Source organism: Parabacteroides sp. B2-S-102 (genome assembly GCF_023656665.1).
GTDB classification, from domain to species: domain Bacteria; phylum Bacteroidota; class Bacteroidia; order Bacteroidales; family Tannerellaceae; genus Parabacteroides; species Parabacteroides distasonis.
Genome location: NZ_JAMOKM010000016.1, coordinates 57,672 through 115,342, shown reverse-complemented (window position 1 = coordinate 115,342; position 57,671 = coordinate 57,672). Strand labels below are relative to the sequence as shown.

The 57,671-nt window shown below is 45.0% G+C and carries 42 protein-coding genes and 3 tRNA genes (1 of these 45 only partly in view); 26 read left to right on the top strand and 19 right to left on the bottom strand.

Going from position 1 to position 57,671, the window contains the following annotated elements; all coding sequences use genetic code 11:
- Positions 1-172: 172 nt before the first annotated feature.
- The 6 genes from NBH07_RS17540 to NBH07_RS17515 all read left to right on the top strand — a co-directional run bounded on the left by NBH07_RS17540 (position 173) and on the right by NBH07_RS17515 (position 12,191).
- Positions 173-3,580: a SusC/RagA family TonB-linked outer membrane protein gene (locus tag NBH07_RS17540; protein WP_005859291.1), complete on the top strand. Its 3,408-nt coding sequence runs from the start codon at positions 173-175 to the stop codon at positions 3,578-3,580.
- A gap of 31 nt (positions 3,581-3,611) precedes the next feature.
- A complete protein-coding gene (locus NBH07_RS17535) occupies positions 3,612-5,471 on the top strand; it encodes a RagB/SusD family nutrient uptake outer membrane protein (RefSeq protein ID WP_005859293.1) in 1,860 nt (619 codons plus the stop codon).
- Positions 5,472-5,700: 229 nt separating this feature from the next.
- Entirely contained in the window at positions 5,701-7,446 is a 1,746-nt protein-coding gene (locus NBH07_RS17530; protein WP_005859295.1) for a DUF6057 family protein, read from the top strand.
- Between the two features lie 9 nt (positions 7,447-7,455).
- Positions 7,456-8,922 carry a TolB family protein gene (locus tag NBH07_RS17525; protein ID WP_009016931.1) on the top strand — a complete coding sequence of 489 codons (1,467 nt, stop codon included), beginning with the start codon at positions 7,456-7,458 and terminating at the stop codon, positions 8,920-8,922.
- Between the two features lie 10 nt (positions 8,923-8,932).
- Positions 8,933-10,705 (top strand): DUF6057 family protein, encoded by a 1,773-nt coding sequence (locus NBH07_RS17520; protein WP_009016930.1) that lies wholly within the window; start codon positions 8,933-8,935, stop codon positions 10,703-10,705.
- A gap of 7 nt (positions 10,706-10,712) precedes the next feature.
- Positions 10,713-12,191, top strand: coding sequence for a TolB family protein (locus NBH07_RS17515; protein ID WP_009276218.1), 1,479 nt, complete (start codon positions 10,713-10,715; stop codon positions 12,189-12,191).
- 354 nt (positions 12,192-12,545) lie between these two features.
- Here NBH07_RS17515 and purT read toward each other — a convergent pair whose 3' ends face one another.
- Positions 12,546-13,727: a formate-dependent phosphoribosylglycinamide formyltransferase gene (purT, locus tag NBH07_RS17510; RefSeq protein WP_009016928.1), complete on the bottom strand. Its 1,182-nt coding sequence runs from the start codon at positions 13,725-13,727 to the stop codon at positions 12,546-12,548.
- Between the two features lie 435 nt (positions 13,728-14,162).
- Here purT and NBH07_RS17505 point away from each other — a divergent pair, with 435 nt between their 5' ends.
- The 8 genes from NBH07_RS17505 (at position 14,163) to NBH07_RS17470 (ending at position 27,600) form a co-directional block, all read left to right on the top strand.
- Positions 14,163-14,846 (top strand): ABC transporter ATP-binding protein, encoded by a 684-nt coding sequence (locus NBH07_RS17505; protein ID WP_039848575.1) that lies wholly within the window; start codon positions 14,163-14,165, stop codon positions 14,844-14,846.
- A complete protein-coding gene (locus tag NBH07_RS17500) occupies positions 14,839-16,116 on the top strand; it encodes an ABC transporter permease (RefSeq protein ID WP_005859307.1) in 1,278 nt (425 codons plus the stop codon). The genes NBH07_RS17505 and NBH07_RS17500 overlap by 8 nt, the downstream gene beginning before the upstream one ends.
- Positions 16,117-16,127: 11 nt before the next feature.
- Positions 16,128-17,384: an ABC transporter permease gene (locus NBH07_RS17495; RefSeq protein ID WP_008779237.1), complete on the top strand. Its 1,257-nt coding sequence runs from the start codon at positions 16,128-16,130 to the stop codon at positions 17,382-17,384.
- Between the two features lie 35 nt (positions 17,385-17,419).
- Positions 17,420-18,541, top strand: a complete 1,122-nt coding sequence (locus NBH07_RS17490) for an efflux RND transporter periplasmic adaptor subunit (RefSeq protein ID WP_005859311.1) — start codon at positions 17,420-17,422, stop codon at positions 18,539-18,541.
- Between the two features lie 12 nt (positions 18,542-18,553).
- Positions 18,554-19,912: a TolC family protein gene (locus tag NBH07_RS17485; RefSeq protein ID WP_005859313.1), complete on the top strand. Its 1,359-nt coding sequence runs from the start codon at positions 18,554-18,556 to the stop codon at positions 19,910-19,912.
- A gap of 416 nt (positions 19,913-20,328) precedes the next feature.
- The gene (locus NBH07_RS17480) at positions 20,329-23,544 is read left to right on the top strand and encodes a SusC/RagA family TonB-linked outer membrane protein (RefSeq protein WP_005859317.1); all 3,216 of its coding nucleotides are present in this window, start codon (positions 20,329-20,331) and stop codon (positions 23,542-23,544) included.
- 30 nt (positions 23,545-23,574) lie between these two features.
- Positions 23,575-25,095 carry a RagB/SusD family nutrient uptake outer membrane protein gene (locus NBH07_RS17475; protein ID WP_005859319.1) on the top strand — a complete coding sequence of 507 codons (1,521 nt, stop codon included), beginning with the start codon at positions 23,575-23,577 and terminating at the stop codon, positions 25,093-25,095.
- 87 nt (positions 25,096-25,182) lie between these two features.
- Positions 25,183-27,600, top strand: coding sequence for an alpha/beta hydrolase family protein (locus NBH07_RS17470; RefSeq protein WP_008779235.1), 2,418 nt, complete (start codon positions 25,183-25,185; stop codon positions 27,598-27,600).
- 227 nt (positions 27,601-27,827) lie between these two features.
- Here the strand turns inward: NBH07_RS17470 and nagB are convergent, their stop codons facing one another.
- The 7 genes from nagB to NBH07_RS17435 form a co-directional block, all read right to left on the bottom strand.
- On the bottom strand, positions 27,828-28,640 hold the full coding sequence (gene nagB / locus NBH07_RS17465) for a glucosamine-6-phosphate deaminase (RefSeq protein WP_005859323.1): 813 nt from the start codon (positions 28,638-28,640) through the stop codon (positions 27,828-27,830).
- A 156-nt stretch (positions 28,641-28,796) separates the two neighbouring features.
- On the bottom strand, positions 28,797-29,993 hold the full coding sequence (locus tag NBH07_RS17460) for an FprA family A-type flavoprotein (protein ID WP_005859325.1): 1,197 nt from the start codon (positions 29,991-29,993) through the stop codon (positions 28,797-28,799).
- A 62-nt stretch (positions 29,994-30,055) separates the two neighbouring features.
- Positions 30,056-30,889: a prolipoprotein diacylglyceryl transferase gene (lgt, locus tag NBH07_RS17455; protein ID WP_005859327.1), complete on the bottom strand. Its 834-nt coding sequence runs from the start codon at positions 30,887-30,889 to the stop codon at positions 30,056-30,058.
- Positions 30,890-30,984: 95 nt separating this feature from the next.
- Positions 30,985-31,881, bottom strand: coding sequence for a diaminopimelate dehydrogenase (locus NBH07_RS17450; protein ID WP_005867618.1), 897 nt, complete (start codon positions 31,879-31,881; stop codon positions 30,985-30,987).
- Positions 31,882-31,984: 103 nt separating this feature from the next.
- Entirely contained in the window at positions 31,985-32,986 is a 1,002-nt protein-coding gene (locus tag NBH07_RS17445; RefSeq protein WP_005859331.1) for a metallophosphoesterase family protein, read from the bottom strand.
- Between the two features lie 32 nt (positions 32,987-33,018).
- Positions 33,019-34,011 (bottom strand): sugar phosphate isomerase/epimerase family protein, encoded by a 993-nt coding sequence (locus tag NBH07_RS17440; RefSeq protein ID WP_005859333.1) that lies wholly within the window; start codon positions 34,009-34,011, stop codon positions 33,019-33,021.
- Positions 34,012-34,025: 14 nt separating this feature from the next.
- Positions 34,026-35,180 (bottom strand): Gfo/Idh/MocA family protein, encoded by a 1,155-nt coding sequence (locus tag NBH07_RS17435; protein ID WP_008779233.1) that lies wholly within the window; start codon positions 35,178-35,180, stop codon positions 34,026-34,028.
- Between the two features lie 156 nt (positions 35,181-35,336).
- Here NBH07_RS17435 and NBH07_RS17430 point away from each other — a divergent pair, with 156 nt between their 5' ends.
- Positions 35,337-36,296 (top strand): hypothetical protein, encoded by a 960-nt coding sequence (locus tag NBH07_RS17430; protein ID WP_008779232.1) that lies wholly within the window; start codon positions 35,337-35,339, stop codon positions 36,294-36,296.
- 57 nt (positions 36,297-36,353) lie between these two features.
- Here NBH07_RS17430 and NBH07_RS17425 read toward each other — a convergent pair whose 3' ends face one another.
- Positions 36,354-36,665: an STAS domain-containing protein gene (locus tag NBH07_RS17425; protein WP_005859339.1), complete on the bottom strand. Its 312-nt coding sequence runs from the start codon at positions 36,663-36,665 to the stop codon at positions 36,354-36,356.
- A gap of 11 nt (positions 36,666-36,676) precedes the next feature.
- Positions 36,677-37,090: an ATP-binding protein gene (locus tag NBH07_RS17420; RefSeq protein WP_005859341.1), complete on the bottom strand. Its 414-nt coding sequence runs from the start codon at positions 37,088-37,090 to the stop codon at positions 36,677-36,679.
- Positions 37,091-37,187: 97 nt separating this feature from the next.
- Between NBH07_RS17420 and NBH07_RS17415 the strand changes: the two genes are divergently transcribed.
- A complete protein-coding gene (locus NBH07_RS17415; RefSeq protein WP_005859344.1) occupies positions 37,188-37,601 on the top strand; it encodes a hypothetical protein in 414 nt (137 codons plus the stop codon).
- An 89-nt stretch (positions 37,602-37,690) separates the two neighbouring features.
- On the opposite strand, the gene NBH07_RS17410 is transcribed toward NBH07_RS17415, so the two are convergent.
- Positions 37,691-37,762 (bottom strand) — tRNA-Arg (locus NBH07_RS17410).
- 187 nt (positions 37,763-37,949) lie between these two features.
- Positions 37,950-38,675 carry a DNA repair protein RecO gene (gene recO, locus NBH07_RS17405; RefSeq protein WP_010182204.1) on the bottom strand — a complete coding sequence of 242 codons (726 nt, stop codon included), beginning with the start codon at positions 38,673-38,675 and terminating at the stop codon, positions 37,950-37,952.
- Between the two features lie 77 nt (positions 38,676-38,752).
- Here recO and NBH07_RS17400 point away from each other — a divergent pair, with 77 nt between their 5' ends.
- The 9 genes from NBH07_RS17400 to NBH07_RS17360 all read left to right on the top strand — a co-directional run bounded on the left by NBH07_RS17400 (position 38,753) and on the right by NBH07_RS17360 (position 47,001).
- The gene (locus NBH07_RS17400; protein ID WP_005859368.1) at positions 38,753-39,157 is read left to right on the top strand and encodes a DUF2721 domain-containing protein; all 405 of its coding nucleotides are present in this window, start codon (positions 38,753-38,755) and stop codon (positions 39,155-39,157) included.
- 116 nt (positions 39,158-39,273) lie between these two features.
- A tRNA-Glu gene (locus NBH07_RS17395) sits at positions 39,274-39,345 on the top strand.
- 41 nt (positions 39,346-39,386) lie between these two features.
- On the top strand, positions 39,387-39,641 hold the full coding sequence (rpsT, locus tag NBH07_RS17390; RefSeq protein ID WP_005859369.1) for a 30S ribosomal protein S20: 255 nt from the start codon (positions 39,387-39,389) through the stop codon (positions 39,639-39,641).
- Positions 39,642-39,709: 68 nt separating this feature from the next.
- Positions 39,710-39,784: transfer RNA gene (locus tag NBH07_RS17385), tRNA-Glu, on the top strand.
- A 170-nt stretch (positions 39,785-39,954) separates the two neighbouring features.
- Complete coding sequence (gene gyrB / locus NBH07_RS17380) at positions 39,955-41,910, top strand: DNA topoisomerase (ATP-hydrolyzing) subunit B (RefSeq protein WP_005859370.1); 1,956 nt, start codon at positions 39,955-39,957, stop codon at positions 41,908-41,910.
- On the top strand, positions 41,903-43,687 hold the full coding sequence (locus NBH07_RS17375; protein WP_005859371.1) for a gamma-glutamyl-gamma-aminobutyrate hydrolase family protein: 1,785 nt from the start codon (positions 41,903-41,905) through the stop codon (positions 43,685-43,687). The genes gyrB and NBH07_RS17375 overlap by 8 nt, the downstream gene beginning before the upstream one ends.
- A gap of 22 nt (positions 43,688-43,709) precedes the next feature.
- On the top strand, positions 43,710-45,560 hold the full coding sequence (locus NBH07_RS17370) for a fused gamma-glutamyl-gamma-aminobutyrate hydrolase/peptidase (protein WP_009016922.1): 1,851 nt from the start codon (positions 43,710-43,712) through the stop codon (positions 45,558-45,560).
- A 13-nt stretch (positions 45,561-45,573) separates the two neighbouring features.
- Positions 45,574-46,563 carry a M20 family metallopeptidase gene (locus NBH07_RS17365; protein ID WP_008779227.1) on the top strand — a complete coding sequence of 330 codons (990 nt, stop codon included), beginning with the start codon at positions 45,574-45,576 and terminating at the stop codon, positions 46,561-46,563.
- Between the two features lie 12 nt (positions 46,564-46,575).
- Positions 46,576-47,001: a SufE family protein gene (locus tag NBH07_RS17360; RefSeq protein WP_005867596.1), complete on the top strand. Its 426-nt coding sequence runs from the start codon at positions 46,576-46,578 to the stop codon at positions 46,999-47,001.
- Positions 47,002-47,118: 117 nt separating this feature from the next.
- Here the strand turns inward: NBH07_RS17360 and rnhB are convergent, their stop codons facing one another.
- The 5 genes from rnhB to NBH07_RS17335 form a co-directional block, all read right to left on the bottom strand.
- Positions 47,119-47,718 carry a ribonuclease HII gene (rnhB, locus tag NBH07_RS17355; RefSeq protein ID WP_005859375.1) on the bottom strand — a complete coding sequence of 200 codons (600 nt, stop codon included), beginning with the start codon at positions 47,716-47,718 and terminating at the stop codon, positions 47,119-47,121.
- 126 nt (positions 47,719-47,844) lie between these two features.
- Positions 47,845-48,246 carry a VanZ family protein gene (locus tag NBH07_RS17350; RefSeq protein WP_008777889.1) on the bottom strand — a complete coding sequence of 134 codons (402 nt, stop codon included), beginning with the start codon at positions 48,244-48,246 and terminating at the stop codon, positions 47,845-47,847.
- A gap of 2 nt (positions 48,247-48,248) precedes the next feature.
- Positions 48,249-49,463 carry an aminotransferase class V-fold PLP-dependent enzyme gene (locus tag NBH07_RS17345; protein ID WP_005867594.1) on the bottom strand — a complete coding sequence of 405 codons (1,215 nt, stop codon included), beginning with the start codon at positions 49,461-49,463 and terminating at the stop codon, positions 48,249-48,251.
- A 131-nt stretch (positions 49,464-49,594) separates the two neighbouring features.
- Entirely contained in the window at positions 49,595-51,010 is a 1,416-nt protein-coding gene (locus NBH07_RS17340; RefSeq protein WP_008779226.1) for an arylsulfatase, read from the bottom strand.
- A 24-nt stretch (positions 51,011-51,034) separates the two neighbouring features.
- Positions 51,035-54,202 (bottom strand): glycoside hydrolase family 31 protein, encoded by a 3,168-nt coding sequence (locus NBH07_RS17335; protein ID WP_009016920.1) that lies wholly within the window; start codon positions 54,200-54,202, stop codon positions 51,035-51,037.
- A 173-nt stretch (positions 54,203-54,375) separates the two neighbouring features.
- Between NBH07_RS17335 and NBH07_RS17330 the strand changes: the two genes are divergently transcribed.
- On the top strand, positions 54,376-56,223 hold the full coding sequence (locus NBH07_RS17330) for a glycoside hydrolase family 13 protein (RefSeq protein ID WP_008779224.1): 1,848 nt from the start codon (positions 54,376-54,378) through the stop codon (positions 56,221-56,223).
- Positions 56,224-56,323: 100 nt separating this feature from the next.
- On the opposite strand, the gene NBH07_RS17325 is transcribed toward NBH07_RS17330, so the two are convergent.
- Together NBH07_RS17325 and sufD are read right to left on the bottom strand one after the other, a co-directional pair.
- Positions 56,324-57,160 carry a GNAT family N-acetyltransferase gene (locus NBH07_RS17325; RefSeq protein WP_008779223.1) on the bottom strand — a complete coding sequence of 279 codons (837 nt, stop codon included), beginning with the start codon at positions 57,158-57,160 and terminating at the stop codon, positions 56,324-56,326.
- 112 nt (positions 57,161-57,272) lie between these two features.
- Positions 57,273-57,671, bottom strand: partial view of a Fe-S cluster assembly protein SufD gene (gene sufD / locus NBH07_RS17320; RefSeq protein WP_008779222.1) — the 3' portion only. Its footprint extends 954 nt past the window's final position; only the last 399 of its 1,353 coding nucleotides appear in the window; its start codon lies off the right edge, out of view — the gene reads right to left on this strand; its stop codon occupies positions 57,273-57,275.

Here is a 57,671-nt window from a genome sequence, read left to right as displayed (position 1 = left end):
AACCATGATAATGAAGAAGCTACACAAAAGAAGTTGAAAAGAAGAGAGTGATGTTTACTTATTTTAAGATGTAAACAGATGTAATATACCTTAGAGGTATGAGAGAGTAGTGAATTCATTTTGTTAAAAGTTTGTGTTTTTTATTTTATTATACCTTAAATTCTAAATTTGTATGAGAAATGTTGTATCATGGAAGCCATTAGTCTTAGGAGCTTCTTTTCTTCTGTACGGAGCCGGAACGGCCTTTGCAACAGAAACAGATCATCTGTATCCTACACCTAGTACGGGATTTATGAGTGTCCAGCAAGATGGACGACAGATTAACTGCCACATCGTGGATAAATCTGGTCCTATCGTTGGAGCCAACGTAGTCGTAAAAGGAACTACTATCGGAAATATTTCTGATATGGATGGACGAGCCATTATAGAGAATGTGCCCGCAAACGCCATCTTAGTAGTCTCTTATATCGGATACGTAACTCAAGAGGTTACTTTGAAGAGTAATCAGACAAACATCAAGATCACGCTGGTCGAGGATTCACAAGCTTTGGATGAAGTCGTCGTTACTGGTTATAGTACACAAGCGAAGAAGGATATTACCGGATCTGTGGCTGTTGTCGCTACGGATGAGTTAAAAGAGACTCCTGTTTCCAATTTCGCTGAGGCTTTGCAAGGAAAAGCTGCTGGTGTATTTGTACAAGCAGGTGGTGGTCCATTAGGGGAGACAACGATTCGTATACGTGGTGTGGGTTCCGTAAACGGCTCAGACCCGTTGATCATTGTCGATGGTGTACAAGGAGTAGATATCGATGCGGTAAATGCGAATGATATTGAATCCATGCAGATCTTGAAAGACGCTGCTGCTTCCGCTATTTATGGAGCGAAAGGTGCAAATGGTGTTATCGTTATCACGACTAAACAAGGAAAAAAGAACGACCGTGTACAAGTATCTTATAACGGTTACTTCGGTGTAGCCAAGATGGCCAATGACGGTTATGGTCTGTTGAACGCTTGGGAAGCTATGGAATTCCAAGAAGAAGGGCAACGTAATTTATTCAACTACCGCGGTGGCCAAACAGTAAACCACGCCCAGTTCGGTTCAATAGGTAAAGACGGTACAGGTCATTTAACAATGCCTTATGCTATCAAACCTGCTGGTTATAGTAAAGAACAGATCATCTCTCAATACGGCAGTATCGCAGCTTGGGAAGCTTCTTACAAAGACAATGGTGAGAACACTTGGTCTCGTTCCGCTTACTACCAAATGCTTGAGGACGGCTACTCTGAGGAAGAAGCTCGTGCCGGCACGAATTGGTACGACGAAGTAGTTCAAACCGGTAAGGTGCAAGATCACCAGATTTCTATCACCGGAGGTGGTGAAAAAGCGACTTATTCAGTAGGCTTAGGCTACATGAATCGTGAAGGTACGATCAAGGAGTCATGGTTCCGTCGTTATTCCTTGCGTGCGAATACAAACTTCTTCGTGAACAAGTGGTTCAATATCGGTCAGAATACCAACATCGCCGTAATCGAGAACTCAGGAGAACGCGGTCGTCAAGGTGATGATAATACCTTCGGTAAGACCTTCTCCATCCAACCTTGGGTACCTATCTACACAGTTGGCGGTGATTATTCCGGTTCACAAAATGCCGAAGGAGGACGTGCTGAGAGCGCACCAATGTCCGTTGATTATGGCAAGGACAATCGTCGTCGTTTCTTACGTGCCCAATCAGCTATCTACGCAGAGATTATGCCTTTAGAAAGCCTTGGAGAGAATTTGAAGATCCGTACTCAGTTCAGCGCACGTTTAGGTGGCGCATGGGACTTCTGGATGAACAAACGTACGATCATGACCAATAAAGAAGGACGTAACAACAACGAGTTCTACGAGCAAGCAAACTATTGGTTAGATTATCAATGGACAAACACCGCTACTTATAGCAAAACAATCAACGACGATCATACGATCAATGCTGTGATTGGTACAGAGGCACTTCGTGAGGGTTTAGGACGTTGGATCCAGGCAGGTCGTATCAACTATCCATTCGAAGATGATCCCAACACTTGGGTAATCAACAACGGTGCTAGCTCTGACTTAAGAAATAGCGGAAACCAGAACGCTGTATCCACCATGTTCGGTATGTTCGCTCGTGCGGACTATGCTTACCAAGGTAAATATTTGGCTACAGTTACGGTACGTCGCGACGCATCCTCTCGTTTTTCTGAAAAGAATCGCTGGGGTACATTCCCTTCTATCTCTTTAGGTTGGCGTATGTCGGACGAGAAATTCATGGAGAAATCACGTACTTGGTTAGACGATTTGAAGATTCGTGCCGGTTACGGTACAACCGGTAACTCCAATATCGATTCATATAACTGGGCATTCCAATATGGTACTGGTAACCGTTATCTCTATAGCATCAATGGTTCTGACACAGAGGTATATCAAGGATTTGGCGTAACCAATCTTGGTGATATCGAGGCAAAATGGGAAACATCTAAGATGTTTAATGCAGGTTTCGATATTACAGCTTTTAATCAACGATTAACCGCCAACTTCGACTACTACATCAAGAAAACTTCTGATATGTTGATCGATGCCAACTGGTCTGCTTTGGCCGGTGCCGCTGACAAGCCGAAAGTAAACATCGGTGATATGACGAACAAAGGTGTTGATTTGAATATTACTTGGAATGATAAAATCGGTGAGGTAGGTTACTCTGTAGGCGTAAACTTGTCGCATTACAAGAATAGACTGGATGAGATTGGTACTGATGCCGGAATCTTTACCGGAACTCGTATTTCCAACATGAACGTATTGATGAAGGGACATGCAATCGGTGAATTCCACGGTTATCAGCTAGATGGTATCTATAAGAGTGAAGAAGAAGTCCGTAACTATAAGAATGATGCCGGTGGAACAGTATTGCCATATGGTACATCTGATGCTTCTACGTTAAACGCTGCCAATTATGTAGGTCAGTTCAAAGTAAAAGATGTGAACAACGATGGTAAGATCGACGCTAGTGACCGTACATTCATTGGAAACCCACATCCGGATTTAACAGGAGGTATCAACTTAGGTGTTAACTGGAAAGGATTCGACTTAAGTACTTATATGTACTTCTCCGTAGGCAATGATCTATTCGCCATGTATAAATATTATACACATTATGGTTCCTTACAGTCCGCTTATTCTAAAGATCGTCGCGACAATTCATGGCATCCTGTAACCAACCCTGATGGTATCTATCCTATGTGGGCAACCGCTAATGGTGAGAGTACAATCGCCGCAAATGAGTCTAATTCCGGCTATATAGAAGATGGTTCATTCTTACGCATGCAAACGTTGACTTTAGGTTATACACTTCCAAAGAGTATTTTAGATAAAATCAAGTTTGAGAAGATCCGCATCTATGGTCAAATAGCAAACGTATTCACATTGACTGGTTACTCCGGACTAGACCCACAGGTTCGTACAGATACAGACGGTCGTTCCAATGACCGTACGATGGGTACCGATTTCGGTTCTTATGGTATGCCACGCCAATTTATCATGGGTGTAAATGTGACATTCTAACAAATATTTGCTAACTAAAAATTGAAACAAGATGAAAAATCTATTTATATATGCGGCAGTCATTGCCGCCACGATGGGAAGCATGACTGCTTGCTCCGATTTCTTGGATGTGAAGCCAGTCACAAATAAACAGGAACCGGATTTTGTATCGCAAGAAGGTATTACTCAGTTGCTAACTGGTATGTACGCTAGATTAAACTCTACAGATGCGAATGATGGATACTTCCGTTCGACATTGACCAACTATGTATATGGTGACGTAATGGGAGGTGACGCAAACAAAGGTTCAACTTTCCAAGACCAACCAGACTTTACCAGCTTGGAAACTTATACATTTACAACTGACAACGCTTATTTTGAAACAAAATGGGCACATAGTTACCATGGGGTATTCACCGCAAACAACGTAATCAAGGTAGCGGATTTAGCAAAAGAAGAGCTTTCGGCTATAGCAGGCCAAAGTAAAGACTTCTATACGGAAACAATCGCCCAAGCCCGCTTCATACGCGGTTTCTTCCATTTCGAGGTCGTAAAATTATTTGGAGCGGCTGTTCCTTATGTAGATGACATAGCCATGAAAGAGAACGTGAACCCACAAGTCTCTAATGTGGATGAGAATGGGAATTATATCTATATCTGGGATAAGATAGTAGAAGACTTGCAGTTTGCCTATGACAATCTGCCCGACACTTGGACCGAGGCAGGACGCGTAAACAAATGGGCAGCTGGCGCTATGTTGGCTAAAGTAAAGATGTACCAATCCTCTCCATATAACGGAAAAAATGGAACGTCTAATCATTGGACTGAAGTTAAAACGATTTTGGAAGATGTAATCGCAAACGGAAAAGATAACAAAGGCACTAAGTTCCGCTTGGCAGATACATACGAGGAACTCTATACAGCAGGGGAAAGTGACTGGACAGGAGAATCTGTATTCGATGTCCAAGCTGCAGTTTCCGGCACCGTAGAACAAACTGCCAATATCAACGGAGCTTGGCACATCGGCTTCAGCGGAGCGTTAGGAACTGGAGGTTGGGGATTCTATCAACCCTCTTATGATATGGTCAACGCTCATATTGTTGACGCAAACGGATTACCTAAAATGGATGATTCTTATCGTAATGATCCTGCGTTATCAACTTTAGACGAGAACAATTTACCTCACACTGATTTGACCGTCTATACAGACCCTCGTTTGGATGTTTCTACCGGTCGTTTCGAGACTCCATTCTTAGATTGGACAGTGCCAAATGCGTTGGATGGTTGGGTACGTGATGTTTCTAACGGAGGTTTATACCTAAACAAGAAGAATATCCCTAGAAAAGCCGATAAAGGAAGCTTATCTAACACGACGCAAACAAACTCCACTGCTAAAAACTTCCACTTGATCCGTTACGCAGACGTATTGCTTTGGTACGCTGAAACCTTGATCGAGTTAGGACAGCCTCAACAAGCAGGTGAATACATTAATCAAGTACGTGCTCGTGCCGCCAATAGCTATGTAAAGGCAGTAGATCCGGCAACAATGACCGAGGCTAGTTCTACTTATGTTTTGGATGACAAGATTAACGGGAAGCAAAGTACAGATGCTGCCGCAAACTATCGTATAGGTTTATATCCACCTTCTCAATTCGCATCAAAAGACAAAGCGCTGGAGGCACTGCGTTGGGAACGTCGTATCGAGTTAGCGATGGAAGGTCATCGCTGGTATGACTTAGCTCGCTGGGGTATCGCATCCGAGGTATTAAATGATTTCGTGAAATACGAAGCTAAGCATTTAGGTAAATATTCCAATAGTACATACAACGCAAAATGGGCAACAATGCCTATCCCTCATAATGAAATCTTAAAGATGGATGGTCTTTTAGTTCAGAATGAAAACTGGAAATAAACAAGTGGGTTAACAGTCAGAAAGGGCAGCCGGGCATGTGATATGTCCGGCCTGCTTTTTAATCCCCAAAAGTAAGTTAACTTACTTTGCTCACGAAGTTAACATACTTTGCCAACGAAGTTAACTCCATGTGCCAATTAAGTTAACTTCGTTTTGTGTAGATTGGTATTTCCGATAAAAATCGTATCTTTGTTTGACTTTAAATCAAAATGAAACGTGTACTCTAGCCATGAGATATAAACAAATACTCCTCGGTTTGATCCTGTTTGTCCTATTAGGGGGTTTCTTGCAAATAACCGGCAAGTTTCATTTCTTCTATATCGAGCAGCTTCAACTATTCCAGTTTTCCGAAGATTATCTTGCGGATAAAATCAGCAGTCCGGGAGGTTTATCTTTGATTATCGGGGAATTCTTGACACAATTCTTTATTACGCCTTATGCAGGGCCTTTCATTATCGCAGCTATACTTACGTCTATCGGCTTAACAATGAGGGAGATCATCCTGCAAATTAATCCAAATAAAGAGCTCTTCCTGCTTTACTTACTCCCGGTTTTATTCTTATTATTGATTCAATACGACTTCAATTATTTAGTACAAGGCACTATCGCATTCCTATTTTGTTTGATTAGCCTGAACGCATGGATGCGCATAAAAGATCCCTGTTACCGGCTATCCGCCGCATTGGTAATCACCCCACTACTTTTTTGGATAGGAGGACCGATTGCCGGGCTATTCTCATTAAGTGTGGTTCTCAAGGAAGCGATAAGCCGTTCCAAACAGGGGTTCTATTTTTTAGCGGTTTTAATTGAATACCTGTTTATCGGGATCGGAAGTGTCTGGTCAACTACCATCACCAGTTATCGCTTCGCATTCTTACCGGACGCTTTTTACCACCCGATTCTGGCGGCTCCCAATCTCATCTATTTCGCATGGGTCTGTTTACCGCTTAGCTTGATCGGGGCATTCGTATATCCTAAAGGCAAAAACCAATCAAAGAAAAAAACAGGGATAGAGCTTACCGTTCAATTCATCCTAATCCTATTCCTTTGCTGGGTAACGATTCCACGGTATAACGACCAGAAAGCCTATCCTCTAAAAGTCTTGGATTATTATGCCCGTACCGAACAATGGGACGAGATCATCCGGCATTGTCACGGGCCGATCAAAAACTATTTATATTTAACTTACTTAAATAGGGCACTTGCGGAAAAAGGGGAGTTGGCAGACCGGATGTTCGCTTTTGATCAACACGGTCCTCAAGGGTTACTCGCCTCTTGGAACAAGACCTTTACGGTCTCCACCCTGTTAAGCGACGCCTATTTTACGCTAGGGGAAATCGCATTATCGCAGGAGATGGCTTTTGAAGGGTATGTCACCGTAATTGGCGCCGGTAATCCCCGGAACCTGCAACGGCTTGTTCAAACAAACTTGATTTACGGAACGTATCCTATCGCCGAGAAATATATCAGTATCTTAGAAAAAACATATGCCTATCATGATTGGGCCAAACGGCATAGAGGCTTCTTATATAACGACAAAGCGATTGAAGCTGATCCGGTATTAGGGCCTAAACGAAAAGCTCTTCCGAAGGAAAGTAACTTATCCGGTATCAACGGACTGGAACATGATTTACTTATCCGTGCGGAACAAGATCCGGAAAATCAGCTCCCGATCCAATTCACCGGGGCTATCTATCTGCTGTCTAAAGACATGAAAGCTTTCCAAAGGCTGATAGAAAAGTATTATGGAACACCGGTACTCCCCTCTCTCCCCGTGAGTTTCCAAGAGGCTGTTATCCTATTAGCAGAGAAGGATGTGGATTACTGGAAGCGTTTTAACGTATCCGGAAATGTGATCCGCAAATTCGCAGGTTATCGGAATTTAGTCGTGCAGAACCGGAACAACCCACAACTTCCGCAACTTATAAAGAAGTCGTTCGGAGACACTTATTGGTCTTATTATACTCTAAAATGATCAACAACCATGAAAAGAAATATTCTATATATCACCTGTTTATTTCTTATTCTACTAGGAATATCCTGCTCGGATACGATCCCGGTAAGCAAAGAAACCTCGGAGAAACCTGTATTATTTCCCGATTATGCGGATGTGACGATCCCTTATAATATCGCACCCTTAAATTTCAAGATACAAAATCCGCATACGGAAGCTTTCGCCGTACTCAAATTCGGAGAAGAAAAGATACAAGTCAAGGAAAAAGGGGGACAATTCTATCTTCCCGCATCCGATTGGAGAAAATTGCTGAAAAGAGCAACAGGAAAAGCGATACAAGTAAAGCTCTACGCAAAAGACAAAGAATGGCTCGCCTATCCGGAATTCTCACTATTCGTCGCTCCGGAACCCATGGATTCATATCTGGCTTATCGCTTGATCGAACCCGGATACGAGCTTTGGAATCAAATGGGTATTTACCAACGGAATCTGGAAGATTATAAGCAAAGCCCTATCATGGAAAACAAATACAGCGGTCAAAACTGTATGAATTGCCATTCTTTTTGTATGCAAAACCCCGATAAAATGCTGTTCCACATGAGGGATAAGTATTCGGGCACTTATCTGATCGACGGAGACAAGATCGAGAAATTAAATACGAAGACCGATCAGACGATCTCGCCTTTGGTCTATCCCTCTTGGCATCCATCGGGGAAATACGTAGCCTTCTCTGTCAATCAGACCAGCCAAAGCTTTCATGCCAACGACAAAAACCGGGTGGAGGTCTTCGACAGCCAATCCGACGTAGTTGTATACGATACGGAAAAGCATGAGATTATCAGTACGCCTTCCATTCGGACAGCAAAAGCGTTTGAGACTTTCCCGACATTCTCTCCCGATGGCAAGACTCTTTACTTCTGCTCGGCAGAGGCACGTTCCATGCCGCATGAATATTCAGAAGTAAAATATAACCTTTGCTCCATAGCGTTCGATCCCGTAACCCGGAGTTTCGGCTCCCGTATAGATACCTTATACAATGCCGGAAAAGATGGGAAGAGCGCCTCTTTTCCTCGTGTTTCCCCAGACGGGAAATTCTTGTTATATACGCTGTCCGGCTACGGTAACTTCTCGATCTGGCATAAAGACGCAGATCTATATCTACTGGATATAGCGAGCGGAATCTCTCATTCCTTGCAAAACGCCAATAGCACGGATACGGAGAGCTATCACTCATGGAGTAGCAACAGCCGCTGGATCGTCTTCAGCAGTCGAAGGATAGACAGGTTATACACACGTCCTTATTTTGCTTATATAGATGAAGAAGGAAATGCGTCTAAGCCCTTCCTTTTGCCTCAGAAAGACACAGACTACTATCACCGTTTCATGAAATCTTATAATATACCCGAGTTTATTACCGGAAAAGTATCCTCCAATATCCGGGCGCTTAGCACGCTAGCCAAAGAGGATAAAGGAATTGACGTAACTTATCGTAAATAGAATAAATCACATGAGTACTTTATATAAGAAGATATTACCACCGCTTCCATTCATTCTATTGACCGGCGTCTTATGGTTTCATTTGCAGACCATGCAAGAGCCTCTCTTTTTTTATCGGGAACAGCAGCAGATTTTCCTATTCGATTCCACCTATATATTCAGCATACTTAAGCAGATAGGGGGGCTAGCGACTTTTATCTCTCAATTCTTGATACAGTTTTTCAGGATCCCGCTTATCGGATCGCTGGTGACCGCCTTGATCGGTGGAATCTCCGGTTGGTTATTCTGGCTGACCTTACGAAAGATACATCCGGCATTATATCTTATGCCCTTGGCCTTTCTCCCCATCCTATTCCAATATCTTTACCTAATGAAAGATAGCTATCATTATGAAGGACTGATAGCCATGTTGTTTTGGTCATTGGCGCTTAACGTATATAGTTACAGCGCACGAAGATTTAATTGGACGTACCGTACCTTAATTGGTTGCTTGCTGGCGACCGGATTGTTTTACACGATGGGATCTGTAGCTATATTATTCGCCCTTAGCATCTTACTATTTGATGTATTACAAAAATGCGAACGCTGGTACGCAAGCTTCATCCCGTTGCTGCTGCTACTTATCGTAGGCTCCCTATGTGTCCTAGGAGGCAGTAAACCCGATTATGACTATGTATTTTGGATGAAAGATTACGTAGAGTATTTCATTGAGCTGGAACCATTCTACGGCTTCTCTTGGCAAGTAGCGCTACTCGTTATGCTTCTATTCTTCCTATCACGTTACTTAGATCACATAAAAACCTATTTAAAAGCTTTAGTAGCCGTAGCATTACTTGCCTTATCCGGTATGTATTATACGCAAACGGCTCTTCAACAGAGGAATAAAGATTTCTATACGTTGATGCAAATGTTTCATTACATAGATACCGAGCAATGGGACGCCATAATCTCGTCCGCCGATCTAAACTATAATAACTACTTACACCTGAATTGCTTAAACCTTGCCTTATCCCACAAGGGTGTCATGCAGACTGATTTATTCAAATATCCGCAAAGCGGAATACAATCTTTGGTCTCAAAATACCAAGCGCATATAGAGGAAAGTTTCCTGTTCAGCCAGATATACTACCATGTAGGAATCACGTCCTTGGCATACAATTTCGCTTTTGGTACCTCGGTAGGAATTACATACGGCAGTCCCGTCATGACCAAATTATTAATAAAATCCCATTTGATATACGGACAGTATCCCGCAGCCGAGAAGTTTATATCCTTATTGGAAAAGACATGGGCCTATCACGAATGGGCCTCCTCGCAACGAAAGTTCTTATATAATGACCAAGCGGTGGAGAGCGACCCGGAATTAGGTACAAAAAGAAAAAGCCTATCCAGCGACAAAGACCTTTTCGCCAATATAATCGGATTGTTTGATAACCTGATGATTATATTGGAAGAGAATCCCCAGAATAAAGCCGCATTGGATTATACGATCGGTACGTTATTATTATCGAAAGACCTGCCCGCTATAAAAACGTTTGTTGAAAGATTCAGTGGGACGGAAGTACTCCCTATATTACCCGAACCCTTGCAACAAGCCGTGATCTCTTATGCGGAGCATGATCCGGAATATTGCCGCAAGTATGGGGTAACCGATAAAGTCCTGTCCGAGTTCTCGATATTCAAGCAACGTGTATTGGGACTAAGGCATGCCCGACAAAATCTAGCGACTGGAATAGCCGACTATCAACCTACTTTCTGGTACTATTTGATACTCTCTAAATAAAACACATATGGAAAGACAGACTTATACAAATACAAACCGATATCTTTTCCTTTTTCTCATCGCCTTGATGGTTTCATGCTCCAAAAACGACATACAGATCGCCAAGAGCTTAAACAAGGAAATAACCATTTATCCGGATTACAAGGATGTGACCATCCCTGTGAACATCGCCCCGCTCAATTTCTCTATCGCCGATAGCAGTGAGCACTGCCTTATCATTAAAGGGGAAAAGACTCAACTCCAAGTCTATAGTGATGAGGGGCTCTTTGAGATCCCACAAAAGAGATGGAAAGCCTTATTGAAAGAGAATGCCGGAAACCAAATAGAATTGACCATTGCTAAACGCATACAGGGCGAATGGAACGCCTATACGCCTTTTCATATGGACATCGCAAATGATTCCATTGATAAATATATAGCCTATCGGTTATTAGCCTTGAGCAATGATATGTGGAACAGGATGGGTATCTATCAACGAAACTTGGAGAATTATGACCAAAGCGTGATTTATGAGAATAGCCTAACCGACTATAACTGCGTAAACTGCCATACGTTTTCCTCCGGGAACCCGGATAAAATGATTTTCCATATGCGAGGCAAACACGCTGGTTCCGTACTGATTGATGGAAAGAAAATCACCAAGCTAAATACCAAGACTCCCGAGACCGTCTCAAACTTTGTCTACATGTATTGGCATCCGAATGGTAACTATCTGGCGGCCACCGTATGCGATACCTACCAAAACTTCTTCATCAATAATCCCAATACGCTGGAAGTATTGGATCATAATTCCGATATCGTGATCTACGACGTGAAGAAGAACGAGGTATTCTCTTGCGAAGCGTTAAATTCCAAAGACGCATGGCAAATATTCCCTGCGTTCTCTCCCGACGGGAAGAGCCTCTATTTCAGTTCGACCGCCGCCGTAGATTCTATTTCTAAGAATTTCAGACAAATGACCTACAGCCTATGCCGTGTCGACTTTGACCCGGAAACCCGCACCCTAGGCCAGCAAGTAGATACTTTATACAATGGCCGGGCCAATCACAAAAGCGTATCCTTCCCTAGAATCTCACCGGATGGTAAATATCTGGCTTTTACCCTACAGGAATATGGCGGTTTCGGGGTTTGGCATAAAGACGCTGAATTATATATGATCCGCCTATCCGACGGAAAGACGTACCCGCTGAGCGAGGCGAACAGCGCCGAAGGAGAAAGCTACCATTCATGGAGCCACAACAATCGTTGGCTGGTATTTAGCAGTCGCAGGTTGGATGGATTATACACACGCCCGTTCTTTACCTATATCGATGATAAAGGTACGGCCCATAAACCATTCCTCCTGCCGCAAAAAAATCCCGTAAAATATTATAAAGACCTGTTGTGGACTTACAACCTCCCGGAGTTTATACAAGAAAAGGCCCAAGTAGATACGCATGCCGTGATGGAAACCATGAGAAATACAAAAGGAATCCAAGTAAAATAAGAACAATAGCTAGGGTGGGCGAAAGGAGATAAGGATGTCTGTTTGGTTAAATCTACCCACCCTTAGCTATTGATCTGTTTGCTCACTCTTTTATCTTCACCGAGAATAGAAATAGAGCGTTTCAAATCAACGCCCATATTTCCATTTGTTGTATTCATAAAATAAGTACAAACTTTCGGCAATCAGATTTCACTCTTTAGTGAAACAAACATATGTAATCTGCGTTTATAGATTATCAAATGTCTCTTTAAAAACTTGAGACAAAAATAAACTATTTTGATAGAAAAATAGGTCTGTAAATATTCACATTTTATTCACAACACACACCAAAACGTTCATTTATCCTAGGAAGCATCACAATTTAACATTTAACCGCTCCATCATCACTCCGGTCTTCTCCCTTGCCTCCGTCACATCCAAACCACGAGCCAGCAAGACGGCCATACGGCGATGTCCATGAACTTCCGGTTTTCCAAAGAAACGCATCTGCGTATCGGGTTGTTCCAAAACCTTATCCAGATTCCCCAAAGACAACCGGTCACTGTCCCCTTCCACTACAACGGCACGGGAAGCTCCCGCTCCATGAAACACGATATTAGGGATCGGCAAGCCAAGCACCGCACGGGCGTGCAAAGCGAATTGAGACAAATCTTGCGTAATCATCGTCACCATTCCGGTATCGTGCGGACGGGGGGAAACCTCGCTGAATATGACATCGTCTCCTTTAATGAATAATTCCACGCCAAAAATACCACGTCCGCCTAAAGCCTCGGTGATCTTACCGGCGATCTCACGGGCTTTCGCTTTAGCGGCAAGGCTCATGGCTTGCGGTTGCCAAGACTCCCGGTAATCACCGTCCACCTGAACATGTCCTACGGGTTCCAAGAAAGACGTTCCTCCGATATGCCGAACCGTCAGCTGGGTAATCTCATAGTCGAAATCCACGAAACCTTCCACGATCACCTTACCCGCTCCAGCACGTCCTCCTTCTTGGGCGTACTGCCAAGCACGATCGATATCCTTTTCCTCACGAACCACGCTCTGTCCGTGTCCGCTCGAGCTCATGATCGGCTTCACCACGCAAGGCATACCGATTACCTTCACCGCTTCTTTGAATTCCTCCTCGGTCTCGGCGAAACGATACGGCGAGGTAGGCAAGCCCAGTTCCTCGGCCGCCAAGCGGCGGATTCCCTCACGGTTCATCGTCAGCCAAGTGGCACGGGCGGTAGGAATCACATGGTATCCCTCTTCCTCCAGTTCCATCAAGGTACGGGTAGCGATCGCTTCCACCTCCGGCACGATATAATCCGGTTTCTCTTTCTCGATGATCTCCCGCAAGGCATCGCCATCCAGCATGGAGACCACATAGGAACGATGCGCCACCTGCATGGCCGGAGCGTCCGGATACTTATCCAAGGCGATTACCTCCACGCCATAACGCTGCAACTCTATTACAAACTCTTTCCCCAATTCGCCCGAGCCACAAAGCACGACTTTAGTTGCCGTAGCCGATTTGGGCGTACCAATTGTTACCATAAATCTTTCTGCTATTTGAATTTCGCCGCAAAGTTAAGGGTTTATGCCTGTATAGCCTAAAGCTTTTCCCTTTATCTATTAGGGCAAAGATAAGGTTAGCTTCATCGTCCAACGGCTGGTGGACGATCATGCACCAGTTGGTAGATGATCATGCACCAGCCGTTAGAAGATCATGCATCAGTTGGTGCATGATGAATGTATCCTTATGAATTGGGTAAGACAGCCGCTTGTTTAGCCTAAAATATACAGAGGAAAGGAACAAGGATCTACTTATAATCAAGACCTCTTTGTTAATATTACATAATTAGTAGTACCTTGCGATACAAGGTATCTTAGTAAAACATATATTTGTAACCAGATGATAAAAGTGTTCACCAACAGTGTAACTTATTTAGCAAACTGTACGTCTAATATATAAAGTAACTACATAATATGATGATTCAACTGAAAGGAATAAACAAAACGTACTTTAACGGAGCCCCACTGCACGTTTTGAAAGGTATCGACCTAGATATAGAGAAGGGAGAGATGGTATCTATCATGGGAGCGTCCGGTTCCGGGAAGTCAACCCTATTGAATATCTTGGGGATATTGGATACGTACGACACGGGCACCTATCTATTAAACGGACAGTTGATTCAGAATCTAAGCGAAAGCCGTGCCGCCGAGCTGAGGAACCGTATGATCGGCTTCATCTTCCAATCATTTAACTTAATCTCGTTTAAGAACGCAGTGGAGAACGTAGCTCTCCCACTCTATTACCAAGGCATAAGCCGGAAGAAGAGAAACGCCATGGCACTGGAATATCTCGACATGGTGGGATTGAAGGATTGGGCGGATCATATGCCGAACGAGATGTCCGGCGGACAGAAGCAACGTGTGGCCATCGCACGTGCCTTGATCGCCAAGCCGCAGATTATATTGGCCGACGAGCCTACCGGGGCATTGGATAGTACCACGACCGTGGAAGTGATGGAACTCCTCCGTAGCGTAAACCAAGAAGGTATGACCATGGTGATCGTTACCCACGAGCCATCCGTGGCGGAAGCTACCGACCGGATTATCCGGGTAAAAGACGGATTGATTGAATACACCGTAAACGAAGAATCGCATGTTTGATTTTGACAATTTTAGGGAAATATGGAGCACGATAAAGAAAAACAAGCTCCGTACCTTCTTGACCGGTTTCGCCGTATCATGGGGGATCTTTATGCTGATTACCCTGCTGGGAGCGGGAAATGGGTTGAGAAACGGCATCATATTCAACTTCCGGAGGTTTTCCGCCAATACCGTGGAGGTTTGGGGGCGCTATACCACCATGCCTTATAAAGGTAACCCCACGAACCGCAGGATCGAGTTCAAGGAAGCGGATCTCAGCGGCATCAAGATGGCATTCCCGGAAATAGAATACTGCTCGGCTACCATTTCGCAAACAGATACCATCTCGTATGGGGAAGAATACATCGTGGGCGACCTGCGGGGCGTATCCGAGGATTACAATTCCATTATATATATTAATGTAGCGAGCCAGAACGGGCGCTTCATCAATAAGATGGATATGAACGCTACACGCAAGGTAATCATACTAAGCCCCCGTATGGCGGAAGTGCTATTCCGTAACGAGGACCCGCTGGGTAAATACGTGAAATGCGGCAATATGATGTATCAAGTTGTTGGTATCTATGATGATGACGACAAGAGTAACAACGCGCCCGCATATATACCGTTTACCGTAGCGCAACAACTTTATAATAAAGGCTTCGGGTTCGGCTCCATTTACTTTACGGTAAACGGGGTCTCCACCGAAGAAGAGTGCAAGGATTTCGAGAACAGGTTCCGGTCGTATATGGCACGTAAGCACATATTCGACCCGACAGACAAGAATGCCATCGGTATGTGGATGACCGGCAATGAGATCCGTATGTTCAATACGATGACAGACGGTATCTTGCTCTTCATCTGGATCGTAGGTATCGGCACCTTGATGGCTGGTATCGTGGGGGTTAGCAACATCATGTTGATCACCGTACGCGAACGGACCCGGGAGTTCGGCATCCGGAAGGCGATCGGGGCGAAACCGGCCTCGATATTGAAGCTTGTCATCGTAGAGTCCATCATGATCACCGCCATATTCGGTTACATCGGGATGCTGATGGGAATCGGGTTGACGGAGCTAATCGACTATGGCATGACGATGAGCGGGATGAACAACGCTTCATCCGGAGGAAATCCCGGCGAGGATCTTACCTTATTCCGGCACCCGACCGTCAGCCTAGGGATATCGCTGGCCGCTACCGGGGTGCTGGTCGTAGCCGGGGTGCTGGCGGGCTATTTCCCCGCTCGCAAAGCCGTGAATGTATCCGCTATTGAAGCCATGAGAACAGAATAAACCGAAAAGATATGTTTGACATAGACAGATGGACAGAAATATGGGTAACCATCACCCGCAACAAGACACGTAGCTTGATGACTTGCTTCGGCGTGTTCTGGGGAATCCTTATGCTGGTATTGTTGCTGGGTACCGGATCGGGATTCAAGAACGCCATGTTCAAGAGCGTCAACGGATTCGCGACGAATTCGCTATTCTTCTACGCCGATCGCACCAGCGAACCCTACCAAGGATTCAACAAGGGGCGAAACTGGAACATGAGGAACCGGGACATAGACGCCATCATACGAGACGTACCTAGCGTACAGGATATCTCCCCCATCCTTTGGGGCAGCCGCTCGGAAAAGAATATCGTTTACGGGATAATGACCGGAACGTTCAACGTGAAAGGTATATATCCGGCTTACTTCAATATCGATACGCAAGACCTATACTATGGCCGTTTATTGAATGAGATCGATATGCGGGAAAAGCGCAAGGTTTGCTTGATCGGCACGAAGATCAATGAGGTATTATTCCACAACGAGGACCCTTGCGGCAAATATATCCGGGTGAACGGGCTTTACTACCAAGTAGTAGGAGTGGTCAACCAAAGGGCATCGGGCCTGAATCTGGGCGGCCGGGGAGAAGAAACCGTCTTCATTCCGTTCAATACCATGCAGCAGACCTTGAACCAAGGCGATATCCTGCATTTCCTCGCACTGAGCGTGAAACCGGGATATCCGATTGAGACGACGATCGAGCAGGTCAAGAATATCATGAAGACGCAAAATCAGATCGCACCGACCGATCCTCAGGCGATAGGCGTAGTCAATATCGCCGCACAATTCAAGACATTCAATCTACTGTTTACAGGTATCGACATCTTGGTCTGGCTGGTCGGCATGGGTACCTTGCTATCGGGTATTATTGGTATCAGCAATATCATGATGGTAACGGTAAAAGAGCGCACGAGGGAGATAGGCGTACGAAGGGCTTTGGGAGCCAAGCCTTTCGACATCATCTCGCAAGTCATGAGCGAGAGTTTGGTGCTGACTGCCTTGGCGGGCTTACTGGGATTAAGCGCCGGAGTCTTCCTCTTGGATTTGTTGGATAAGATATTGTCCGCCAATCCAACGAACGATCCGACCCTGCTGAATCCCGGCGTAAACATCCAAACAGCGGTAGCCGCCGCGGTGGTACTACTGATAAGCGGTTTTATGGCCGGACTGATTCCCGCATGGAGAGCCATGCAGATCAAAGCGATAGATGCCATCCGAGATGAATAATAACGAATCGATAATTAAAATAAAACTATATAATCATGAAGAATCGCATCGTAAAGAAAATCCTACGTATTATCTTATTAACGATCGTAGGTGCGGCGGTAATAGGCACATTCTATTTCTTATGGAAGAAGGCGCAACCGGTAATAACCGTTTATGAGGTCGTAACCCCCAAAAGGGATACGGTAGAGACCAAGACGGTGGCCACCGGAAGCGTGGAACCTCGCTACGAGGTAGAGATCAAGCCGCAGATATCCGGTATCATCTCCGAGCTAAGGAAAGAAGCGGGACAGATGGTACAGGCCGGGGAGATTATCGCCACGATCAAGGTCATACCGGAGATGGTACAGCTAAATAGCGCCGAATCTCGCGTAAACATAGCGGATATATCTCTTAAACAGGTGGAGGAAACCTATAAGAGAGATGAACTGCTGTTCAAGCAAGGTGTTATCGCCCAAGAGGATTTCGATCTCTCGAAGGCCAACTACTTAAAGGCGGTCGAGGAGAAAGAGAATGCGCAAAGCGCACTGGAAATTATTCGTGACGGTATCGCCAAGAACTCCAATGTAGCCAGTACCACGCAGATCCGTAGTACCATCACCGGTATGATACTGGATATCCCGGTGAAAGTAGGTAACTCCGTTATCCAAGCGAACAACTTCAACGACGGTACGACAATCGCCACAGTCGCCAACATGAATGACATGATCTTCAAGGGAAACGTAGACGAGACCGAGATCGGGCGCATTCACGAGGGAATGCCTATCAAGCTTACGATCGGAGCCATGGAAAGCCGTTCGTTCGAGGCCTTGCTGGAATATGTATCACCCAAAGGTGTTGAGAAAAACGGAGCCATTCAATTTGAGATCAAGGCAGCCGTGACGATCCCCGAAGATGCTTTCATCCGTGCGGGATATAGCGCCAACGCCGAGATCGTGCTAAAACGTGCGGAAGACGTTCTTACGATCCCGGAAAGCACGGTCGAGTTCCAAGGGGATTCCGCATTCGTTCAGTTAGTTAAACAAGAGCAACCGGAGCAAGTCTTCGAGAAACATCCGGTAAAGGTAGGTCTGTCCGACGGTATCAAGATCGAGGTTCAAGAAGGACTGGCCGCGACCGATAAAGTCCGGGGCGCAGCTATTGACCCGAATAAGAAATAAAAGAAAGATTGTATGATGAGAAGAAACTTATATATACTGGCAATCGCTTCCCTCCTGTCCGGAAACTATGTTTTCGCTCAGGATGCGGTGAAGCAATGGAGTCTGGAGGAGTGCATCCAATATGCCATCGAGCATAATATCGACTTAAAGCAAAAGGAGCAGGAACAGGAAAGCCGAAAGGTAGACTTACATACCAGCAAATACAGTTGGCTCCCGGCCCTAAATGGCAGTCTTGGACAGAGCTTCCAGTTCGGACGCTCCACGTCTAAATCCGGGGTGATCGTGGACCAGAACGCCGCCAATTCCACATTGGGGATCAATCTGGACATGCCTTTATTTGACGGGTTAAAAATACCGAACGATATCGCCGCCCGCAAACTTGATCTAAAAGCGTCTATCGAGAACTTGAATAAGGCGAGAGAAGACCTATCCATCAATATAGCTTCCTACTACCTGCAAGTACTTTATAATAAAGAGTTACTGAAAATAGCGCAACTACAAGTGGAACTAGACAAGGAGCAGGTGAATAAAACAGAGGCCATGGTGAACGCCGGAAAGGTGCCACTTTCCCAACTGTATGATATCAAAGCCCAATTAGCGAAAGATGAGGTCACGCTTACCGAGTCGCAAAACAATGTGAACCTCGCTTTACTGGATCTGGCGCAAAGTCTGGAACTAGAGCGAAGCGATCGGAGTTTCGATATACAGACTCCTGTAATTGAAGATGCGGTGGCTGATAATATGAGTAGCATCCTACCTCCGGAAAACATTTACGATCATGCGGTTACGTTCAAGCCTCAGATCAAGGAACAACAGTATTTGCTAGAGAGCCAAAAGAAAATGTTGCGTGTCGCGCAAGCGGGCTATTACCCCAAGTTAAATTTCGGGGCTAGTTACAGCAATGGATATTATCATTCTACTTCCGGAGGTGAATTTGCCGATACTCGTTCCTTTAGCGAGCAGTTTAAGCAGAATGGGCAAAAGATCGTCGGATTCTCATTGAGCATTCCACTTTTCAACCGCTTCCAAGTACGCAATAGCGTTCGTACCGCAAGGATCAACATTATCAACCGGGAATTGCTGATGGAAAATACAAAGAAAACGTTATACAAGGAAATCCAGCAAGCGTACTACAACGCAACGGCTTCCCAAGAGAAATATACGGCTTCCGACAAATCCGTCACGGCGAGCAAGGAAGCGTTCAATTATGCCCAAGAGCGTTACAACGCAGGTAAAAGCACTGTCTTTGAATTTAATGAGGCTAAAACAAAATACGCGCAAAGTCTAGCGGAACAGGCACAGGCCAAATATGATTTTATCTTCCGTACGAAGATTCTAGATTTCTATAATGGTAACCCTATCCGTTTATAAACGTTAATTAATACTTCATTTTTTTATTATACACACAAAGTTTAAGGGAAGATATCTTTTATGGACATCTTCCCTTTCAGCATCCATTAAGGCATTTAGTCTGCACAGAACTATGTTTAACATCATAATTAACAGATAGATAGCCAAGACCAAAAAACCTCCTGCCAGCTATCATAATGCAACAAGATCCCCAGTACAACTAAATTGAATTTGACAATATCAATCAATATTATATTAGTTTTAGAATGTTTTATAACAGTTTGCTTTTTTATAATAAAAATTAGTATATTTGCGGCTGTGATTTTCAGGAGTCTTGGTGTGTACATTTTTTTGATAAGTATTTTAACTGTAGTTCTGTGCAAACTATGGTCTCTTGAAAAAATAATGTGTGTCTAATTAACAAACAAATTCATTCTATGAAGCACAAATTAACGCTTGTACTACTCTCATTCTTTCTGGGAGTGCAGTGTATGGTCGCCCAGCAAATGAAGGTGACCGGTGTAGTGATTAATGAAGATGATGGGGAGCCTGTTATAGGTGCATCCATCGTAGTAAAAGGAACCACTATTGGAACCATTACCGATTTAGATGGTAAATTTGAGTTAGAAACTCAGAAAGATGCTAAGCTAATTATTTCTTATGTAGGTTTACGGACTCAAGAAACTACAGCTCAGCAAAACATGAGAATTGTTCTTTCTTCAGATTCTCAAGCTATAGATGAAGTTGTTGTCGTAGCTTATGGTACCGCAAAGAAAAGTTCTTTTACAGGTTCCGCATCCACGGTGGGTGCCGCTTTGATGGACAAACGTCCATTGAGTAACGCCCTCTCCGCATTGGAAGGAAACACTTCCGGAGTACAAATGACTTCCTCTATCGGACAACCGGGAGAAGCTGCCAAGGTAACGATCCGTGGTTTTGGTTCAGTAAACGCGGATAATGCTCCTTTATATGTAGTGGATGGTGCCATCTTCAGTGGTGATATCTCTTCTATCAGCCCATCTGATATCGAATCAATGACAATTTTAAAAGATGCCGCTTCTACATCTTTGTATGGATCTAGCGCAGGTAACGGTGTGGTTTTGATCACGACTAAGAAAGGTTCTAGCAGCAGTGGCGCAGGTGTTACCTTGAGTATCTCACAAGGTTGGTCTAGCAGAGCTTATAACGATTACGCAAAAGTAGGTGTATACGATTATTATCCTTTGCAATGGCAAATGTTGAGAAACGCAAATATGTCACTCGGACAAAGTGCTACCGACGCTGCCGCTAATGCTTCTAAAGATATTATCAACAAATTAAAATATAATCCTTTCGTAGGAATCGCCAATGACGCAATCGTGGGCACAGACGGTTTATTGAATCCATCAGCCTCGGCTTTAAAATGGGGTGAGGACCTTGATTGGGAAGATGCCGCTTACCGTACCGGACATCGCCAAGAATATAATGTAAGCTACAATACAAAAACAGAAAAGAGCGACACATATGCTTCCATAGGCTATCTGAATGATAAGGGATATATGATTAAGACAGACTTTGAGCGTTACAACGCACGCTTGAACTATAATATCTATCCGGTGAAATGGTTCAAGAGTGGATTGAATTTAGGTTTAAGTCGTACAAACTCCAATTATTCTACTTCTACTTCTAGCAACTCCGCTGGTTATGGTAACTTATCTCGTTTCATTCGTTCTATGGCACCGATCTATCCGGTACATAAGCATGATATTGAGACAGGGGCTTATTTGGATAAAGAAGGAAACGTAGTTACTGATCCGGCTTTATATACCTACGATTATGAAGGAGCCCGTATCTCCAGCAATGGACGCGACGGTATCGCTGAGGCCCTGTGGAACGATCGCTTGATGTCTACCACAAACTCTAGTGCCCGTACTTATGTAACGATCACTCCGATCGAAGGATTGAATTTAACAGTGAACTACGCATTTGACAATAAGGATGAACGCCGTAGAGTATATGAGAACCCAGAGGTAGGTGACGGAACCGCAGGACCGGGACGTTTGAACATCCGAAATAGAAACTTCTTGACACAGACATTCAACCAGTTGATTAATTACACAAAGACTTTTGGTAAGCATAACATCGAAGCTTTGTTAGGCCATGAGAACTATAGCTACCGTTTACAATATAACTACGGTATGAAGACTAATGAGATCGTTTCCGGAACGTATGAGTACAGTAACTTCGTAAGCATAAGCTCAATGGATTCTTATACACGCGAATATAAGAAAGAAGGATACTTCGCTCGTTTGAACTATGATTTCGATGATAAATATTATGTAACAGCCTCGTATCGTCGTGACGGTTCCTCTCGCTTTAGCAAGGATAACCGTTGGGGTAACTTCTGGTCATTCGGAGCATCTTGGCGTATCAGCCAAGAAGATTTCATGGAAAACTTGACTTGGGTGGACAATTTGAAACTGAGGGCATCCTACGGTGAAACCGGAAACGATGCCATCTATTATACAGATGATGACACACAACAGGATTACTATCCTTATCAAACCTTGTATAATTTGGGTATCAACAACGGTTTGGAAGCAGGTCTCTACTTCCCGACTATGGCAAACAATAATTTGAAATGGGAGACACAGGTTTCTACCGATGTCGCTTTAGAATTCGGATTGTTCGGTCGCTTGAATGGTACGGTCGAGTTCTTCCGTAAGGCCTCCAGAGACTTGTTATTCAATGTTAGCCAACCGTTATCCAGTGGTGTCGAAAAGATCGTACAAAACATTGGTAAAGTTCGTAACCAAGGGGTGGAAATCGACTTAAACTACCAAGTATTAAAATCAAAAGATTGGAAATTATCAGTCGGCGCAAACGCTACATTCATCAATAATAAGGTGACTCGTCTGCCTGATGCCAACCGGAAAGATGGTATCATCAAAGACTCTAAGAAATTGATGGAGGGACATTCAATCTATGAGTTCTGGTTACGTCAATGGTGGGGTGTTAATCCTGATAACGGAGATGGATTGTATATCTTTGATGCCGAAAACAACACCGATGCGAATGGTAATATTAAAGATGCGGTAAAAAAGACACTTGTAGAGAAAGATGGTCAAGTATTGACAAACTCTTATAGCTATGCGAAATATGATTTCAGTGGTTCTGCCGTTCCGAAAGTATATGGTGGTTTCAATATCAATTTGAGCTATAAGGCATTCGACCTTTCTACCGTATTCTCTTATTCATTAGGAGGCAAGGTGCTTGACTCGAGTTATAGAGGATTGATGGATGTAGGTGAGTTCGGTTATGCGATGTCACCGGATCTACATAACGCATGGACAACTCCGGGCCAGATCACAGATGTACCTCGTTTGGACAATAACTCAGGTCATGCGACTAGCATTGGACAATCCTATTCTACACGTTGGTTGACAAACGCAAATTACTTGAACTTGCGTACTGTCACTTTGGCTTACAACTTGCCTAAGTCTATCCTAAACGTTATCAACATCAAGAGTGCACGCGTCAATGTCAGCGCAGAGAACTTATTCATGTTGAAAGCCCGTCAAGGTCTGAATCCGCAAGCTAACTATGCCGGAGTATCTTACAATGAATATATGCCGGCTAAGAACTTTACGATCGGTTTAAATGTATCGTTCTAAATTCATAATACATCAAACAAAGGAAAAGATATGAAAAATATACAATTATTCAAACACATCGCAGCAGGACTGCTTCTAAGTGGCTCTCTGATCGGCACAAGCTGTTCCAGCGATTATATGGATACAATCCCAACCGAGAACGTTTCATTCACGACAGTATCCACTTCGCTCGACAATCTTTATCTTGCACTGAACGGTATTCATCGTAAGATGGTATCTCAAGACTTAGGCAACCAAGGTTTGGGAGGTGAGCCCGGTTTCATCATCGGTCGAGAAGCGTTAGCTGATGATTTGACATGGGACACGCAGACTTGGCATCAAGGTTTCTTAAACTGGAGTTATCCAACGAACGCAACAAGTTCGTACAACTCCGGTGAGTGGGAAACTTATTATAAGTTCATTTTGAATGCAAACAACATCTTGAAAGCGTTGAATGATAACTTTAGCGATGAGTCAAAACTCACAGATAGCGAAAAAGCGCTTGCGAACCATATCAAGGGCGAGTGTTTGGCAATTCGTGCATGGAGTCATTTCAATCTAGTACAATATTATGCGAAACCATATCGTAACGGACAGGACAACTCTCAACCGGGAGTTCCTTATCGTACGAGTCCGGAAATCGAGCCTATGGCACGTAATACGGTAGAAGAGGTGTACACAAAGATTCACGGGGACTTAGACGAAGCATTGAACTTATTGGCAGACTATGAGCCAAATGATAAGAATCATTATAGCCTAGCATCGGTTTACGGATTGAAAGCACGTGCTCTTCTGACTCAACAGAAATACGCAGACGCAGCTACGGCCGCAGTGAATTCTATCAATGAAGCAGAGAAAGATGGCTGTAAGATCATGTCTCAGTCTGAATTGATGAATGGTTTCGCTAATATCACTTCCGCTACGAAAGAGGCGATGTATGCCGCAATGACACAGAATGACCAAACGGTTTATTTCTACTCTTTCTATGCGTATATGTCTTGGAACTTCAACTCCAGCTCTATCCGCACAGGTATCAAATGTATCAGCCAAAGTACTTACGACTTAATGTCGCCAACCGATCTTCGCCGTCAATGGTGGGATCCGACAGGAAAGGCAGAAGTACCCGCAACTTCTTACAACCAGCGTGTTTATCAGAACCGCAAGTTCACGGCACGCTCTACAGCTGATGCTGTAGGTGATTTTGCCTTCATGCGTATCAGCGAAATGTACTTGACTGCAGCCGAGGCTTTCGCTCGTTCCAATCAAGACGCAAAAGCAAAGGAATATTTGCAAGCCTTGTTGAAAGAACGTGATCCAGAGTACAAGGATTTGGGTAACACAGGCGCAAAACTAGCGGATGAGATCATGACACATCGCCGTATCGAACTTTGGGGCGAAGGTTTCCGTTGGTTCGACTTGAAACGTCTAGGTTTGCCATTGGATAGAACCGGGTCTAATTTTGACGCTACTTTCTGTGGTTTCTTGCACAAGGATCCGAATGCTGATGGTTGGATCTTCGAGATTCCAAAAAAGGAAACAGATTTCAACGACTTGATCGAAAAGAACTATTAACACTCTTTTTACGTTAACTTACATTAATCACAATCCCCAAAGTATACTTTAACAGGTTATCTTTGGGGATTTCTTATATCACTATTTATGAAAACAAATCATTTATTTTCAGCTCTGCTCTCTTTAGCGCTTATATGTCCTGGAATAGCGCAAGAAACACATTATCAACGTCCTCCAGCCGTAATAGAGGAAGTGGCCCTAGCCAAATTATCCCCGATCATCCGAATTAGTGATAACAATCAGTGGGCACTCCAGTTAGAGCGTTCCCCGTACCGGTCTATCGCCAAGCTTGCGCAACCGGAGCTTAAATTAGCGGGAATGCGTATCAGTCCCGAAACATTCAATACGAGCCGGCAAGCCGAATATACGGGTGCCAGTTTAATGAACATCGCTACTCAAGAAGAAATCAAGATTGAAGGAATTCCTGACAACGCGGTAATCACAGAAGCCTCATTCTCTCCTTCATCCAATAAGGTAGCTCTATTCGTGGAAGAAGCGAATGGCGTATATCTTTATAACTGTACCCCGGAACAGCCCGTAGCTCAGAAAGTAAGTACCCGTAAAATCAATGCGACAAGTGGAGCGGAGATCTTATGGATTAGCGACAATGAGTTTATTACGCTTATGGTTCCAGAAAACAGGGGAAAGGCACCGGAGAAACCCACAGTCCCATCCGGTCCCATCATTCAAGAAAGTACTGGAAAGGTGATGCCCGCTCGTACCTATCAAGACTTGCTGAAAAATCCGTACGACGAGCAATTATTCGACTATTACTTCACCTCCCAATTGGTACGTATAAAAGAGGGCATTGTGTACGAGATCGGAAAACCGGCAATCTACGGCAGTACGCTTTCATTATCCCCGGATAAATCTTTGCTACTTATCGCGACAGTTCATCGTCCGTATTCCTATCAAGTACCGGTATATAACTTCCCACAAAAGTTCGAGGTCATAGACTTACAAGGCAATTCCATTTATACGTTAGCGGATAATCCAACCGTCAATATTCCGATGGGATATGACACGACCTCGCCTTATCCCCGTCAATTCGGATGGAGATCGGATCAACCGGCTACCGTTTACTGGGCGGAAGCGCAAGATAAAGGAGATCCTAAGCAAAACAAGACCGATTTCATGGATATTATCTACCAAATAAGCTATCCGTTCAACAGCGAGAAACAGGAAGTCGCAAAGACAGAGAAACGTTTCCGCAACATCCTGTGGAATGACGATGCTTTCGCTTTATTGATCGAGACTTCCCGGGAGACTCGTAAAAACAGGACATTTACTTTTAAGCCTTGCTCTTCTGAGTCTCCGGTTCTATTATTCGATGTATCCACCGACGATAATTACAACAATCCGGGAAATCCACTTACGATTAAAAATGCGTATGGTAAATATATCGTTTATACCAATAAAGCCCACAATGAGTTATTGATGCTTGCCCAAGGAGCCTCATCTAAAGGGGATATGCCTTACCTTAGCCGTTACAATTTGAAAACAAAAAAGAACACGGAACTTTGGCGCTGCGAGGACGGATATTATGAGACCATCCTAAAGGTAGCGAATCCGGAAAAGCTTCAATTGATCACTTCACGTCAATCCATTACAGAACCAGCGAATCTCTGCTCTCGTGACTTGAAAAAGAAAAAATTCGCTCAATTGACTCATTTCGCCAATCCATATCCGGCCATGGCAAACGTTAGCAAACAAAAGATCAAGTATAAACGTGCGGATGGTTTGGATCTAACAGCGACCGTATACCTCCCTGCCGGATATGATAAAGCGAAGGACGGTCCATTACCTGTCTTAATGTGGGCCTATCCGAGAGAATATAAAAGCAAGGCCGAGGCTTCTCAGGTACGAGGTTCTCAATACATGTTTACGAATATCAACTATGGTTCTCCCGTCTATTGGGTTTTACGTGGATTCTGTATAATGGAAAATGTCGAGATGCCGATCGTTAGTACCAGTGAGGGAGCGGAGCCGAACGATGATTTCATTGAGCAATTGACAATGAACGCCGAGGCGGCCGTAAAAGTTATTTCCGAGATGGGTGTAGGTGATCCGAATCGTGTAGCCGTAGGAGGACATTCCTATGGAGCTTTCATGACAGCGAATCTATTAACACATACCAAACTGTTCAAAGCCGGCATCGCACGTAGCGGAGCTTACAACCGTACGCTTACCCCGTTCGGCTTCCAAACAGAGACCCGTACTTATTGGGAAGTACCGGAAATATATAATGCCATGTCGCCATTCATGTCTGCCGATAAACTACATGGAGCTTTATTAATCATACATGGTGAGATGGATAACAACTCCGGAACCTTTCCGATCCAATCCGAGCGCCTGTTCAGTGCCCTAAAAGGCCACGGGGCGATCGCACGTTATGTCGTATTGCCCTATGAGAGTCATGGCTACGCCGCCAAAGAGAACATATTACATCTATTGTATGAATGTGACCTATGGCTGGATCGTTACGTCAAGAACGCAAAAAAGTAAGTAGTACAGACTTTGTCAATGAAGTATATATCCTCTGACAGGAAAAGTATATTTCCTCTAACCAGTGAAGTATATCTTCTATGAGGAAGCCAGCCGGCAGCCACCAATTGCCCTAAAACAACGATGCCCATCGTAAGGTTATAAGAATGCCCATCGTAAACTCCTTACAATGGGCATTCTTAACTCCTTATGATGGGCATTAAAAGAAAGCCCTATCTGAGATTCGTTTATTTTAGCAATGAACAAGGACAAAGATGATCCTTCTCGATATCCTTGAAATAGTTATAAGTACCTACCTTAAGATCCGCGCAAGCCGCCTCATCGCAAACAATGATTCCCTTCGGATGCAACTGCAAGGCGGTAATTGTCCACATTTGGTTCACGGCGCCCTCAACGGCTTGTTGCAACGCACGAGCCTTGTTATGACCATTTACCATGATCAATACCTCCTTAGCGTCAAGAACCGTACCTACACCAACCGTTACAGAAGTCTTCGGAACTTTATTCACGTCATTATCAAAGAAACGGGAGTTAGCGATAATCGTATCTGTAGTTAACGTCTTGATACGAGTACGAGAACTCAAAGATGAACCCGGCTCATTGAACGCGATATGGCCATCAGGACCGATACCACCCAAGAACAGGTCTACGCCACCGACCGCTTTCATGCGAGCCTCATAAGACGCACACTCAGCCTCCAAATCCTCGGCGTTACCATTCAAGATATTTACGTTCTCCGGTTTGATATCGATATGACTGAAGAAATTATTCCACATGAAAGAATGATAGCTTTCCGGATGATCTTTCGGAAGGCCGACATACTCATCCATATTGAAAGTGATCACGTTCTGGAACGATACGACACCCTGCTTGTTCAATTCAATCAGGTTCTTGTACATACCCAGCGGAGAAGATCCGGTAGGCAAGCCCAGTACGAATGGTTTTTCAGCGGTTGGATTCGCGGCTTTGATCTTCGCTGCTACATAATTGGCAGCCCATTTTGAGAGTTGCTCGTAATTAGGTTCGATAATTAATCTCATAACGTTACGCTTTTTTTAATTGAAAATTGAAAATTGGAAATTGAAAATTAAAGGATTCCCAATCTACGCATCTCGCCTTTCTTTTGTTTATAAATTAGATCTATTGTTAATAGCTTTCGTTTTATCTGTTGTCGGAGCCTTTAGACTTTTCAATTCTCAATTCTCCATTTTCAATTTCCCAGCCATTTCCTTGCCCAAGGCTAAACACTCCTCGTATTTAGTAGCGCTTAAACCTTGCTTCTGCTCAACCGGCGTACCGACAGTCTCCCACTTCATCTTCTCGCCAAAAGCCGCCAAACGTTTCACGGCGGCTCCAGCCCATGTGAAAGACCCGAAATAACCGAAAATACGATTTTTCACCTCACGCAACTCGATCTTACTCAACACAGCTTCCACCTCTGGGAACAATTGATTGCTATAAGTCGGGCTACCTACGATAACTCCCTTATATTTGAACACATCTTTCAAGATATAAGAAGAAGGGCTTTTGCTAACATTATGCATCACAATATTCTTGATGCCATTATCAGCCAAAGAAGCGGCGATCGCCTCAGCCATCTGCTCCGTGTTACCATACATGCTGCCATAAATAATAACCACGCCTTCCTCACCTTCGTAGCGGCTCATACGGTCATAGATATCGATCGCTTTCGACGCATATTCACGCCAAACAGGTCCATGGGTAGAGCAAATCGTCTGGATATCCAAGCCCGAAAGCTTCTGTAATGCCCTTTGTACTGGACTTCCATATTTTCCGACAATGTTGGAGTAATAGCGAATCATCTCTTCCCAATAATGCTCCACGTTCATCTCCGTATCGATCACACCACCATCCAATGTGCCATACGTACCGAACGCATCCGCGGAGAATACGATTTTATCCGTAACGTCATAAGTAACCATCACTTCCGGCCAATGCACCATCGGAGCCATATAAAATACAAGCTCATGACGACCCGTATTCAAGGTATCACCCTCTTTCACCTCAAACAAGCCTTCCTTGATGCCATGATATCCTTCCAGCATTCCGAAAGTCTTATTGTTTCCGACAATCTGTACGTCCGGATATTGCTGACGCAACAAACGGATACTTCCCGCATGATCCGGCTCCATATGATTTACCACGAGATAATCCAAAGAACGTCCGTCCAAGGCATCCGCTACTTTTTTCAAGAAAATATCAGAGTAACAAACATCGACCGTATCGATCAATACGGTTTTCTCGTCTACGATCAAGTACGAGTTATAGGAAACGCCGTATGGCAACGGCCACATATTCTCGAAGAGGGCCTTTTGACGGTCATTAACTCCTACATAATAAACTTTATCCGCAATTTCTTTTAACTTGTACATCTTTTTTAATTGATAATTGATAATTGAAAATTGATAATCACGAAGCGTGTGCTCTCTAATCTTCAATTTTCAATCTTTAATTTTCCATTTCTTAGTGCTCTCCAGACAAACCAGCACCCTGCCAAAACAAACGGGATACTTAGCCATTGCCCCATATTCAACATCATTCCAGCCTCGAAAGGCTCTTGGTCATTTTTCACGAATTCTATGAAGAAACGAGACCCGAATACGCATATCATAAATACGCCGAAGATAAGTCCTTGCTTTTTCCAAGCCTCTTTCTTGAAATATAGCCACATACAGATAGCGAACGTCACCAGATAACAAGCGGCCTCATACAATTGCGTCGGATGGCTCGGAGCGGTAAAAATAGGCTCCGCCCCCATTCTCCATGCGTGTAAATTATCGATAAAACGAAATCCCCAAGGCAAATCAGTGGAATGACCGTAAATCTCATGATTCATCAGGTTTCCCAGACGAATCATAGCAGCTACCAATCCTGTCGGAACCACCAACTTATCGAAAGCCCATAACATACTTTTATGGCTTACTCGCTTCGAGTAGAAATAAATGGCGATAATTATACCTAACGTACCACCATGGCTAGCCAAACCTCCCTCCCAAATCTTGAAAATCTCAATCGGGTTGGCTAAATAATATTCCGGCGCATAAAACAAACAATGCCCCAAACGGGCACCAATCACCGTACCGAGCATCGTATAAATCAAAAGGGAATCGATCCATGCGGGCGGCAGTCCCTCTTTTTTCCACATCCGCTCTACAATCATATAGCCAATAGCGAAACCAATCGCGAAAGCCAATCCATACCAACGAATCTCTCGGGAACCGATGGTAAAGATAGCGGGATCGGCAGTCCATGTAATAAAATCAAGCATAATTATTTCAGTTGGCAATTGACAATTGACAGTCGACAATCGCAAGTCAGGATTTCCCGAACTGTCAATTGCCAGCTGTCAACCATCAACTTATATTAAACGAGTCTTCTAATTAAGTTCTCTCTCTCGCCGTACAGCATATCGATTATCGGCAATTCGATCATCGTATATGCGCCCGGTTGTTGCTTCAAGCTCGCACGAGCGACAGAAACCAAGATTTGAGCGGTCAAGGCAGGGTTATTGATCTTCATATCGAATTCGATCAACTGGTTCTGAGTCTTGCCCGATACACCTTTACGAACCAAGTTCACACCATGTCCCATGTCCAACAAATTATCAACACATTCAACCTGCATTACATGAGTCTCATCATGAGCGAAATAATCATCCGCCTTGATAGCGGCAGACACTTGCTTGAAATCGTATCCGTCTTCTACCTCGATATAAACCATACGACGGTGTACACCTGTTCCCAAAGGAATCGTCATACTTAAAGCCGCCTTCACGCCTTCGATAGCCTTCACGGCAACCGTATGCCCCATACTCATTCCCGGACCGAAGTTCGTATAAGTAATACCTTTCGGCACCATCGCTTCTAACAAAGCACGTACCACAGAGTCGCTTCCCGGATCCCAACCGGCAGAAATTACAGCTACCGTATTATGAGCCTTCGCTACAGCGTCCAAAGAACGACGTAAATCCACGATACCTCCGTGTATATCGAAACTATCGACCGTATTGATGCCTAAAGCCAGAATCTCTTTCGCATGCTCTTCCACGCTACGTGTAGGAGTAGCCAAAACCGCTACGTCAACCTTATCTAACTTGGTGATGCTATCAGTAACCGTGTATGCCTTCAACTCGTCCGGAATATCATTCGGATTACGACGAATAATACCTGCTACCTCAAAATCCGGGGCAGCTTCAAGGGCCTCTAACACATATTTCCCGATGTTGCCATAACCTACGATGGCGGCTCTAATTTTCTTCATACTCTAGTTTTTACTTTTCAACCAACCGCAAAGTTAGATATAATTTAGAGCTTTAACAATAAGGAATACAGTTTTTATATCATTTTCAGAATGATATAGATCCTCACTCTTTCACGAATGAATCCGGATAGGTAGTAAGCTGCTCTACACCGGCTTTCGTACGAATCCAAGTCTTGAAGGTACGGGCTCCCTCGTTCAATTCGATCACACGTGCTCCATTTGGTATATGGATGTATTCCGTCGGACCACCCGTAAAACGACCGTAAGCCAATAATACGTCATACCAGCAAACCGCATAATCATCGTCATGATCATGACCGACAAATATACCCATCACGTCCCCGTTCTCCTTAATCGCCGTAAATAAGCCGGAATTCAAGGCCGGAGCGCATGCCTTTTCCCTACGTATGCCATAGAGTTGGGCATTCTCATCGGAAGCCGCTTGATTAAACTCCGGCAACGCAATATGGAAGAAAGCCAAAGAAGGAACCGGCTCTCCCCCGTTATTCCGGGTAAACTCTGCGCTTTTCTTACAATACCAATCGATCTGGTCACGCTTAATATAATCGTATCCTTTTACCCCCTTGATAGTTGAATAGGTATTCGAATCGATGCAATACAAGACGAAAGCATCCTTCTTCCCGTCGGAGGAACGTACGGTCAAGGCGTAATTACCCACGCCTGAGATTTCGGGAACCTCATCCGCCGTTAAACTATACGGTAGGCTTTCGGCTACTTTCAGCAACTCCTCTTTTGTCGCCCCCTGCTCATTATCATGATTTCCGAAAACAATGGAGAATGGTATTTTACGGTCGGAGACTGTCTTCAATACATTCCGCATATTTTCCAACGCAGGCTTGCTATAGATAATATCTCCCGTAAAAATCACCAAGTCCGGTTTCTCGTCATCCAACACTTGGTTCATACGCTCAAAAGCGATGTCCGAACGAGGGTCTTGCCATTTCACATGCAAGTCCGTAAACTGTACAATCTTAAACTTCTTATCCGGATTAAACTTCAACCCCGGTTTTTGGGCAAATCCCAAAGAACTCAAGCCGGCGGCCAATAACAAGGCCCCGGCAAACATCCACTTTCTCACACTCATCAAATCTCGTGTTTTTTGTAATTAATAATTATTTATTCCTTTCCGAAACAAGCGTCGAACGCATGTGCGGAAGGTTGGAAATCCACTCTCTTCACCAATTCGCAAGATTCCCGTGCCCCATGTTCCCGATCCATAGCGCTATCTTCCCATTCCACGGAAAGCGGACCTTGATAGCCAATTGAATTCAAAGCACGGATAATCTCCTCAAAATTAATCTTTCCTCGTCCTAAGCTACGGAAATTCCAATATCGACGGGGATCGCCGAAAGTAACATGACCGCCGAATATACCCACCTGCTTAGGGGTATCACTCCAATATACGTCCTTCATATGCACATGGAAGATACGCTCCGGAAACTGATAGATGAAATCCACATAGTCCACCCCTTGATATCCTAGATGACTCGGATCATAGTTAAAACCGAAAGCAGGATGGTTATTTACCGCCTCCAATGCTCTGCGTGCGGAAAAAGTATCGAACGCGATCTCTGTAGGATGTACCTCCAACGCAAAACGTACACCCAGTTTCTGAAACTCATCCAAGATGGGCGTAAAGCGACGGGCGAAATCATCATACCCCTTTTGTATCATCGCATCCGTTACCGGAGGGAAAGAATACAAATAATGCCAAATAGAACTACCCGTAAAACCTACAACCGTATCGACTCCCAGCATCTTTGCCGCATGAGCGGTCCGGATCATCTCCTCGGTAGCCCGTTGGTGAACCCCTTCCGGATCGCCATCTCCCCAAATGTAATCCGGCAAGATTGCCTTATGACGCTCATCGATATTATCGCAAACAGCTTGTCCAACCAGATGGGTAGAGATCGCATAAAGCCGTAAGTCATATTTCTTTAACAGATCCTTGATTCCTTGATAATAAGCCGTATCCGTACGTCGGACATCCACATGATCGGGAAGTCCCAATTCCACACCGTCGTATCCGAATTCTTTCGCTTTTTGACAAACTGTTTCCAGTGATAAATCTCCCCACTGGAGGGTATATAATGTTACAGGACGTGCCATATATAGTATTATTTTTAGTCGATTATTTTTATCCATTTATTCTCTGTCGATCCGGTAGCTACAATCGTCTCGATAAACCGCATGCCACGGACACCGTCTTCGGCGGAAGGGAAATCCAAGGTTTCAGGAGCCGGTTCCTCACCAGCCAGAATCGATCGCAAAGCCAAGGCGAAATTCCGATACAAATTAGCGAATGCCTCTATATAGCCTTCCGGATGCCCGCCCGGCGTACGGGAATTATGAGCGGCGATACCCGACATATATCCATTGGAAGTACGGATGATCTCCGCCGGACGATCCGGCCAACGCATAATCATCGTATTCGGTTCTTCTTGACGCCATTCCAACCCACCTTTCTCTCCATACACACGAATATTCAAGCCATTCTCTACACCTACGGCGATCTGACTAGCGGTCAGCACCCCTTTCGCGCCTCCCTCATAACGGATCAATGCCGCCCCATCATCATCCAAAAGACGATCCGGCACGAAGGTATTCAACTCACCGCATAATTCCACGGCCTTCAGCCCTGTTATATATTCCGCCAGATTAAACGCATGAGTCCCGATATCCCCCATGCAACCGGCCTTACCCGACCGATTGGGATCCACCCGCCAAGCCGCCTGCTTATTAACATCAGCGCAGTCATTATATAGCCAGCCTTGAGGATATTCCACATAAATACGGCGTATCTTACCTAAATCGCCCCTGCGTACCCTTTCCCGAGCCTCCTTCACCATCGGGTAAGCGGTATAGGTATGAGTCAGCATAAACAATTTTCCGGTTTCCTTCACTTTGTCTCGTAATTGCTTCGCCTCATCCAAGGTATATGTCATCGGTTTATCCAGTACGACATGGAAACCATGTTCCAACGCCATCATGGCCGGACCGAAATGCACATGATTCGGGGTAACGATAGACACAAAATCCATCCGTTCGCCTTCAGGCAGGGTGGCCTCTTTCTCTATCATTTCCTGATAAGATGCGTAAATACGATTATCCGGTAAAAATAAAGATTGTCCGGTAGCCAATGAATTCTCCGGGCGAGAACTGAAGCATCCACAGACCAACTCGATCTGTCCGTCTAAATTAGCGGCGATACGATGAACGGCCCCGATAAACGAGCCTTGTCCTCCACCGACCATTCCCATTCTGATTTTTCGTTTCATGGTATTATTCCGTTTTATTAAACTAAGGTAATTACATTGTTGATTCACAAAGCTATGAAAAATAACCCTGCGTACGCCAATTTAACAGCTTAATATTTTTTAATTCACAAAATATATCGTTCCTTTGCGTCAAACATATTACCAAAAATTTCAACTATGAAGAAAAAAGAATTAGTGGCTATCGCCTGTCTGCTTTGTTTTTGTTGTTGTAATGGAACGGAAAAGGAAGTACCTAACCCCGACCTACAAGAGGAATTATCACCCATACAGTTTACGATCGATTTACAAAAGGAAGTATTACCCTTCCCCGTAACCAAGAGTATTCCCGAGCTGAATATCCCTGAGCCTATTCCCCAAAATCCCGATGCCGAGGAAGATCCTTCTACACCAGATATCGATCCGGATAATTTATACAACCGGATCGATTATATCGTATACCAAAGCGGAAAACCGGACATTCTGGTAAAACATAAGCAATTCACGCCTCAAGATCCGGATTTCACGATCATTTATGATTCACTGCCCTCCGGCAACTATCATATTTGTTTCCTAGCCCACTCAGACAAGAATATCTCCGTGTCCGGACAAACCGCACTATTCAGTAAAGTATCAGATACGTTTCATCTTTTTCTCACCCAAGAAGTACAAACGGGAGAAAGAATCATTAAAGATATCACCTTACAAAGAATCGTCGGCAAAATAGAGTTCATATCCGCCGATGGCGTACCTAAAGCCCTAAAAAGCTTCACGATAAATGTCTCCAATTATCAAAACAAGATTGACTTAACCACTGGGAATGGCATTTCTCAAAACACGCCTTATACACAAACCGACACTTTTAACGACTCTGATATCGGGAAAACAAATTTCTCCCATTCCTTCTTCACGTTTATCCCGGCTCCGGAATTCATGCTCAAAGCACACCTCTCGGCCAAAAATCAGATAAATGAAGTAACCCGGGAAAGAGAAGTTAATGACATCCTGCCTCTCATAAATCACATTATTCGTTATACTGGGATTCTCTACACCCCGAAGGAATCAGACGATACCTTCACCCTTGATATATTAAACGGTGGCAAATGGGATAGCCCCATCGACAAAGATCTAAAAGATTAATACAAAGCCGATGTGCCAAATTTGACACACCGGCTACCTTTTTCCTAACCTTCACACTTATTTTGCGTCTTCTATCTTGAAGAGAGCGTTAAATCCCGTCAAACTAAAGGTCTCACGAACCACATTCCGCATACCGATCAAACGTAAAGACCCTTTCTTGGCAGTCGTCATTTTTTGTAATATTAAAAACAATCGGAGGCCCGCACTACTCACATATTCCAAATCAGAACAATCGACACATACTTTTACTCCCGGATTCTCCCATACCGGCAAAACCTTTTCCTCGCATTCGCGAGCCGTATTCGTATCCAATCTTCCTTTGATCTTAATTACAGTCTCTTCACCTTTTTGGTCAATAACTACTTCCATATCTTTATATTTTATTCGGTTATTTTTTTCTTCATGATAAAGACATTCCGCTCATCTACTCTCTGATAAGAGACCTCATCCATAATCTTCTTGATCAAGAAAATACCCAACCCTCCGATTGGACGGTCTTCGGCAGATAAAGTAATATCAGGGTCTTTTCTTAAAGTCGGATCGAAAGCAATCCCATGATCTATCAAAGTCACGATCAATTCCCCACCTTCCCTGACCAACGAAATGTCTACGGCATCCTCAACATCTCCCTTATACGCATAAAAAATTATATTTGAGACAGCTTCTTCCATCACCAGATTCAGGCTCATCATGAAAGCGGTGCTTAATCCCAATTCTTCTCCAGCTTCCTCCAAGAACTGATTCATCATGGAAAGCTCATGAATATCGTTCTTAATGCGTAATGTTTTTTGCATATATCTGAAAATTTTGCGCTAAAGATATAAAAAAAAGAAATATCCTTTCCTTAAATTTGTATCTTTACCTTCGAATAGTATTTAAAGGTATAGAGTTATGGCTAAAAGATATTTAATAAACATATTCTTATTGATCGCCGTCTTATGCGGGTTCAGTAGTTGCGAGGAGGATCCGTATTATGATCCGTATGAGGAAATCACCTATGATTTATGTAATTATGTATGGACTGATTGGTTTGTCGTAGACGGTTTAGATTGTGAGCAGCAACTTACATTTAATCCGGATGGGAAAGGATGGGATACAAGAATTTATCATTACCCAAGCGGACGCATAGATCGAGAGGAAATTCCATTCTACTGGGACTGGAACAATTACTATACCGATATACTTTATATGGACTATGAAGACGGCCAAACAACACTAGAGAACGTATGGATTAGTGGTCGGACTTTTAAATGTCTATATAATGGCGAATGGGTAACGTTTAAGGCCTATCAAATAGGTCTCTAAAGGATATCTTTACGTACTTCCCCGGCAAAATCATACAATCCATCAAAAAGACAGGGATCTTTCCTCAATTGTTCGAACAGTCATACAAGTAGTCTCGCCGGGAATCGAACCCGGATCTAAAGTTTAGGAAACTTCTATTCTATCCGTTGAACTACAAGACCAACTCTTTTGAGATTGCAAAAGTATAATCTTTTCCTCAAATAGGCAACCGTTATCGGATGTTTTTCCCGCCTATCCGGAAGCTTCTCATTATTTCCGAAAAAACATGTACGTGTTTCCGGAAAAACATGTACGTCTTTTTCAAAAAACACGTACGTGTTTTCAAGAGCTAATATAACATCAAATAGATCAATCAAATAAGCTTTGCATCACCGATAACGATTTGATTTCCGGAAAATCCGGGAGATGTAGACGGTAATACTCAAGAATACGATGAATAATACGGGCCCGCTCTTGCCGGGAAAAACCATAAAGCGACATATTCTCAAAACTGATACGCAGCAAACGGGAAAAGAAAGCGCTCTCCACCTTATTTAAATAATGCCGATGCATCGGGATATGATCCGTAAACACCCCATTCAACATATCGAAATAATATCCCACCCTATGCGATTCCATATTCGGGAAAATACCGAGATGGTGGAGAAGACCTAACAAGAAAACCATATGAAAATTAGCGATACCTTTATCCGCATACTCCAATAGATGTATGGACTCGTATAAATAATCAAATAAACGGGGATCCGGCTCCGTATCTTTCACGACCCTAAAAAGAACCTCCGAGAGGAAAAGCGCCAATACATTCTTAACCGGATCACAACAAACATCATTCAGCGGAAAACAAATGCGGGTCTCCTTAATCCGGTGCAAGTCCCGCTTATTCAAGTGCTCCACCTCCATTTCCAGAACGGACAAAGGTATAAACAAAGCCTTCGATACCGTGCTTTTCTTCCCTCGGCTACGACTAACCAGATACGAGGCCCGGCCAAACGCCTCCGTATACATATATATAATAGAATATTTATCATTGTAAGGGATCGTATGCAAGACAATCCCCCTCGTTTTACACAACATAATTCGTATCTTTGCGACGATGATTAAGAACAAAGATACTCAAATTAACGTTATACATATAATTAAAGTATAGAATTATGTTGGACTTAACGACCCCTTCTTTATTATTTTCCGCCATATCATTGATATTGTTGGCCTATACGAATCGCTTCCTTTCATACGCCAGCGTAGTGCGTGCCTTGAAAGAAAAGCATCAGCAAACCCATGACCCCAAGGATATCGCCCAGATAGCGAACCTGCGGAAAAGGCTCTATCTGACCCGTTCCATGCAAATATTAGGAATACTCAGTTTGCTGCTCTGCGTGATCGCTATGTTCTTCATTTATGTATCGTGGCAGGTTTTCGCCGCATGGATATTTGGCATAGCCTTATTGCTATTAGCGGCGTCGTTATGTGTATGTATCTGGGAAATAAATATTTCCGTTAAAGCCTTGGAAATTCATCTGGAAGATATAAGTTCTAAAGAGAAGTTAAAACAGTGAGTAGTATTAAATTTTCCTTCGAAATGTTTTGCCAGTTCAGAGAGATCGTCTATCTTTGCACTCGCAATCGGGAAATCACTTTCTTAGAACGCTATAAGTGAGAGCTTTGACATTTTGGCCCATTCGTCTATCGGCTAGGACGCAAGATTTTCATTCTTGAAAGAGGGGTTCGATTCCCCTATGGGCTACAATAAACAGGATTAAAAAACAATAAAGAGAAGATCTAGAAATGGCAAATCATAAGTCATCAATCAAGAGAATCAGACAGACAAACGCAAGACGTTTGCGTAACAGATATTACGCAAAGACAGCTAGAAACGCTATGAAAGTTTTGCGCGCTACTGAAGACAAGAATGAGGCACAAGCTTTATTCCCTAAGGTATGCTCTATGTTGGATAAGCTTGCAAAAAAGAACGTTATCCACAAGAACAAGGCCGGTAATCTGAAATCTAAGTTGGCTAAGCACGTTAATGCGCTAGCATAAGCAGAAGGTAATTACTTTTACAAGTATAAAGCCGGACTCTCAATAAGCCCGGCTTTTTTAAACCTGATGGCCCATTCGTCTATCGGCTAGGACGCAAGATTTTCATTCTTGAAAGAGGGGTTCGATTCCCCTATGGGCTACCAATCAAAAGGAGAGAGATAAGTTTATGGCTTATCTCTCTCCTTTTTTACTACACCCGTCCTTTTTTCGCTATTTTCACATCCCCCACTTCGCTATCTCGATAAAAATCACTACATTTGTTAGATTTTTTTGAGGACATAGATAATTACAGATTTTAAAGAAAGATAAACTCATGAGTGAAGAAATTAAGAATACTTCTACAGAGTACTCCGCAGATAGTATTCAAGTACTTGAAGGGTTAGAGGCAGTACGAAAAAGGCCATCCATGTATATTGGCGATACCAGCGAGAAAGGTCTCCATCACTTAGTGTATGAGGTCGTAGATAACTCCATAGACGAAGCGCTAGCCGGATATTGTACATACATCGACGTGGTAATCAATGAGGACAACTCGATCACGGTTACCGACGACGGCCGTGGTATCCCCGTGGATATTCATGAGAAAGAAGGTAAATCAGCCTTGGAGGTAGTACTGACAGTGCTGCACGCCGGCGGTAAGTTCGACAAGGGAACCTATAAAGTATCCGGTGGTTTGCACGGTGTGGGTGTATCTTGCGTAAACGCCCTCTCTACTTATCTGAAAGCGGAAGTTCGCAGGAACGGCAAAGTACATATGCAGGAGTTCTCTTGCGGAAAGCCGTTGCACGACGTACAGGTTATCGATAATACGGATAAAACAGGTACTACGATCTCTTTCAAGCCGGACGGTTCTATCTTTACGGTCACGGAATACAAGTATGATATCTTGGCTACCCGTTTGCGTGAATTAGCATTCTTGAACGCAGGTATTACGCTACGTCTGACAGATAAGCGAGTTCTGAAAGAAGACGGTTCATTCAAGTCCGAGGTATTCCATTCGGATGAGGGATTGAAAGAGTTTGTCCGCTATATCGACCGTTCTAAAGAGAAACTGATTCCAGACGTAATCCATATCGTTACCGAGAAGCAGGGTATCCCTGTCGAGGTGGCGTTAACTTATAATACTTCTTACAACGAGAGCGTATTCTCTTACGTAAATGATATTAACACGATAGAAGGTGGTACACACTTAGCCGGTTTCCGCCGGGGTCTGACCCGTACGTTGAAAAAGTACGCCGAGGATTCTAAATTATTGGAGAAAGCCAAGGTGGAGATTCAAGGGGATGACTTCCGTGAAGGTTTGACCGCCGTTATCTCTATCAAGGTAGCCGAGCCTCAGTTTGAGGGACAGACAAAGACGAAGCTGGGTAATAGCGAGGTTACCGGTGCCGTGGATATGGCGATCGGCGAGGCGTTAGGCTATTATTTGGAAGAACATCCGAAAGAGGCGAAAATAATCGTCGACAAGGTGATCTTGGCCGCTCAAGCCCGCCATGCCGCTCGTAAGGCTCGCGAATTGGTACAACGCAAATCTCCGCTGACAGGAGGTGGGCTCCCCGGTAAATTGGCGGACTGTTCCTCTAAAGACGCAGCGATCTGCGAATTGTTCCTTGTCGAGGGAGACTCCGCAGGGGGTACGGCTAAGCAAGGACGCGACCGTAACTTCCAAGCGATCCTACCATTGCGCGGTAAGATATTGAACGTGGAGAAAGCGATGGATCATAAGATCTTCGAAAGCGAGGAAATCCAGAACATCTATCGCGCGATGGGCGTAACCGTCGGTACGGAGGATGACCCGAAAGCGTTGAACATGGAGAAGCTGCGTTACCACAAGGTGATTATCATGACCGATGCCGATGTGGACGGTAGCCACATCGCCACATTGATCTTGACCTTCTTCTTCCGCCGTATGCGTTCCTTGATCGAGAACGGATATGTGTATCTGGCGACTCCTCCCCTCTATTTGTGTAAGAAAGGTAAGGTTGAGGAATATTGCTGGACCGAGCAACAACGTCAGCAGTTCATCTTAAAATATGGAGGAGGCAACGAGAACTCGATCCATACACAACGATACAAAGGTTTGGGAGAAATGAACGACCATCAATTGTGGGATACGACCATGAACCCGGAAAACCGTACGTTAAAGCAAATCACGATCGACAACGCAGCCGAGGCTGACCAAATCTTCGCCATGTTGATGGGTGAAGACGTAGGCCCTCGCCGCGAGTTTATCGAGGAAAACGCTACATATGCTAACATAGATGCTTAAAATCATGAAAGTCCGTCGTCCGAATCTAGAGGCCCTATACAAAGAAGTTGATAATTATATACCGGCTAAAGAAAGCCTTCAACCTCCCCGAATAGGAATATCCGCTAACCGGAGAGACGGACTTTCCTGTATAGCGGAGACCTACGTGCAAGCCGTGCTGGATGCGGGGGGAGCCCCGGTACTTATCCCGGTGATCACGGATCTGAAAGCATTGACCGTACTGGTTTCCGAACTAGACGGATTAGTTATGAGCGGGGGTGGAGACATCAATCCGCTCTATTTGCATGAGGAGCCTATCCCGCAATTGCAAGACGTAGATACGTTACGTGACGAATACGATTTGATCTTGCTTCGCTTGGCCGCTAACCGACAAATTCCGATCATGGGTATTTGCCGGGGGCATCAGATCATGAATGTAGCGTTCGGAGGAAGTGTCTATCAAGACATCCATTCACAAGCCAATCATGCTCTATTGAAACACAGCCAGACATTGGCTCGGGAATATCCGTCGCATACGGTAACACTCGAACCGGGAATGAACCGCCTACGTACTATTTTCAATGGAGATGAACAAATCCTTGTCAACTCTTTCCACCATCAAGCGGTAAAAGAGGTCGCCCCCGGATTTAGAGCGACAGCGACCGCCCCGGATGGAATCAATGAGGCTATGGAACATACGGAGAAAACGATATTCGGTGTACAATGGCATCCGGAGGCCATGGCTCCGCAAGGGGATGAGGCCATGAAAGCCCTATTCGCTTACCATATCGAGAATGCCCGCCGTTTCGCAAAAGCCAAAGCGATCCATCAACGGATCGTGACGATCGATTCCCATACAGATACCCCAATGATCTTTCCCGGTGAATTTAATATCGGGGAGAAAGAAGGAGGGAAAGTGAATCTTCCTTTTATGGAAGAAGGGCGTATCGACGCGACCTTTATGGTCGCCTATATCCCGCAAGGTAAACGAGATGAGGCATCCTTACAGGCAGCGACAGCGTATGCGATAGAACGGCTGAATCAAGTAAAACGCCAGCAAACCTTACATCCGGACCGGATGGTTATAGCGACTACCCCCCAAGAGATCCGGACGATTAAGGCGCAAGGGAAAAAAGCGATCTGCCTCGGCATCGAGAACGGGTACGCTTTAGGGAAGCTGGTCGAAAACCTACGAATGTTCAAGGAGATGGGAGTTTCTTATATCACCTTATGCCATAATGGGGATAACGATATTTGTGATTCCGCTAGAGGAAAACAGGAATGGAAAGGACTAAGTCCTTTCGGTAAGGAAGTGGTAAAAGAGATGAACCGATTAGGAATCATGGTTGATATCTCGCATGCGGCGGAAAGTACCTTTTATCAGGTACTGGAAGTGAGCGAGACGCCAATCATAGCCTCCCACTCTTCCGCACGTGCGCTTTGCGATCATCCCCGCAATTTAACGGATGATCAACTGAAAGCGCTGGCCGCTCAAGGGGGTGTCGCCCAAATCTGCCTATACAAAGGATTCATCAATAAGGAAGAGGAAAAAGCTTCTTTAAGCGACGCTATCCGCCATATCAATCATATCGTGGATTTAATCGGTATCGATCATGTAGGAATCGGCTCGGATTTTGACGGAGACGGGGAACTGATCGGTTGCTCGGCTACCAATGAGTTGATTAACATTACCGTCCGACTTTTAGAAGAAGGATATACAGAAGAAGATATACGGAAAATATGGGGTGGGAACTTGCTAAGGGTTATGACCGCTATACAAGATTTTCCAAACAAATAGCAAACGAAAACAACTACATATTATGAAAAATATCTTATACACAGCAATATGCGCCTGTAGTATCTTATGTGGAGCACAGGCACAGACACCCGGATCGGAAGTCCCCAACTTAAAAAAGCTATATGAGTTGACAGACTCTTGCGATGTAAACGTGCGGGCACGATTCTCCCCATTGATCGGGATTTCCGCCAGTATCTCAAGTGGTGCTTCCCGGGTAGGGGCCACCTATATCCAATCCATCGTAAAGGCAGGGGGAACTCCGATTATCATCCCGGCTGTTACTGACGGTAAAGTACTCAGGAATATCGTATCGAATTTAGACGGGTTAGTTCTTATAGGAGGAGCGGATGTAAACCCTCTATGGTATGAGGAGGAGCCTCGGGAAAAGCTGGAGGAAGTCGATCCGGTACGCGATTTGTATGAGTTGAAACTAATCAAGATGGCTACCGATCAAAATATTCCCGTCTTAGGCATATGCCGGGGATTGCAACTGTTGAATGTAGCGTTTGGCGGTACGCTTTACCAAGACATCCCCTCACAACGTGGCGATCATTCTGTCAAGCATAGGCAAGATTTACCCAGTTCGTATGGCTCACACCGTGTCTTTGTTGACGCGAACTCACAGCTAGCCTCTATTCTAGGGAAAGATACCTTAGCCGTAAACTCTCTTCATCATCAAGCGATCAAGGAGTTGGCGCCTATCTTCAAGGCTACCGCTTATGCGCCCGACAGTATTATCGAGGCTATCGACGCTTATCCGAATCGATCCATCATGGGAGTTCAATGGCATCCGGAAGCGTTGACTTACGGAGGCGACACTACGATGTTAAGGATATTCCGCCATCTGATAGGAAAGGCCGAGACTTTCCACCAAGCCAAAGAGATGCACAAGCATTTCCTTTCCGTAGATACACATACCGATACTCCTTTCTGGTTCAAACGTGCCGGATTCAGCATCGCGGACCGGGAACGTAACCGGGTAAACATCCCTAAGATGCAAGAAGGGAAACTAGACGGGGTGTTCCTTGCGGCCTTCATCGGACAAGGTAAACGTGATGAGGTCTCTTTACAAGAAGCCGTACAAAAAGTAACAGGCTTGATCGAAGGTATTCGCAAGCAAGCTGAATTGAATAAGGATTTATGTGGCATCGCCGTTACGAACCAAGACTTCATCCGCTTGAAGAATGAAGGGAAAAAAGCGTTCTTTATCGGTATAGAGAATGGATACGGCATTGGTAAGGATCTGGCGAATATCGCTAAGTTCAAGGCGATAGGTGTCAATTATATCACGCTCTGCCACTCCTACGATAACGATATTTGCGACTCATCCACCCATACCAAGAAAGAATGGGACGGTTTAAGTCCGTTTGGTGAAGAGGTTGTGAAAGAGATGAATCGCCAAGGTATCATGGTGGATATGTCTCATGCCTCTGAGAAGTCATTTTGGGATGTTATCAAATTGTCCAAGGCCCCGATCATCTGCTCGCATTCCTCATCTATGGCGATGTGCAAGCACGACCGTAACCTGACCGACGAACAACTAAAGGCCCTTGCCCAAAATGGAGGCGTAGCGCAAGTTTGCTTGCTCGACCGCTATATCAATGAGGATTATAAAAACGCAAGCCTTACCGACGCGATCGAACATATCGATCATATGGTGAAAGTCGCCGGTATCGATCATGTAGGTATCGGCTCTGATTTTGATGGCGGTGGCGGAATTATCGGTTGCGAAAGTGACAACGATTTCATACAGATCACTGTTAAATTAATAGAGAAAGGATATACAGAGGAAGATATCGCCAAGATATGGGGTGGAAACTTGATGCGTGTATTAGACGAGGTTCAAGCGACTGCCTCCGTAAAAACATTATAAACAAAACAGATTTATGATCAGATTATTTTTTGCGTTATTGAGTTTTGCTCTTTTATCATGTGGAGCCAAAGGAACCAAAGAGACAGGTAATATGCCGGAGATCAAAAAACAACCGATCGCCTCAGCTGTTCCCGATTTCAACGCAGACAGCGCTTACGCCTATGTAGCGAACCAAGTCGCTTTTGGTCCCCGTGTACCTAACACGGCGGCTCATAAAGCATGCGGGGATTACTTAGCATCTGAATTGAAGCGCTTTGGCGCCAAAGTCTACCAACAGGAAGCGATACTGACCGCCTACGACGGAACGAAGCTGGAAGCGAGAAACATCATAGGCTCGTTTGATCCGGAGAATAGTAAACGTGTTTTACTATTCGCGCATTGGGACAGCCGTCCCTATTCGGACCACGATCCCGATCCTTCCAAGCACCGGACCCCATTGGACGGGGCGGACGATGGCGGTAGCGGCGTAGGTGCCTTATTGGAGATCGCCCGCCAAATCGGACAAAAAGCCCCGGGTATCGGTATCGATATTATTTTCTTCGATGCGGAGGATTATGGTACGCCGGAATTCGTAACCGATTATACACCGGATAGCTGGTGCCTAGGTACCCAGTTCTGGGCAAAAAATCCGCATGTCCCTAATTATACGGCGGAATACGGAATCTTATTGGATATGGTGGGCGGCAAGAACGCCACGTTTTTCAAGGAGCAACAATCCTTACGTGCGGCAGCCCCGATCGTCGAGATGGTATGGAGCGCGGCCCGCGATCTGGGATATGGCAAATATTTCATTAACGCCACCGGCGGAGCGCTCATAGACGATCACCAATATGTGATTAGCGGACGTAATATCCCGAGTATCGACATCATTAACTACGACCCTGAGTCTAAAACAGGTTTCGCCAGTTATTGGCATACTCAAAAAGATAATATGGAAAATATAGACCGTGAGACTCTAAAAGCTGCCGGTCAAACCGTACTGGAAGTAATATACAATCGATAAAATACTGATAAAATGACAATCAATGAACTTCAAGACAATGTAATCGAAGAATTCTCAGTCTTCGACGATTGGATGGACAAATATGCGTTATTAATAGATCTGGGAAATTCACTTCCCCCGCTTGATGAGAAATATAAAACGGAAAGCAACTTGATCGAGGGTTGTCAAAGCCGGGTTTGGTTCCAAGCGGATTATGTGGATGGAAAGATTATTTTCCAAGGAGAAAGCGATGCCGTGATCGTAAAAGGTATCGTATCTTTGCTGATACAGATCTTATCGGGCCATACCCCTCAAGAAATCTTGGATGCGGATCTATACTTTATAGACAAGGTAGGATTAAAAGAGCATTTATCCCCTACCCGTTCCAACGGGTTGGTAGCGATGGTGAAGCAAATGCGTCTGTACGCGATGGCTTACCGGGCAAAGGAACAACAATAAAAACAGGTGTTTTCACACGTATATAGGCACGAGCCGATACGTATATACGTGTAAGCCTACACCGATATAGGCATAGCCTCATACGTATATACGCATAAGGTTATGCCTATATACGTATTAAAAACCGAGTGTAAGCTGCTCCGGTAAGAGCGTAAAAGTCTTGCGATGATAAGGCGTGATTCCGTGGGTACGAATCGCTTCCCTGTGGACCTTGGTAGGATAACCTTTATTGTCCAGCCAATGATAAGCGGGGTATTCCAAGGCCAATTCATTCATATAATCATCCCGATAGGTTTTAGCCAATATAGAGGCGGCGGCGATACTCAGGTATTTGCCATCGCCTTTTACTACGGTCGTATGTGGAATATCGGGATAAGGGGTAAAACGGTTTCCATCGATCAATAAATGTTCCGGCCGTACTTTCAATTGCTCGATCGCACGATGCATGGCCAAGAAAGAGGCTTTCAAAATATTAATCTTATCGATCTCTTCCGGGCTAACGATACCTACCGCCCAAGCGATCGCCTCACGCTCGATAACGGGACGAAGCTTATACCGTTTCTTCTCGCTTAATTGCTTGCTATCGTTTAAATCCTCATTCTTAAAATCTTCCGGAAGAATCACGGCGGCGGCGAATACCGCACCCGCCAAGCAGCCTCTTCCCGCCTCATCACACCCAGCCTCTATACGCCCGGTTTCCATATAGGGTAATAACATGTATCTATCTCTTTTTATCGTAAAACACGCCACATGCTTACGATGCTCATTCAAGCATCCTTACAATGGGCATCGTAAGCACCTTTAAATGCCCATCATAAGCTCCATTGAATGGGCATCGTAATTTTAACTATTCAAATCCTTCACAATCCAAGGGCGAAGCACGAACCAAGCGAATGCCGTAGCGGCGATCACCCCGCAAGTATTCGCCAAGAAATCAAACCAATCCCCACCCCGGTACGTCGTACAATATTCTTGCAATATCTCAATAATCCCACTCATAACGATCGGGCATAAAACCGCCCCGATCCAAGCATGCCATAATACCGTCTCATACTTCCGGTGATTCCGCAAGAACTCCAGCCATAGCATACCCGACATCCCCCCATACATACAGAAATGAACCACCTTGTCCACACCCGGGAATAAAGGGATATCATCCATCCTCGGCGGCTTAAAGAACGACAAGTAAATAACGATCAATATAATCGCCAGTGAAAACGGATATTTCTTAATATAATACATCATACTCAAAACATCTTCCGAACTCGTTCCACACCTGCGATGAACGTATCGATCTCCTCTTTCGTATTATAAAAGGAGAAAGACGCCCGCACCGTCCCCTCGATCCCTAAGGCATGCATCAAAGGCTGGGCACAATGATGCCCTGTACGAACCGCTATTCCCAAACGGTCCAGCAACATCCCCATATCGTAATGATGGATATTACCCACCAAAAAAGAAAGCACCGCTCCTTTATGATCCGCTTGTCCGAAAATACGCATCCCTTCGATCGTATTTAATCCAGCGGTCGCATATCGCAAAAGCTCATCCTCATAAGCAGCTATATTCTCTATACCGATCCGGTCTACATACCGCAAGGCTTCCGCCAACGCCGTGCTACCAATATAATCCGGAGTTCCCGCCTCAAACTTAAAGGGAAGCTCATTAAAAGTTGTCTTCTCGAACGAGACCGTAGCAATCATCTCGCCTCCTCCCTGATACGGAGGAAGTTTATCCAACCACTCCTCTTTGCCATACAAGACCCCGATACCCGTCGGTCCGTAAATCTTATGACCAGAGAAAACATAGAACTCCGCATCCAAGTCCTGCACATCCACCTTCATATGCGGAACGGCTTGAGCCCCGTCTACCAACACCGGCACGCCTTGTTCATGAGCGATCTCGATCATCGCCTTTACCGGATTTACCGTACCCAAGACGTTAGACACATGAGTCACGGAAACCAGACGAGTCTTATCCGAGAATAATTTACGATACTCATCCAGATTCAACTCCCCTTTCTCATTCATCGGGATCACCTTCAACGTAATACCTTTCCGGGCCGCTTGTATCTGCCAAGGAACGATATTGGAATGATGCTCCATCACGGACACGATCACCTCATCCCCTGCCGACATACATTCATCCGTAAAGCTGGAAGCGATCAGATTGATGGATTCCGTAGTTCCCCGGGTAAAAATAATCTCATTCGAGGAACGGGCATTCAAGAAATGCTGTACCGTTTTGCGAGCCTCCTCATGCGCCTCTGTCGCCGCTTGGCTCAAGAAATGTACGCCTCGGTGGATATTGGCGTTTACGTTATAATATCCATTCTCTATCTTTTCTACCACTTGACGAGGTTTCTGGGTAGTAGCGCCATTATCAAAATATATCAGCGGTTTATCGTATATCTTATGATCCAAGATCGGAAAGTCTTTTCGGATCGCTTGAACGTCTAACATAGTCTTACTTCTTTTTGTCTTACAATTACGAGAGCCAAAGATACAAAAAAAAGGCTTTCTCGCTGAAAGAAAGCCTTTTTTATCATTACCTAACAGATATTACGCCTACACTTTATCCTCTACTCGCACGCCTACTTTTCTCTTCCAAAGTCAAAGTACGGAGACTCTGTACGGGCGTTGTCCATTAAGGATACTAGTTCTTTTACCTTATCGGGATACTTCTCCGCTAGATTCGTATCCTCATGTATATCATTACTTAAATCATACAGTTCCAATATAGTTTCACCCACGATCGGTTGCCGGATTAGTTTCCATTTACCGGAGCGCAATGCTTCCCGGCCATTCAACTCGTGAAATTCCCAATATAAATAATTATGGGCCTGTTGATTTTTCTTTGATAACAAGGTTGGTAAGAAAGAGATTCCATCCGTCTGCTCGGGCAAAACCGTACCTGTAAGCTCTGCCAACGTAGGCATGACATCCCAGAATGCGCTTATATGATCCGATTGAGCTCCAGCCTTGATCGTACCCGGGCACCATGCCACCATAGGTATACGGATACCTCCTTCATATACATCCCGTTTGATCCCCCTGAAAGGTCCGTAGCTCTTGAAAAAGTCCGGATCAGCTCCACCCTCATGATGCGGGCCGTTATCGCTGGTAAAAATCACGATCGTATTCTTATCCAAACCCAACTCTTTCAATTCAGCCATTACATCCCCCACGTATTTATCCAACCGGGAGACCATGGCGGCAAAGGAGGCCAAGGGCTTCTCCGAGGTGTTATAACCGCCATACACTTTATCAAACTTACCAATATAAGGAGTCTCCTCGAATGAGTTCTCGTACATCTTATAAATAGAATCATGCGGAAGATTCAATTCCGCATGAGGCAGCGTATAAGTAAGCATCGCAAAGAATGGTTGCTCCTTATGATCCCGGATGAACTTCAATGCTTGCTCATGAATCAAATCTTGTGAATATGTCTTGCAAGCATTGTTCTCGTTTTCAGGAAAAAGAACCTTCTCCTCATTATGCCATAAATGATCCGGATAGAAGGAATGCGACTGCCGTTGGCAATTATACCCATAAAACTCATCGAAGCCCATCTTATTGGGAATGGAGACAGAGCCCGGATTTCCCAATCCCCATTTACCAAAGATACCGGTCGTATAACCAGCCGATTTCATTAATTTACCCAACGTATAGGTATCTTCCCGCATCGGCTGTTGGCCTTCGGGCGTGATCTCCCGGTTTCCCCGGACTTGCGTATGTCCCGTATGCAATCCGGTCATCAAGGAGCAACGGGAAGGGGCACTCACCGTACATCCGGCATAATGCTGCGTAAACAACATTCCCTCCTTCGCCATCCGATCGATATTGGGCGTCTTGATAATCTGCTGGCCATAACAACCCACATCGCCATATCCTAAATCATCCGCTAAGATATACACAACATTCATAGGACGCTCCGGAGTTTTTTCGCAACCGGACATTCCGACAAGCAGCAATGTCCCGGATATACATAAAGTCAATTGTGTTTTCATATACCTTTAAAATAAATAGAAGTGTTAGAAACCAATTACAATCTTCTGATCCTGATTCGTAGACAAGCGGTTCGTCCGTACCTTAACCCTTCCCATACGATCCGAGGCATCGAAGTACCAGCCTTCTTGTCCGGCATTGAACGCTTCGGGGGAGATGGCAGATAGGGGCTTTTCGGCTACGGTTACGTTTGACGGGCTGGATTCTGAGCGGACATCCAATAGGTAAGTACGCTCTTGGTAATGTCCTTTATAATCTCCTTTCGCTTTCGCTATATCCACGGTGATCGTTCCTTTCTCACCTTTTGGGGAGGAAACAGAGATTAAGGTACGGGCAAACTCGCCTTTCTTATAATCACGGGTGAGACCGTCATCCTCATATAAATTGAAAGAGGTGTTTCCGTAGGGATATAAGTCCAAGGTCAAGACATCCGCAGGTTTCTCGCCTACATAATTCATATCCGGATACATCGGGATAATGGCGCCTTGACGGATAAATACCGGGCAAATATCCAGTTTAGCCTCATATTTATCCAACCACTTGCCACCCTCGTATTTCTTTCCGGTCCAATAGTCGTACCATTCTCCGGCAGGGAAGTAGATACTGTCGCGTACGTTCTTCCGGGTATATACGGGGGCAACCATCATCCACTCACCACTCATGAACTGGTATTGGGTAGTCGTATCACGGGTAACCACGTCGCCCGGGAATTCCAATACCATCGCACGAGCCATCGGTACACCGGTCATATGCGCCTCATGGCAATAGGTATAGGCGTACGGGTTCAGACGCATCTTCAGCTTTAAGAATTTACGGTTGATATCCGTGTACGGATGCCCATATACCCAAGGCTGACGGTCGGCATCTGCCCAGCCACTCATGGTCATAAAGATCGGGGTGAAGACCTTCCATTGCAAGTCGCGGGTATAGGTTTTCGGGGAACCGCCGAAGATACCGTCCACATCGCTAGTAGCGGCGTTCATAGCGGAAAGGCCGGCACCCGTGATCGTCGGGATATGGTAACGGATATAATCCCAGTTGCTCACTTGGTCACCGCTCCATACCGTAGAATACCGCTGAGTTCCGGCCCAACCGCAAACAGCCCATACGAAGCCTCGTTCGTTCGTATTGCTCTCGATCCCCTCGAATGCGGATTTACAGCCGTTCAAGGCAAACTCATAGCCTTCTCCAACCCAAGCCACATCCAATTTACACAGGCGGGTACCACATTTACCAACCTCGTAGGCGATCTTATCCACACCATTCTCTGTCCACAAGCCCGTATGGAAGCCTCGTTTACCTAATTCCGTCACAACAGAATCCAATTTCACATAGCCGCAACCATAGCCATCGTTCGGCAAGATCCAGCCACGGGGCATATCATATTCCACATATTTATCAGCAACTTGGCTGATTACGTCCGGGGTGGATTGAGGCCATCCGGTGCGCTGTTCCCCTTTGTTATAGCAGTCGGCATCTCCCATCGTAAGCATCCACATCGCCGGCATAAAAGGTTTTCCGGTGATATCCGTATAGTCGTTCAATAGGTCTTTCAAGGAAGGGCCGTAGAAGTAGAATGCGTCAAAGCGATTCTCGTTATGCGTCAACTGACTGGTGAAGCCCATCAGCTTAAAGCCATCATCATAGTTCTTGTCCAACATCTCCGTGCCGTTGAAGGCATAATGTCCCGGGGCAAACGTATTGCGGAATACGCCATATCCTTTCGTGGACATATAGAAGGGAGCCGGGTTAGAGGATTGATCCTCATCCCAACCGGTCACCTCGATATCCGCTTCCTTCCCAGCGTATGAGAAATTACCTTGTTGCATACCGCAACCGTAGAAATCCTCATCACCGCTACGGCGCATCGTTTGGGTCGTTTTTAGTCCGAAGGCAAGTGGTTCGGCCTCCTCGTAGATCACGGCACGGTTATTCTTGTCATACATGGCGAAACGAATAGGGTTCTTATAGACACGTACGACACATTGGGAAGTCGTGAACTTATAATAGCTGCCGTTGTCGGCCATGGAGACTCTCGGGTTCTTTACCCCATAATCTACAACGATCGAGTTTGCCGCCGGATTGGTATACTCCCCATCCGGTGCCAACCAGATACGGAAGATATCATCCCGGTAAAACATCAACTTAACCTTAGCGTACCCGGAGACGAACTCATATTCCGTGTTGCTGATCTTATTGAACTTCGTCAACTTACCCAAGTTCATACGGGCGGCGAACAGGTTCGCTTTTAATATGTTGTTTGACGAACGCTCATCCTTCGGGTATTGGATAGCGAACTCTATTTTATAGGAGCCCATCTGGGTTAGGTCGGTAGCAGGGAAAGCTACCTCATATTCCTCTTGTTTAGCGATCGGATGCCCGGAGGCGGTTACCGTGGCGGTTAGTTTCTGACCGTTGTTTAAAGAGGCGGTTACCGTGAAATCCTCGTCTACGGGCTGGGAGCCAACGTTCTTCAGCTTCACTTTCAACACGTCTTCCTTCGTGAACGTATTCCCGGTTTCTTGGTGTGAGGTCACTTTCTCCAAGGCCAAGTCATGCGCGAAAGGCTCTGTCAGCTCAATATCATCGACCATCCAATACCAAGAGAAGATATCCCGCCAGAAGAAACGCAAGTAGACGGTTTTCTGATTCGCGGCTACCTCGCTGATGTTGATCTCCTCGTTCACCGGGGCATGAAGCTGGGTAGCGGCGGGGATCTTATCCATCACGTTATACTCTTTCCAATTCACCCCGTCGTTGCTGACGCCTACCCAAAGGCCGGCACGTTTTCCGGTGAACCAATTATTCCAACGAAACAGGTGCTGGAATTTCAATACCACATCGTTCTTTCCCGCGCAATCGATAGCGCTGGTCTGGAAATAGCCGTTCGGGTATTCCTCCCGTTGATTCCACTTCGTGATCTCCTCCCCGGTGACTACGCCCGGCCGGAATTGCATATGATAGCCACGGCTCGTAGATGCGATGGGAGGTGCTTGTTGCTCGAACTGGAAAGAGCCGGGATAAGGCTGATCGGTTACAATCCATTCACACTTTGCCGATTTCGTTGAATCGACAATCATCCAGCCGTCGGGTAATTTCCCGGCGGAGAAATCTTCTTTCCAAAAACTTTGTTGTGCGGACAGGGAGGAAACGCAACCTGTCAGAAACATGGATACAATTAGACTTTTTATCATTTGAATTAGTTGATTAGATTTAGGCAGTAAAGATAGTCTTAATTTACGAGGGTTCGCAAACGTTCGCGTGATTTTTATTCCCTTTTCGCCGGGCGAAAGCGTGTTATTATCAATGGAATCCTTCTATCTTCGCGTATGTACAACCTTGTCATATAAATCAATAAACATATATCATGAACAGACATTTATTCTTGAGCCTTTTACTGGCCCTTTTCGCTTCCAGTACGCTTTCAGCCGATAACCTTAGAATCGAGCCGACCTTCTGGTGGAGTGGTATGAAGAACCCGGAACTCCAGCTGATGGTATACGGTAAGGATATCGCCGGATATCTCCCTAGCGTGAAATATCCCGGCGTACAGTTGAAAAGCTCGGTAGCGTTGGAAAGCCCGAATTACCTATTGATCTATCTGGACGTGGAAAACGCCAAGCCCGGCAGGTTTGATATCACGTTCACGAAGGACAAAAAGAGTTTCAATTACTCGTATGAGTTGAAGGCCCGTAAACCGAACGCCGATCGGATCAAGGGGTTTGACTCTTCCGACGTGCTTTATCTCATCATGCCGGATCGTTTCGCAAACGGAGATCCCTCGAACGATCAAATCCCGATGCGTACCTCTTATAAGGTAGACCGTAACAGCCCGAACGCCCGTCATGGGGGTGACTTGGCCGGTATCGAGCAGCATTTGGATTATATCGAGGATCTGGGCGTTACCGCTATCTGGCTGAACCCGGTATTGGAGAATGACATGGAGGGAGGCTCTTATCACGGATATGCCACGACGGATTATTATCGGGTAGACCCACGCTTCGGCACGAACGAGGATTACGTCCGCTTGATCGAGAAGACGCACGAGCGGGGCATGCGTGTCGTAATGGATATGATCTTCAACCATTGTGGAAGCGATCATCCTTGGATGAAAGATATCCCTAGCCACGACTGGTTTAATAATCTCGATAACTACGTGCAGACCAACCACGATAAAGAGGCTTATTTCGATCCTTACGTGTCGGATTATGATAAGGAGACGATGCTGAACGGTTGGTTTGTCCCGAGCATGCCGGACTTGAACCAAAAGAACCCACATGTAGCCAAATACCTTATCCAGAACTCTATCTGGTGGATCGAGTATTGCGGCGTGGATGGTATCCGTCAAGATACGTATCCGTATGCCGACGTGGACATGATGCGGAATTGGTGCACGGAGGTCATGAACGAGTATCCGGAGTATAACATCGTAGGCGAGGCGTGGATGAACTACACGATCGGTTCCGCTTATTGGCAGAAAGGCAGCCGGTTGAACTTCGGGCAGGATACCGAGCTGAAATCGGTAATGGATTTCCGCTTGATGGGTATCGCGAGCAAGGCGTTCCATGAGGAGACCGGGTATTCCGGAGGCTTGCACACGATCTTCGAGCATATGTGCTATGATTATGTATATCCCGATATCTATAACGTATTGCGTTTCTTGGAGAACCATGATACGGATCGTTTTCTTCCCTCCATGCCTAAGTCTGTCGATGATTTGTACGCGTTCAAGCAAGGGGTGACATTCTTGTTGACGATCCCCGGTATTCCCCAGCTCTATTACGGGCAGGAGTTGCTGATGAACGGCACCAAGGAGAAGGGAGACGGATATATCCGTCTGGATGTTCCCGGTGGCTGGCCCGGCGACAAGGTGAATCAATTCGAGGCATCCGGTCGCAGCGAGGTACAAAATGACGCGTGGAATTTCCTCCGCACTTTATTGAAATGGCGCAAGGGCAACGCTGTCATCGCTAAGGGCAAGATGAAGCATTTCATGGTGAACCAAGGTGTCTATGTTTACGAGCGCAGTCTGGATGGCCGGAGCGTATTGATCTTGATGAATGGCAGCGACAAGGAGGTGAACCTCCCGTTGGCCCGCTATGCGGAAGTATTGCGAGGTAAAACCTCCGGAAAAGAGATATTAACCGGAAAGGAGATTCCATTGGGAGACGAATTATCCTTGGCACCGAAAGGGATCTTCGTACTGGAAATGTGATGCCATTAGCCCCGATGATTTTTCATTCGAGGACCTATTCATAGATTACTAATAATTAAACCGGGAGGCCTTAAACCTCCCGATTTTCTTTTCATATATACTATTTTAATCGCTTTTCAAGAATCAATTGATGCCTGCATTGAATGCCGTTCTCCCAGATAGGCTCGGCATAGTTCCGTACGAAATAATCGCGATCTACGGCAACCAAGTCGAAGCCTTCCTGTTGATAAAGCATCATCGGGCCGGCGGCTGAGGTTCCGGTGCAAATACGCAAAAGCTCGACATCTTGAGCCGGAGCCCATTTATTAGATACATGCCGTAATAGTTTCCGGGCGATTCCTCGCCGACGGAAGATATCCGCCACGGCAAGATTCATGATCTCCGCCTTGCGACCCTCCTCCTTGCGAACCACGATCACGCCGGCAACGGAATTTCGTACCGTAGCGATAAAGCAATCCGAATCCTTTAGGTAAGCCTCGACTTTCTCCCGATCCGGATCGGCTTCCAGCAGTAACTCATAAGGAGGAAATAAAGCTACTTGTATCTCCGGCTCCCCGTTAGCGACGATCTCTACTATATTTCCGTCAGGATCTCGGATCACGCCCTCATAGTAACCATCCCCGGAAACGCGGGTCTCACCGGCGATCGTGTATCCATCCATCCGGAAACGTTCGATCATTTGATCCACTTGCTCCTTCTTATCCGCATGAAAGGCCAGATGAGCCAAGCCGATATGATCCTTGTCGTAAGCCTCAGTAATATCTTGCCGTTGCATGATCTCCAAGGCGGGGCCACTCTCGAAAGAGACGAAATAGGAGGCGAATCCTTTTTTCGAATTCACATATTTCTCATTACTCTTACCATTAAAATACTTTACATAGAAATCCCGTAAACGTTCCAGATGATTCGTCCATAAGGCGATGTGTGTTAACTGCATAAGTTGGAGGTTTTAATTTGTCACTGCCAAAGATATAAAAAAATCAGACATGGTTCCCTACATTATCGTCGGGATAATCCATGCCTGATTATAGTTTTCCTCTTATTCGCAATTATTTACAAATCCGGCAACCGGCGCATTTGGCCAGCTCACCGCGGAAACGTTTCTCCACCAGTTTATGCAAACGGTCTTTCAACGCCTCCAAGCGTACATGGTCGATCACGTCGGAAGTGAAAGCCACGCTCAATAGCATACGGGCCTCGTCACGCGGGATACCGCGGCTTTGCATATAGAACAAAGCGTTCTCATCTAACTGACCGGTCGTCATACCGTGCGAGCATTTTACGTCGTCCGCATAAATCTCCAGTTGCGGCTTGCTGTACATACGGGCCTCACGAGTAGCGCACAGATTACGGTTCGTCTGGTAAGCGGCGGTCTTCTGGGCATCCTCTTTCACCAAGATACGTCCGCTGAAGACACCTACGGCATGATCATTCAGTACATTCTTGAA

Bases quoted from the DNA above. Each gene is read 5' to 3' on its own strand.
- NBH07_RS17540 (WP_005859291.1), top strand. From the start codon at position 173: ATGAGAAATGTTGTATCATGGAAGCCATTAGTCTTAGGAGCTTCTTTT.
- NBH07_RS17535 (WP_005859293.1), top strand. From the start codon at position 3,612: ATGAAAAATCTATTTATATATGCGGCAGTCATTGCCGCCACGATGGGA.
- NBH07_RS17530 (WP_005859295.1), top strand. From the start codon at position 5,701: ATGAGATATAAACAAATACTCCTCGGTTTGATCCTGTTTGTCCTATTA.
- NBH07_RS17525 (WP_009016931.1), top strand. From the start codon at position 7,456: ATGAAAAGAAATATTCTATATATCACCTGTTTATTTCTTATTCTACTA.
- NBH07_RS17520 (WP_009016930.1), top strand. From the start codon at position 8,933: ATGAGTACTTTATATAAGAAGATATTACCACCGCTTCCATTCATTCTA.
- NBH07_RS17515 (WP_009276218.1), top strand. From the start codon at position 10,713: ATGGAAAGACAGACTTATACAAATACAAACCGATATCTTTTCCTTTTT.
- purT (WP_009016928.1), bottom strand. From the start codon at position 13,727: ATGGTAACAATTGGTACGCCCAAATCGGCTACGGCAACTAAAGTCGTG.
- NBH07_RS17505 (WP_039848575.1), top strand. From the start codon at position 14,163: ATGATTCAACTGAAAGGAATAAACAAAACGTACTTTAACGGAGCCCCA.
- NBH07_RS17500 (WP_005859307.1), top strand. From the start codon at position 14,839: ATGTTTGATTTTGACAATTTTAGGGAAATATGGAGCACGATAAAGAAA.
- NBH07_RS17495 (WP_008779237.1), top strand. From the start codon at position 16,128: ATGTTTGACATAGACAGATGGACAGAAATATGGGTAACCATCACCCGC.
- NBH07_RS17490 (WP_005859311.1), top strand. From the start codon at position 17,420: ATGAAGAATCGCATCGTAAAGAAAATCCTACGTATTATCTTATTAACG.
- NBH07_RS17485 (WP_005859313.1), top strand. From the start codon at position 18,554: ATGATGAGAAGAAACTTATATATACTGGCAATCGCTTCCCTCCTGTCC.
- NBH07_RS17480 (WP_005859317.1), top strand. From the start codon at position 20,329: ATGAAGCACAAATTAACGCTTGTACTACTCTCATTCTTTCTGGGAGTG.
- NBH07_RS17475 (WP_005859319.1), top strand. From the start codon at position 23,575: ATGAAAAATATACAATTATTCAAACACATCGCAGCAGGACTGCTTCTA.
- NBH07_RS17470 (WP_008779235.1), top strand. From the start codon at position 25,183: ATGAAAACAAATCATTTATTTTCAGCTCTGCTCTCTTTAGCGCTTATA.
- nagB (WP_005859323.1), bottom strand. From the start codon at position 28,640: ATGAGATTAATTATCGAACCTAATTACGAGCAACTCTCAAAATGGGCT.
- NBH07_RS17460 (WP_005859325.1), bottom strand. From the start codon at position 29,993: ATGTACAAGTTAAAAGAAATTGCGGATAAAGTTTATTATGTAGGAGTT.
- lgt (WP_005859327.1), bottom strand. From the start codon at position 30,889: ATGCTTGATTTTATTACATGGACTGCCGATCCCGCTATCTTTACCATC.
- NBH07_RS17450 (WP_005867618.1), bottom strand. From the start codon at position 31,881: ATGAAGAAAATTAGAGCCGCCATCGTAGGTTATGGCAACATCGGGAAA.
- NBH07_RS17445 (WP_005859331.1), bottom strand. From the start codon at position 32,986: ATGAGTGTGAGAAAGTGGATGTTTGCCGGGGCCTTGTTATTGGCCGCC.
- NBH07_RS17440 (WP_005859333.1), bottom strand. From the start codon at position 34,011: ATGGCACGTCCTGTAACATTATATACCCTCCAGTGGGGAGATTTATCA.
- NBH07_RS17435 (WP_008779233.1), bottom strand. From the start codon at position 35,180: ATGAAACGAAAAATCAGAATGGGAATGGTCGGTGGAGGACAAGGCTCG.
- NBH07_RS17430 (WP_008779232.1), top strand. From the start codon at position 35,337: ATGAAGAAAAAAGAATTAGTGGCTATCGCCTGTCTGCTTTGTTTTTGT.
- NBH07_RS17425 (WP_005859339.1), bottom strand. From the start codon at position 36,665: ATGGAAGTAGTTATTGACCAAAAAGGTGAAGAGACTGTAATTAAGATC.
- NBH07_RS17420 (WP_005859341.1), bottom strand. From the start codon at position 37,090: ATGCAAAAAACATTACGCATTAAGAACGATATTCATGAGCTTTCCATG.
- NBH07_RS17415 (WP_005859344.1), top strand. From the start codon at position 37,188: ATGGCTAAAAGATATTTAATAAACATATTCTTATTGATCGCCGTCTTA.
- recO (WP_010182204.1), bottom strand. From the start codon at position 38,675: ATGTTGTGTAAAACGAGGGGGATTGTCTTGCATACGATCCCTTACAAT.
- NBH07_RS17400 (WP_005859368.1), top strand. From the start codon at position 38,753: ATGTTGGACTTAACGACCCCTTCTTTATTATTTTCCGCCATATCATTG.
- rpsT (WP_005859369.1), top strand. From the start codon at position 39,387: ATGGCAAATCATAAGTCATCAATCAAGAGAATCAGACAGACAAACGCA.
- gyrB (WP_005859370.1), top strand. From the start codon at position 39,955: ATGAGTGAAGAAATTAAGAATACTTCTACAGAGTACTCCGCAGATAGT.
- NBH07_RS17375 (WP_005859371.1), top strand. From the start codon at position 41,903: ATGCTTAAAATCATGAAAGTCCGTCGTCCGAATCTAGAGGCCCTATAC.
- NBH07_RS17370 (WP_009016922.1), top strand. From the start codon at position 43,710: ATGAAAAATATCTTATACACAGCAATATGCGCCTGTAGTATCTTATGT.
- NBH07_RS17365 (WP_008779227.1), top strand. From the start codon at position 45,574: ATGATCAGATTATTTTTTGCGTTATTGAGTTTTGCTCTTTTATCATGT.
- NBH07_RS17360 (WP_005867596.1), top strand. From the start codon at position 46,576: ATGACAATCAATGAACTTCAAGACAATGTAATCGAAGAATTCTCAGTC.
- rnhB (WP_005859375.1), bottom strand. From the start codon at position 47,718: ATGTTATTACCCTATATGGAAACCGGGCGTATAGAGGCTGGGTGTGAT.
- NBH07_RS17350 (WP_008777889.1), bottom strand. From the start codon at position 48,246: ATGATGTATTATATTAAGAAATATCCGTTTTCACTGGCGATTATATTG.
- NBH07_RS17345 (WP_005867594.1), bottom strand. From the start codon at position 49,463: ATGTTAGACGTTCAAGCGATCCGAAAAGACTTTCCGATCTTGGATCAT.
- NBH07_RS17340 (WP_008779226.1), bottom strand. From the start codon at position 51,010: ATGAAAACACAATTGACTTTATGTATATCCGGGACATTGCTGCTTGTC.
- NBH07_RS17335 (WP_009016920.1), bottom strand. From the start codon at position 54,202: ATGATAAAAAGTCTAATTGTATCCATGTTTCTGACAGGTTGCGTTTCC.
- NBH07_RS17330 (WP_008779224.1), top strand. From the start codon at position 54,376: ATGAACAGACATTTATTCTTGAGCCTTTTACTGGCCCTTTTCGCTTCC.
- NBH07_RS17325 (WP_008779223.1), bottom strand. From the start codon at position 57,160: ATGCAGTTAACACACATCGCCTTATGGACGAATCATCTGGAACGTTTA.